The organism is Pseudochrobactrum asaccharolyticum, assembly GCF_003314995.1.
GTDB classification, from domain to species: domain Bacteria; phylum Pseudomonadota; class Alphaproteobacteria; order Rhizobiales; family Rhizobiaceae; genus Pseudochrobactrum; species Pseudochrobactrum asaccharolyticum.
Genome location: NZ_QNRH01000002.1, coordinates 634387 through 692057 on the forward strand (window position 1 = coordinate 634387; position 57671 = coordinate 692057).

Genomic DNA, 57671 nt, shown 5'->3' on the forward strand with positions numbered 1-57671 from the left:
CGCCGAGTGTCTGTAACAGGAATAATTCCTGCGCCAGATTGGAACCTGCATCCATCCTCAGCCGCATCGCAGAGGTTGCGCGGCTGTCCAAAATCACAAAATCAGCTTCGGTGCCCGCATCCAGCGTACCGATCCTGTCTGCCATCGACAGTGCCTGCGCATTTCCCAAAGTCATCATATAGAATGAACTGAGCGGATTGAGCCGCTGGCCGCGCAATTGCAGCACCTTATAGCCCTCATCCAATGTGCGCAGCATCGACCAGCTGGTGCCGCCGCCAATATCGGTAGCCACACCAATCCGTACACCGGCATCACGCAAACGGTCACGATCGAACAAACCACTGCCAAGAAACAAATTGGATGTCGGGCAGAACACCGCCACAGACTGGCTCTCTGCCAATGTTTTTATTTCCCGCTCTGACAAGTGAATGGAATGTCCGAGCAAGGTCTTGTCTCCGAGCAGACCATAATGTTCATAAATGCCGGTATAATCCGGCGCATCGGGATAGAGCGAACAGGTAAATTCAATCTCGGCATGGTTCTCAGACAAATGCGTCTGCACATAACATTCCGGATGTTCACGCACCAAAGCCTGCGCTGCCTCCAGCTGTGCCGGAGTTGAGGTAATCGCAAAACGCGGTGTGATCGCATAATCCAGACGCCCCTTGCCATGCCAGCGGGCAATCAGAGCTTTGCTGTCATCATAGCCGGATTGTGCCGTATCGCATAAAGCGGCAGGCGCATTGCGATCCATCATCACCTTACCGGCAATATTGCGCATATTAAGCCGCTCACTGGCACGGAAAAATGCATCCACACTTTGCGGATGCACAGAACCATAGGCCACAACAGTCGTGGTGCCGTGACGCAGTAATTCATCGATAAAGCGCTCGGCAATATGCTCGCCAAATTGCTCATCGGCATATTTCTGTTCTTCGATGAAAGTATAATCATTGAGCCAGTCCAGCAGTTCCGCCGCATAGGACGCAACCACCTGGCTTTGCGGAAAATGGATATGTGTATCAATGAATCCGGGCAAGATCAGATGCGGCCGGTGATCGGTCTCCGGTGCGTCCGGTGATTTCTGCGCCGCTACAGCAGCATAATCGCCGACAGCTTTAATTAACCCGTTTTCAACAAGCAGCGCACCATCTTCATGATAGATATAAGACGCCGTATCACTGATATCCTGCGGCTCACGAATAAAGCTAAGAACACGCCCGCGGATAAGACGCTGATTATGCTTTTGTGTCATATTCACAGACATGAAAATATCCTCACTGAAAAGCAGAAATAGTCAGTATTAGAGCACCGTGTGCCATGCGTGGCACACAAAGATCGCTCTAACACCTTGAAACTACAACATAGATTAGATCAGGGATTAGAAGCGGAAGCAGTCTCATACCAGCGCCGCAACAACAGACGCTCCTCCGCACTCATCCCTGTGAGATTGGCAGGCGGCATGGCATGGGAACGCGCTGCATGAAGATAGATTTCTTTGGCATGAGCGGCGATCGCAATATCACTGTCGAGAATGACGCCTTTAGGCGGCACTAAAATGCCCTCCCAAGACGGCTCCGCCGTATGGCACATGGAACAACGCCCCAAAACTGTATCGCGCACCGTCTCAAACTCCGATGTATTGATAAAGCTCTGCTGAATAGTTGATGCCTGCGCTTCCCCCGCATTGTCCAGCTGTTTCGGTTCGGTGGACAGCCACATAATCACGATAAACAGCAAAACCGTTGCCAGCCATGTCCAGGTCGGGCTGCCCTTGCGCGCATGGCGGGTATTGAACCAATGGCGGATTGTTACCCCCATCAAAAACACCAGCGACGCGATAATCCAGTTATATTTCGTGCCGAATGCCAGAGGATTATGGTTCGACAACATCAGGAAGATAACCGGCAGTGTCAGATAGTTATTATGGGTCGAGCGCTGCTTGGCGATCACGCCGTATTTGGGGTCAGGTGTGCGTCCCGCAATCAAATCCGCAACCACTTTTTTCTGGTTCGGGATGATAATCATAAACACATTCGCAGACATGATCGTCGCGGTGAAAGCGCCGAGATGCAGAAAAGCTGCACGTCCGGTAAACAGTTGCGTATAGCCCCATGCCATAAACACCAGCACGAAATAGAGAATGACCATCAGCTGTGTTGTGTTGCGCCCCAGCGGGGATTTGCACAACAGATCATAAATGACCCAGCCACCGGCAATGGAAGCCAGAGAAATGATGATCGCTGTAGTACGGGAGACATTCAGCACCTGCGGGTCAATCAGATAGAGATCTGCACCGCCGTAATAGACAATGGCCAGCAGCGCAAAGCCCGAAAGCCATGTGGCGTAGGATTCCCATTTGAACCAGATCAGGTCTTCCGGCATCCGGGACGGTGCCACCAGATATTTCTGAATATGATAGAAACCGCCGCCGTGAACCTGCCATTCCTCGCCATAGGCACCGGGCGGCAAATCAGGCGCTTTGCGTAAGCCCAGATCAAGAGCAATAAAATAGAAAGATGAGCCGATCCACGCAATTGCAGTGATAACGTGGAGCCAGCGGGCAGCAAAGCCAAGCCAGTCCCACGCGATTGCCAGTTCAAACATGCATTCCTCCCCGATATGCAGCAGACCGTCTGCCACTATAGGGGAAGAATCAAATAAAATACTAGCTCATCAGATGCGGCAGAATAGGCGCAGCTTAAAAACGCAGTGCAGCCACACGTTCCGGCAGCACCGTAATGGTTTCAGCATCCACATTGGCAAATGCAAAGCGCAGGAAGTCCTGCTGTCCTTCACCGAAATAAGCGCCGGGAATGGTGATAATTCCGCAGGTCTTTGCCAGTTTCTCTGATATTGCTGCAGATTCCACACCCTTAAACGGATGACGCACAAAGGCGAAATAGGCACCAACAGAAATGGCTTCCCAGCCTTCCATCTGCGCTATTGCACTGCGCAAAGCCTGCGCCCGAGATGCAATTTCACGGCGGTTTTCATTGCGCCATTCGGTCAGCGGTTCAATCGCCTGCGCAATTGCGGCCTGCGGCGGCAGCGGCGCACAAATCTGCAGATTGTCCATGATCTTGGCAATTTCTGAGATCACAGCTTCCGCCGCAATAATCGCACCAAGGCGATGCCCTGGAATACAGAAGGATTTGGAAAAGCTGTAAAGCTGGATCAGATAATCATGCCAGTCAGCCTCATCGAACAAATGATGCGGCACTGCATCGGCATCTTCGAGAAAGTCGCGATAAGTCTCATCGAGGATCAGCCATGTGCCATTGGCACGGCAAATCTCATAAATCTGTTTCAGGACATCTGCGGAATAGACCGCTCCGGTCGGATTATTCGGTGTTACCAGCGCCAGCACTTTAATGCCTGCATGCAGAACCTCTTTCAGTTCCTGCGGATCAGGCACAAAACCGTTCTGCGCACGGCATGGCATCAGCTCCAGTTTAATACCGAGCATTGCCAGCGAGGTTTCATGATTGAAATAGAGCGGATTGCTCAGCATCACCGTATCACCGGCACCGGCCAGCGCCATCACGGCTGCGATAAAAGCCTGATTGCAACCGGCGGTAATCTGCACCTGCGCTGCATCGAGTTTGGCTTTGTAAAGCTGGCTGACATGCGCGGCATAGGCTTCACGCAGCACCGGCAGACCTTCAATCGGTCCGTAATTCGCAAAAGCTTTAGAGGATGCCGCTTCGCCGGACAGCCGCAGCATTTCATCATGCGGCGGATAACCCGGCACAGCCTGAGACAAATCAATCAACGGTCCTAAAGCACCGTCATAGGCCTGCGCCCATGCTTTCACGGCCGGAATCGGCGGCAAAGATAAAGCAGATACAGCCGGATTAATCCGCGATGCGGCAACATCTTTCATAGTCTTCTCCCAGATATTATCTATCCGGCGGTCTCATCAGACTATGCGCCGGATTTTACTCCTCTGGTCGGGATACCACATAGTACGCACAAGCCAACATAAAAAGCGCAACGCCAAGGCCTAAATATAATCCGGGCTGCGCGCTCCAGAGGAAAATCGCATAACCGATCATCATACCGCCGCAGGCAAATTTCTTGGCGCGGCGCGGGATAGCCCCGCGGTCACGCCATTTAATCACCAGCGGGCCAAATTGCGGATGCGCCAGAATACGTTTTTCCAGCTTCGGCGATGAACGAGCAAAGAACCATGCCGCCAGAATGATGAAAATTGTTGTCGGCATGACCGGTAAAATTGCACCGATAATACCCAGGGCCAGCATCAAGAAACCAAGACATAGATAAAGAAACCGTTGCGGCCCTGACAAAACGACCGGCGTGTCACCTGTCACTGCTTCCTGCGCGTGATGCTGCATATCAGCCGGATTTGGTTCCGGCTTAATCTGAGTGTCGTCAGAGGAAGGAAGTGACATAAATATGATCCCATATAATCTGCTGTTCCGGCATCTATACGACAGTGCTTTTGTAAGTGATCTGTCCGTTTTCACCGGAAAATCATTCACAGCGATTCTGTTCTGAACAGAACTGTAGCCGTCAAAAACGCCTGTATCATGCTCTAAACTCAAAAGATGAGACAAGCAATCAGCTTTCAAAAACGTGATCAACGCCTCAAATCACAATTTCGCCACATTATTTACAACTTGGCAAAAGCATTTTTACACTTGCGATACAAACACAGATTGTACCTGCTTGTCATCAGAGTCAGTTTTGAATCTGAAAATCAACATAGAGAATTCTTGAATCCGGCTATGAATAGCAGCTGAATTTTGAATCTATAAAATTCAAAATGTATATTTCCCATCACTCAAAGACAAAAATAAATCAAATCAAGAATACTTCATAAATATATATTCAATATAACGAAATTTTACAGATTGTTAACCCAAAACTCACTCCCCAATATATTCCATTTATGACCATTTCAGCGCCACATTTACATTGCAGTTCAGCGCCTGAACTTCTGGTATTTCAGATTATTGATAACGACAGACCGGATAACTGGCTGCAATATTCTCTGCATTCCATATCTGCGCGCTGACACAACCGTCGCACCCGATATTTTGTACGATCCGTGTACAACCTCCGGCTGCCGACACCGGTACGACCCATGACAACGATCCGCTCCAAGCGCCTGCCTGCTCTCTTTGCTTTTTCTGCAGCAGTTTTCATGATTTCCGCTTTTGCTAGCACACACGCAGAAGCCGCCGCTGCGAATTGCGGGCGCGCCTCGTGGTATGCACTGACTTCTAAAACTGCCTCGGGTGAACGCATGAACCCTGCAGGTATGACCGCCGCTCATCGTACTCTGCCGCTCGGCAGCAAAGTACGCGTGACCAATCAGAACAACGGAAAATCACTCGTTGTGCGCATTAACGATCGTGGCCCGTTCATCAAAGGCCGTGTTCTCGACTTGTCGAAAGGTGCAGCGCAGAAACTGGGCTTTGTCGGCGCAGGTCACACCAAAGTTTGCTACAACAAGCTCTGAGAGCACGTGATTAGGGGTAAATTACCCCCTAACGCCCGTTAACCATTTCTTAATAAATGCGGGCGCGACACGTCCGGCACAATTGACTCTTACCCATTACCGATATTAACATTTCGTTAATAAATAGGTATGGCTGAGGCGTTGTGTATGTTCAGTTTTATAAATTTTAAAAATCTGACATTGTCAGCCGCAGGCCTGATGCTCGCATTTAGTGCAGCTGCACAAGCAACCGAGCTCAATGCGCCTTTCATGGCAACAGGTGGTCTGACATCGCAGCCGATCGGCCATTATGAATTCTGCAAGCGCATGCCGAATGAATGTAACCTGACCTCAAACCAGACCGCACCGATCAAACTCGATCAGGCAACATGGGCAAAAATCGTTCAGGTTAATATTGAAGTCAATGCCTTGATCCAGCCAATGACCGATATGGAAATCTACGGTGTTGAAGAATACTGGACCTATTCCACTACTGTTGGCGATTGTGAAGAATATGTGCTGCTCAAGCGCCGTGAACTGGCAGAAGCCGGTTTGCCGCTCAGCTCGTTGCTGATCACAGTTCTGCGTAAACCAGATGGCGAAGGTCATGCGGTTCTGACAGTGCGGACAGATCGCGGAGATTTCATTCTCGACAATCTGACCGATGCCGTGAAAAACTGGCAGGAAACCGATTACACCTATCTCAAGCGTCAGGCTGCTAACCATACCGGCCGCTGGGTTTCCATTGAAACACCAAGCAATCTGGTTGTCGGCGCGGTTAAATAAATCTATCAAACACTCAGCATTTCCGCTGACATACGATAAGAGACAGCCTCGGCAATATGCCGGCGCTCGACACTGGCAAACGCCTCCAGATCTGCCAATGTGCGCGCCACTTTCAGCACCCTGTGATAAGAACGGGCAGAAAGCCGCAATTTCTCACTCACATCATAGAGCAGCTTACGCCCGTCATTACTGACCGCTGCGATCTCCTCCAGAATATTGGGCGGACAGGCGGCATTGGTCATAATATGCGCCATACCTAATTGCTGATACCGCTCCTGCTGCCTTTGCCGCGCCTGTGCCACACGTTGCGCCACCGCAGCACTGCATTCCGCCTGTCCTGTTAAAATCAGATCAGAGGGCTTGAGAGCGGCCACATCTATCCGCAAATCAATACGATCCAGCAACGGCCCTGATACCCGTGCCTGATAATCACTGCGGCAACGCGGCCCCCTTGCACAGGTAAAGCCCGGCTCACCGGCCATTCCGCATTTGCACGGGTTCATCGCGGCCACCAGCTGAAACCGCGCCGGATAGCTGATGCGATGATTGGCACGGGCAATCATACATTCTCCAGTCTCCAAGGGCTGCCGCATAGAATCCAACACTTGCGGCGAAAACTCCGGCAATTCATCGAGAAACAGTACCCCGTGATGCGCCATTGAAATCTCACCGGGTCTGGCTTTATGACCACCGCCAACCATTGCCGCCATTGATGCTGAATGATGCGGATTGCGAAACGGCCGCCGGTCTGTGAGCCTGCCCCCTGATAGCGTGCCGGAAACGGAGGCAATCATTGAGACATCCAGCATCTCCCGCGGAGACAAGGGCGGCAATATTCCGGGCAGACGCTGCGCCAGCATCGACTTACCTGACCCCGGAGGGCCAACGAATAACAGATTATGATTACCCGCAGCAGCCACCTCCAGTGCGCGCTTGGCGGTTTCCTGCCCCTTCACATCCGCCAGATCAGGAAACGCCTCCAACCCTTCGGAAAAGCTTTTTATGGCCGGTTGCGGACAGGACAATACCTGAGTGCCACGAAAATGATTAGCCAATGCGATCAGACTGCGCGGATTGAGGATCGGCATATCCGCATCAGTCCATGCAGCCTCTGCCCCGCAGGCCTGCGGGCAGATCAATCCGAGATCATGCATATTGGCGGTAATCGCTGCGGGCAGCACACCGGCAACCGGCGCGATTGTGCCATCCAGCGCCAGCTCCCCCAGCACCACAAAGGATTGCAGACAATCTTCCGGCAAAGCGCCGACCGCCACCATCAGCCCCATGGCAATCGGCAGATCATAATGCGAACCTTCTTTGGGCAAATCTGCCGGTGCCAGATTGATGGTCACTTTCTTCACCGGCATTGACAGTCCGGAAGCATGAAGTGCCGCCTGCACACGCTCACGGCTCTCCGCCACTGCTTTATCCGGCAGGCCAACAATCGACATGCTCATTTTGCCCGGTGCCGCCATCACCTGCACATCAACAAGCTTGGCCTCAATGCCCTGAAAAGCAACTGTACTGACCCGTGCAATCATTTTATGCCCCCACCTGATACAGCATTCTAAGCAGGGGAAATGCACAACATCAACAAACAAAAACACCGGAAACGCAAATGAGTTTCCGGTATTTTATTAATTATATCAATTAGTTATAAAGATGAAATTTAAGCGCGCTTGGCCTCAACCACATCCCAGAACAATTGCGCAATATCTGCACCGCCGAAGCGCTTGATCTCGCGGATACCGGTTGGTGAAGTCACGTTAATCTCGGTCATGTAATCACCGATCACATCAATACCAACCAGAATAAAGCCGCGCTCTTTCAGCGATGGTCCGATGCGTGCGCAGATTTCTTTTTCACGTGCCGTCAGTTCAGTCGCTTCAGCACGGCCGCCGACATGCATGTTGGAACGGGCATCGCTTTCCGCAGGTACACGGTTGATGGCGCCGACCGGCTCACCGTCAATGAGGATAATACGCTTATCACCGGAGCGCACATCTTTCAGATAACGCTGGGCAATAAACGGCTCGCGATACATCTGCTCGAACATTTCCAGCAGCGATGTCAGGTTACGGTCATCCGAGGTTAGGTGGAAAACGCCTGCGCCGCCATTGCCGTAAAGCGGCTTGATGATGATATCACCAAATTCCCTGCGGAATTTCAGCACTTCCTGCAAGTCTTTGGTGATCAGTGTTTCCGGCATCAGATCCGGAAACTCTGTAACAAAGATTTTCTCAGGGCTGTTGCGCACCCATGCCGGATCGTTCACCACCAGTGTCTTCGGATGGATACGTTCCAGAAGATGCGTTGTGGTGATGTAATTCATGTCAAAAGGCGGATCCTGACGCAGCAGGATAACGTCCATTTCCGACAAATCCGTATGCACGGCTTCGCCGAGTGTAAAATGATCGCCTTCAATATCACGCACCTGCAACGGCTCCAGAGCCGCGCTGACCACACCGTCGCGCATCGACAGGCGATCCGGTGTATAATGATAAAGCTCATGGCCACGGTCGTGTGCCGCAAGGCACAAAGCAAAGCTGGTATCACCCGCGATACGAATGGAATTGATATGGTCCATCTGAACCGCAATTTTCAAAGCCATGATGTCCTCTGTCTTAAAAATAGATTTGCTATTTTATATCTTTAATAAAAAATACCGGCCAGTAAAGGCCGGTATCTATAATCTTAACTACATTAATGCGATCAAACCGCATTACCTTCAACAATTATAATCTCACCATCCGCAACTGTTTGGCGGATCGCCGCTGCTGCCTGATATTCCGGCGAATTATAACAATCCAGTGCATGCTGCACGCTCGGGAATTCAATGATGACGTTGCGCGCGCGGCCTTGTCCCTCTACCGCATGTGCCGTGCCGCCACGGGCAACAAAATTGGCTCCGAAGCGCTCAAATGCAGGCTTTGCAGTGCTGATATAGTCTTTATACCGCTCAGCATCACGCACATCCACGCGGGCAATCCAATAGGCTTTCGTCATCATTTCCTCCCATTCATGATTTTCACACAGCCGCAGTCATTTCTTCCAGAATGCTCTGCGCTGCCGCTTTACGATCTGCAGCCCCCACAATCGGGCGTGCCACAACCAGATAGCTCGAACCGGCGCGAAGTGCATCTGCCGGTGTCATGACACGTTTCTGGTCTCCGGCTTCACTGCCCGCAGGGCGGATACCCGGCGTTACAATCGCCATATCCGGCCCGACAATATTGCGGATCGCAGCGGATTCCGCAGCCGAAGCCACAATACCACCCATGCCCGCTTCACGTGCCTGCTGTGCACGGCGCAAGACCAGTTCTTCCGGCGACATAGTGTAACCGGCTTCCAGCATATCGGCCTGATCCATTGACGTCAGAACAGTCACACCAAGCAAGCAAAGGTCTGAGCCTTTGGCAGCTTCCACAGCGGCACGCATCGCTTTTGGGTAGGCATGCAGCGTCATCATGGTCACACCGCGCTTGGCGATATTTTCCACGCCCTTGGCGATTGTATTATCGATATCGAGCAGCTTCACATCGAGAAAGACTTTTTTGCCCATCGAGAGCAAGTGCGAGGCAAAATCCAGACCGCCACCCTTTGCTGTCTGCGAAAACACCAACTGGTAACCGATTTTATAGAACGAAACCGTATCGCCCAGTTCCTCAACGATCTTTTCCGCCGCAATTACATCCGGCACATCGAGACCAACAATCAACCGGTCGCGCACGTTGTTTACATCCATAATCTGTCTCCGCACATCATCTAATCTGAAATTGCGTCTCTCTTCGCACAACAAGCGCTGAGTGAAAAGGTCAGATCTTGCTGATCAGGCTGCGGCAAACACGGGCAAGGGTCTGGGCTGTGCGTTCATCGCGCAATGCACCATCCTCGTTAAAGGCCTGATGAGCATGAGCAACCGAACATTGTTCGGAAATAATCTGGGTATTGAGCATCATCATAACCGAGCGCAGATGATAAAGACCGCGCATGCCGCCAAAACCGCCAGGCGACGAGGAGCACAAAGCGACAGTCAGATGCGATGTCGGCTGAAACGGCTTGCCGCCATCTTCATGAATACGGCTGATCCAGTCCAGCGTGTTTTTCACCAACGGCGGGATCGAGGAATTATATTCCGGTGATGCAATCAACAGTCCCTGATGGGCGTTGAAAAGCCGTGCAAGCTTATAGGCATTTTCCGGAATACCTTCTTCCGCTTCCAGATCCTGATCCATGATCGGCAACGGATAATCTTTCAGTGAAATCTGCGTGACTTCAGCTCCTTGCCGCGTCAGTTCCTGCACAGCTGCTGCGGCGAGCTGACCGCTATAGGCATTTTTACGGTTTGATCCGGCAAAAACGAGAACTGAGGCCATGGTTTATCCTTTACAGTCAGCTATCACTTTCATCACTATTTAATGCCTTTCAAAAAAAAGCAACGCCGCATCAGATAAGTGATGCGGCGTTGCTACAAACAAAACAGGGAAGAAGAGGCCTCAGACCAGAATACGGCGATAAACCCAAAGCCGTGCAGGCGGCAGATTACGCAGAATAAAGTCGAAACCTTCCACGCTATAGGCGCCGCGCCCGACTGGCAGCGGTGAAACCGGCCCGTAGGAAATCTGCATCACCGGACGACCTGCAGGAATACGGGTCAGCAAATCTTCAAGAAATGCCAGACGCTTTTCCATCGGAAAATTGAGCAGCGGCACAGCTGAAACCACACTGTCAAACTGCTGGTCACGCTTATCAGCAAGAACTGTATCCAGATCAAACGCATCGCCGTGCAGAAAATTCACACCCGCATAGGTCTTGGTCAGATGCTGAATAAATGCCGCTGAATATTCAACCGAGAACAGGTTCTGCGGCTCGATTCCGCGCTCAAGGATAGCCTTGGTAATCACACCAGTGCCGGGCCCGAGCTCCAGAACCGGCAGACCGGATGCCGGATTAACAACACTGGCCATACGGCGTGCAGTGATACCGCTTGTCGGCAGAATGGCACCGACAGCCTTCGGCTTATCGATCCAGCCCTTGAAAAAGCGTATCTCTTCATCAAACTTCTGGACAAGTTTTTTCGGTATCAGGCCAGCCATCAATCACTCCCATATGTCGCCAGTGGATAAAGAATTGACGCGTTTCGCGGCGGAAGCAAGGCAAAAACAGAAAACTGCGATATTTTTCTGCTCCGGGATATAAAATTGTACGCATAAAAAAGGCGGTAACTGCATCTATCGCAGTTACCGCCTGTTATATTTTTGAACCTAAACAGGTTTAATCACGGATACCTTCAAAGAATTCTTTCATCCGTGAGAAAAAGCCGGTCGATTGCGGACTGTTCTCGGTTGATGAAATTTTCTCGAATTCCTCAAGCAATTCACGTTGACGCTTGGAGAGATTTTGCGGTGTTTCAATCGCGATCTGAATATAAAGGTCACCTGTCGCCTGCTGACGCAGAATTGGCATACCTTTGCCCTTGAGGCGGAACTGCTTGCCGTTCTGGGTGCCTTCCGGCACTTTCACACGGGTCTGCGTACCATCCAGTGTTGCCACTTCAAACTGACCGCCAAGCGCTGCCGTCGCCATGGAAATCGGAACCTTGCAATAAAGATCCGCCCCGTCACGCTGGAAAAACTCATGTGGCTTGATCGACAGGAAAATATAAAGATCACCGCTCGGACCGCCGCGCGTACCGGCTTCGCCTTCGCCTGTCAGGCGAATACGGGTGCCGTCTTCAATCCCTGCCGGAATATTGACCGAGAGATTGCGCTCCTGACTGATCCGTCCGGCACCGTCACATTTCGGGCACGGGTCTTTAATGGTCTGACCACGGCCGTTACAGGTGTGACAGGTGCGCTCCACCGAGAAGAAGCCCTGCGATACACGCACACGTCCGGCGCCACCGCATGTCGTACAGGTGACCGGCTGTGTGCCTTTCTTGGCACCGGTTCCGGTGCATTCCTCACAGGAGATCGAGCCCGGAACGCTGATCTGTGCCGTTTTACCGGCATAGGCTTCCTCGAGCGACACTTCCATATTGTAGCGCAGATCTGCGCCGCGCTCACGGCCATTGGTCCGACGGTTACGACCGCCGCCCATAACATCGCCGAAAATATCTTCGAAAATATCAGCAAAGCCACCGGCACCGAATCCGCCGCCGCCAAAACCACCGGCACCGCCGCCACCACCATTTTCAAAGGCGGCATGACCAAAACGGTCATAGGCTGCGCGTTTTTGCGGGTCTTTCAGCACATCATAGGCTTCACCCAGCTCAAGAAATTTAGCTTCTGCTTCCGCATCATTCGGATTGCGATCCGGATGATATTGCATTGCCAGTTTGCGATAAGCGGTCTTGATAACTTTATCATCCGCTGTTCTGACAACGCCGAGCGTTTCGTAATAATCCACTTTCATAAACCATGCGTCCCGATGGCTGTTGTCTGATGATGTCGCCCCGATCAGAACAATTTCAGACAGTCATTGAAGGTTGTCGCGGCCGGTATATTGCAGAAAACGACGATCATCGTCTTCCGGAAAACACTGATATGGCGCTGACTCTTTTTTCATAAGCTTGCCGTGCAAAACCAAAATGCTTTGCCGGAAATACCCGATACCCTGTCCGGTTTATGTGGTGACACTCTCTTGCAGTGTCCAGAGACAGGGCAGTCTAAGTTCTGCATTTTGCTGCGCACTCTTTCAGTGCCGCATTCAGCAAAACAGACAGAACTGAATGGACAAAAGCCCGGCACTAAGCCGGGCTTTGCCTTTCACCTGAAAATCAGGATTTCTTTTTGTCTTCGTCGATTTCTTCGAAATCGGCGTCAACAACATCGTCTTCTTCAGCACGGGCATCAGCAGCGCCTTCGCCGCCTTCTTCACCCTGAGCTGATTCATACATAGCCTGACCAAGCTTCATCGAAGCTTCAGCAAGGGTCTGTGTTTTCGCTTTGATGTCTTCCGCATCATCGCCTTCAACAGCAGTTTTCAGTGCAGCAAGTGCTGTTTCAATCGCAGCCTTGTCATCACCGGAAACTTTATCGCCGTAATCTTTCAGCGATTTTTCGGTCGAGTGGATCAGAGCTTCAGCCTGGTTCTTGGCTTCCACAGATTCACGACGTGCCTTATCGGCATCAGCGTTGGCTTCCGCATCTTTGATCATCTTCTCGATATCAGCATCGGACAGACCGCCGGATGCCTGAATACGGATCTGATGTTCTTTACCGGTGCCTTTATCTTTCGCGGTCACGTTCACGATACCGTTCGCGTCGATGTCAAAAGTCACTTCAATCTGCGGTACGCCGCGTGGTGCCGGCGGAATGCCAACCAGATCAAACTGGCCGAGCATCTTGTTATCGGCAGCCATTTCACGCTCGCCCTGCGAAACGCGGATCGTCACAGCCGACTGATTGTCCTCAGCGGTCGAGAAGGTCTGCGATTTCTTGGTCGGAATAGTTGTGTTGCGGTCGATCAGACGGGTGAATACACCACCGAGTGTTTCAATACCGAGCGACAGCGGAGTTACGTCGAGCAACAGAACGTCTTTAACGTCACCCTGCAGAACACCGGCCTGAATAGCAGCACCCATTGCAACCACTTCGTCAGGGTTTACGCCCTTATGTGGTTCCTTGCCGAAGAAAGCTTTAACAACTTCCTGAATTTTCGGCATACGGGTCATACCACCGACCAGCACAACTTCACTGATTTCACCGGCTTTGAGGCCAGCGTCGCGCAGTGCAGCTTTACATGGTTCAATGGTGCGCTGAACCAGATCATCCACCAGGCTTTCAAACTTCGCACGCGACAGTTTGATGGCAAGGTGCTTAGGACCGGTTGCATCAGCAGTGATGAACGGCAGGTTGATTTCGGTCTGCTGAGCGGAAGACAGTTCGATCTTTGCTTTTTCAGCAGCTTCCTTAAGGCGCTGCAGAGCGAGCTTGTCGTTCTTCAGATCAATGCCCTGCTCTTTTTTGAATTCTGCTGCCAGATATTCAACCAGACGCATGTCAAAGTCTTCACCGCCGAGGAAAGTATCACCATTGGTGGACTTAACTTCGAACACGCCGTCGCCGATTTCAAGGATGGATACGTCGAATGTACCACCACCAAGGTCGTAAACAGCAATGGTTTTGGCTTCGCTCTTATCGAGACCATAGGCCAGAGCCGCAGCGGTTGGTTCGTTGATGATACGCAGAACTTCCAGACCGGCAATTTTACCGGCATCTTTGGTTGCCTGACGCTGAGCATCGTTGAAGTAAGCAGGAACTGTAATAACAGCCTGTGTTACAGTTTCACCGAGGTAGCCTTCAGCGGTTTCCTTCATTTTCTGAAGGATCATCGCGGATACCTGCGAAGGGGAATATTTCTTGCCTTCGACTTCTACCCATGCGTCGCCATTATCGCCTTTAACGATTTTGTATGGAACGAGGTCTTTGTCCTTAGTTACCATCGGATCATCGAAACGACGGCCAACAAGGCGCTTAACAGCAAACAGTGTGCCTTCAGGGTTGGTTACAGCCTGACGTTTCGCAGGCTGACCAGCGAGACGTTCGTCACCATCCGTAAAAGCAATAATCGAAGGCGTTGTACGTGCACCTTCAGCATTCTCAATGACCTTCGCAGTCTTACCGTCCATGACGGCGACGCAGGAGTTGGTCGTTCCCAGATCGATACCAATTACTTTAGCCATATTCATTCTTCTCCATTCAGCGAACTGCCGGGACCTCTGCCGAGCATTCCATGTGGCAGCCCCTATCGGGTTTTTGACAAAACGAACCGGCTTTTAAACGCCTGATCGTCACGAGTCGAGGGGTATATAAGAAGGGGGGATTTTCACTGCAAGACACAACACAGCACTTGCGACAAAAATCCCGCTTTTTGATCACTTTTTCATGCTTTTTGACCGAATTTTGCGATTTTTTCAAAATCTAAAAAATTTATCACCAGCCCGCAGCACCTGCACATCCTCTTAAAAACGGTTTCCGCTTTTTGGGGATATGCTTTCGCTCACAGCTTTTCTGCTGCTGCGTAAATCTTGTCAATAACATGTTGGTTCGCTTTTGAGTTTTCAAGGCTGAACAGCATTTCTTCCTGCCCCCACACAAAGCGGACAAAGGCGTCGGCCTGCAAGCTATATTGGTTTGCATTGGCAAAAGTCCATTCCTGCGCGCAAGTATGGGAACGATCGTGCCACGTTACCCGTGCATGATCATATTTTCCGGCATTGAACGGCGTATGAACGGTGATCATGCCCTGATCACCATGGAAGATCATTTGCTGGCGTCCGGCCAGCTGCGTCGCCACATAGAAACTTAAATCGAAATCCGCAAAACGTGCCAGCACAGAAGCATAACGGTCTGTGCCAAAATCCGGATCACGCTCAATACGGGCAAAAACCTCCTGCGGCTCCTGCCCTGTGACCATCCGTGTTACCACCGTCGGATACACACCGATATCCGGCAAAGCACCGCCGCCCAAGGCAACCTGATTGCGCATATTGGCCGGATCATCATTAAAATATGTGAAGCAGCCCTGCACCATGCGTAAACGACCAATATGACCGGAAGTGATCAGCTCGCGCACCTTTGCCCATTGCGGATGATAATAGACCATAAAGGCTTCGGAGATCACCACCTGACAACGATCGCGTGCTTCGATCAGCCGGTCGATATCGTCGGCTTTCAGTGCAACAGGCTTTTCACACAGCACATGCTTACCGGCTTCTGCCGCTTTTAATGACCATTCAATATGCTGCGATGTCGGCAGGGGAATATAAACACCGTCGATCTGATCGCTCACCAGTAATTCCTCATAGGAACCGAAACTCAAAGGCGCATTAAAACGATCGGCAACAGCACGGGCGCGCGCTGCATCACGGCTGGCGATGCCCTGAATGACACCGGTTTCAGAGGCAGCAATAGCCGGAATGACCTGCGTGATACCAATATTGGCTGTCGATAAAATTCCCCAACGAAACATAGAGCACTCCTTGAAAATGAATTTTATACCGCCGCTTCCGGCCAGGGAACAACTGTCACTTCCGGCCAATTTTGCTGCGCCCGCAGGCTTTTCACATGATGTGTTTCACGGTTATCGGCCACCGTATTGGGTGTCATACGGAGAGAGAACATATCATCCAGACCGAAAGGGGCATAAAAACCCAGCCTGCCATCCGGCTCCAGCCTGATCCCCACAGCATGGGTTTTCGACGCAAAGCGTTCGATACTGTTTTTGCTTGATTGCAAAGGCGGACAAACCAAACCGAAATGCTTTTCATACCACAGATGCACCCGCGCCTGATTGCGGATTTCAACCGGCAAAGTGACACCGGAGAATATCTCTTCACCTGCTTTAATGATCCGGTCTTCTGCCTCGTAAGATATGTCGGATGCATCATAATAAAACAGATCCACATCCTTGATGCCATGAGTTTCCGGCCTGCCGGTCAGCACATTCCAGACCAGATTATACACGGCACCGGACACAATATACCAATCCGGTAAATTCAACCTCTGTGCACGGTTCAGCACATCTGTCAGAAGCGGGCTGCTACGGACAATATCCAGAAAAACGGCTTGCTGTTGCTCAGCAGGCAAGCCGGAATAACGCAGATGCGGCATGGGATTTCCGTCCGTTATAATTTGAAAAAATCAATAAAAGCACGAAGCGCCGGACGCATGTTACGCCGGTTCGGATAATAAATATACATGCCCGGAAATTGTTGTGCCCAGTCCGGCAGTACCTCTGTCAGCATACCTTTTTGCAGATAATCAGCCACAGATGGCTCCAGCAATGAGACAAGCCCTGCACCGTCCAGTGCGGCCTGTATCAGGAGATGATTATCATCCAGTATCAGCGGGCCATTGAGGGTAACATCCAGTCTATGCCCTTGTTTTTCAAACTCCCATTGGTGCAAACCACCCGAAGAATACCGCTTCAGGATACAACGATGCGCGATTAAATCCTGCGGATGCTGCGGTGTCCCATATTGTTCCAGATAGGCAGGGGAAGCGACAACCGGACAGCGCAAGGGACGCCCGAGCGGCACCGCAATCATATCTTTTGCGAGACTTTCTCCCAGACGGATACCGGCATCGAACCCAGCCGCGACAATATCCACAAACTGATCCTCAATGTGGATATCCAACACAATATCCGGATAGGCCTCCCCAAAGCTTTTGAATTTTGGCGCCAGAAAAATATGTGCAGCTGAACGTGGTGTACTGACTTTTACCGTGCCTGCAGGTGCGTCACGCATATCCTGCACAGTCTGCAATGCCGCATCAATATTACCCAATGCCGGTGCAAGTTCGGTAAGCAGTTTCTGCCCTGCTTCCGTCAGATGCACCGAGCGCGTGGTGCGTGACAGCAAGGTTATCCCCAGCGCTGTTTCAAGCTGTGCAACAGCCTGACTGACGGCGGAAGGAGCAATGGCCAGATCTTTTGCCGCTGCGCGAAAACTACCGTGATCGGCAACTGCAGCAAAAACCGCTAATTGAGAGAGCTGTGAGCGTTTCATTGATCTATTTTACAGAACAGCTTGTAAAAATAAAACCGGATTATCGAACAATACGAACAGGCATATGTTTTCACCACCGGATGAAATACAAAACGTATCATCGCTCTGCGGAAGGAAAAAATCATGAAAATGCGTAAACTCGGCACCGAACTCACAGTCTCCGCTCTCGGCCTTGGCTGCATGGGGATGAGCCATGCCTATGGCGGGCAGGATGAGTCGGAAGCGATCCGCACCCTGCACCATGCCGTTGATATTGGCGTAACCTTGTTTGACACCGCAGAAGTTTACGGGCCTTTTGAGAATGAAAAACTGCTCGGCAAAGCCCTTAAACCACACCGTGATAAAGTCACAATCGCCACGAAGTTCGGTTTTAAAATCGAAGATGGCAAATCAACCGGCGTGAACAGCCATCCCGACCATATCCGAAGAGTGGCTGAAGCCTCCCTGCAACGGCTCGGCATTGACGTGATTGACCTGTTCTACCAGCATCGTGTTGATCCGGCTGTGCCGATTGAAGATGTGATCGGTACGCTGAAAGATTTGATCAATGAGGGTAAAATCCGCACCATCGGCATGTCTGAGGCGGGACCTGAAACCCTACGTCGCGCTCATGCAGTTCATCCGATTGCGGCTCTGCAAAGCGAATATTCGCTCTGGGTGCGCGATCCGGAGGATAGTGTTTTACCGGTTTGCCGCGAACTTGGCATCGGCTTTGTGCCTTACAGCCCGCTAGGCCGCGGAATGCTTGCAGGCAGTGTCCGCACACAAGCCGATCTGGCAGATGATGATTTCCGCAAAGGGCTGCCACGCTTCCAGCCGGAAAATCTCGCAGCAAATAATGCCCAGATTGATTTGCTCGAGCAGATTGCTGCCGATAAGCAGATCACACCGGCACAGCTGGCACTGGCCTGGGTTCTTCATCAGGCAGATTTTATTGTGCCGATCCCCGGCACCCGTAAAATCAGCAGGCTTGATGAGAATATGAAGGCGCTGGATGTTGTGCTGAATGCGGAAGAACTTGCACATATCAGTGCAGCTATCACACCGGATCAGGTTGCAGGCAAACGCTATACCGATGCCTCACTGGCCATGACCTATCTGTAAAACGGGTCTTCAAACAAAAAAGGCGCTGTTTTACAGCGCCTTTTCTTTCACACATTACGCAGAGCGCGTGGCAAGATTGTCAGCAATCCGGCCAAAGCCATGCCAAAGCCGACAAACAGCGGCGCATTCAGCCCCAGACCCGATGAGATTGCCAGACCACCCGCCCACGGGCCGAAAGCCAGACCAATATTGATCACTGAGGCATGCATAGCATTGACCAATGCACCCGGATGCGCAATCCGCATGACACGGGCAACCAGAGCCGGATTAAGCGCGATACCGGTCAGACCAATCATTATGATTGCAGCCACGGCAGCAATTTTTGACTGCGGGAGACAGGCAAAAAGCAGCATTGCAAAGACCATCAGGCTGATACCGGTCGCCAGAGTTTTGAACGTATAGCGATCAGCAAAACGCCCTGCGATATAATTACCAAGAATATTTCCCGCACCATAGACCGCCAGCAGCACCGGCACTTGCGCAGACGTGAAGCCGGACAGCTCCGTCATGATCGGAGAGAAATAGCTATAGGCGGCGAAGGACGAACCAATCACAAGCGCGCTGGTTGTATAGGCAGCCCAGAGCTTCGGTCTTGCCATTTCTTTCAGTTCCGAGCGCAGATCGGCAGCCTTACCCTCGGGCGCAGTTTCAATTTTCAGTGCAATGACCAGCGCACAAAACAATACCAGCACCACAATCGCCCAGAAACTGGCGCGCCAGCCAAATGCATGATCAATCATTGTCGCAGCAGGCACACCAAAGACCGTACAAATCATCAGTCCGGCAAAAACCAGCGATGAGGCACGCCCGCGAATACTCGGATCAACCAATTGAGCGGTAATCGCCAGCATCAGGCCGAAACTGGTCGCCGCTGCCATGCCGGTAACAACACGCGCCACCATTAAAACTTCGAAATTGCTGGTCGATGCCGCCACACTTTGTGCCAGAGCATAAAAAATCAGCAGAAATAAAAGCCCGCGTTTATTCTCAATTTTCAGCGCCAGAAACAGGATCGTCACCAGCGGGCCACCGACAACCATGCCCATGGCATAGAGCGAAATCAGATTGCCGATATCGGCAATCGAGCGATCAAAAGCCAGCTGAAGTGACGGCAACATGCCGGAAATCATCAGTTCAGACGTGGTAAGAGCAAAAAAACCAAGTGATAAGCAATAAACAACCAGCGGAATTGCAGGTTTATCCGTTCCGGATTTTGTAATTGTGCTAACAGAAATATCAGGCGCTCGTTCTGCGGCTAACGCAGAATCGCAAACATCATTCATCGTGAATCTCATTATGTAGTGAAGATTACATAATTCATAGCAACTTGAATGCTGCGGTCAAGTGAATTATATAAGACATACTAAAGAAAGGTATGAGATGGCTTTACGCGGCAGACCCCGCAGTTTCGACAGGGAAGTTGCGCTGAACAGTGTGATGAAGGTTTTCTGGGAAAAAGGCTATGAATGCGCCCAGATTAACGACTTTACTGCGGCCATCGGTATTACACCGCCCAGCTTTTATGCGGCTTTCGGCTCCAAGGAGCAGGCCTTCCGTGAGGCGGTCGATCATTATACCGCAACAATCGGCGGTGCGCCGCTTGTTGCGCTGGATCAGGCTTCCACCATTCAGCAGGGCATTCGCGCGATGCTCGAAACCCATGCAGATAAGGTCTATGCCTGCCCTGCAGGCGGCTGCATGGTCAGCGTCAGCAGCATCCAGTGCAAGCCGGAGAACACACAGGTCAAAGAGTTTCTCAAAGCTATTCGCCAGACTTCATTTGAGCGGATTTTTGCCCGCTGTGAACGCGCGATGCAAGACGGTGATCTGCCGAAAGGCACCGATCTGACCCAGATGGCGGAATTCTATCATGCTATGTTGCAGAGCCTGTCCTATGAAGCCCGTGACGGCGACAGCAGGGAAGCAATCCAAAGCATTATTGAAATGGCTATGCGTGCCATGCCTGAGCGTGTAACAGTGCCGGCCTGACAAACGGGACATCAAAACAATGATGAAAACCTATCGCGGCGGCTGTCTGTGCGGCTCTATCCGCTTTGAGGCTACAGGCGATCCTCTGAAGCTTAAACCACATAGCTGCTGCTGTAAGAACTGTCAGCAACATACCGGCGCACTCACAGCTGTCTGGGTGGAATTTGCAGCACAAGCCGTGCACTGGACAGGTGAAGGCGGGGAACCGGCTACCTATCGTTCTTCCCATTATTCCCAGCGCGCTTTCTGCTCGGCCTGCGGCAGCTCTATCGGGGCAATTGATGATGAGCCGGTGATTGCCCTGCTGCTTGGCTGTTTTGACGACAATAATCAGCCGGAATTTGCACCGGAATATACGTCTTTCGAAGACATGAAGCCCGACTGGTGGCATCCTGATCGCCGGTAACGTACAGCTCGCTGTGCGTGAATTTTTCTCTTTTCAGTCTATAGCACGTTAGAAAAAGAAAACCGGATATGCTGGATTTTGCTCATATTGCAAGGACACTGGATACCATCCGCTCGCACAAAGATGGTCATCTGCGCTCAATAAAGACAATTGAACGATTACCAACACCTGATGAAAACAGTTGGAGTCTTGAAGAAATCACGCAATTGAATTTGAGTGAGCTTCCGGTTTTTAAACACGTCAATTCACTTTATATTTGTGACTGCCGCAAATTGACGAGCCTATCCATCATTGCCGAAAAATTTCCGCAACTGCATAATCTTTTGATTTACTCTTCTGATCGTCTAACCAGTTTAGATGGCTTACAGTCTCTTCAAGAGCTTCAGACATTAACAATCTGGCCTTCATTCTCCGGTTCTATTTCACTTGAGTCATTCAAGCCGCTTACCGACATAACGACCCTGCGAAGTTTAGTCTTTTCTGGTAAATGCATAGACGGCTCATTAGCTCCACTTTATGGGCTAAAGCATCTCCAACATATGTTTTTATCCAATAACTTTAATTGGGAAGAGTTTGCCAACTTCGAACGGCACCAACCACATGTAAATTTTTGTTGGAAAGGCGGGGTGGTATATGATGCCAACCCAGCGATCTTACAATGTAAAAAATGTAACAAGGCACAAGCTATGTTAACAGGTCGAGGAAAAAAACTTTGCTGCCCGGACTGCGATGCTAAGCGGCTCGAAAAACATTTACGCGACTATTCCTCTTTGTCATCAGCGCACTAACGATACTTGTAAAATAAATAGACCAGATCGACAAACATGACCATTCAGACAATCGCCTCTGTCCTCATCCATGTCAGTGATGTTGCTGCAGCCTTGCAATGGTATCAGCGCGCTTTTCCGCAGGCTGTGGCACAGCGGCTGGAGGAATTTGATTTTGACTATCTTAAAATCGGTTCCGTTGATCTGGAGATTGTGCCTGCCGATGAGAAAGTAGCCTCAGGTGCTGCCGGTTCTGTTGTCTATTGGCAGGTCGAAGATTTTGATCAGGCTATCGCGCATTTAGTTTCAATTGGCGGCACTCTCTATAGGGGGCCTTTAAATATTCAGGACGGATTACGCATGTGCCAGATCCGCGATCCGTGGGGCAATTGCATAGGCCTGCGCGGCTAAATACAGAGTTATAAAAAACCCGCCGGAATGGCGGGTTTTTTTTGTTTTCTAATTGACTTAATCAGTCTCGTTTAACCGCGCAATGTACCGCCGGTCTGCTTAGCTACAGCTTCGACGATACGCTTGGCTGTTGCTTCCAGATCTTCTTCAGTCAGAGTGCGGTCAAGCGGCTGCAAGACAACTTCCACGGCAACAGACTTCTTGCCTTCACCGAGCGATGCGCCGGTGAAAATATCAAACACCTGCGCACCGGCAATCAGCTTCTTCTCAGCAGAGTTTACCGCACGGACAATCGCTGCTGCTTCAACTGTGCTGTCCACGACAAAAGCAAAGTCACGCTTCACGCTCTGGAACTGAGACAATGTCAGTGCAGGTTTAGTCGCACCGGACTTCTGCTTAGGCTCAGGGATCGCATCAATATACACTTCAAAGCCGCATAGAGCGCCGGACACATCCAGCAGTTCCAGTGCATCCGGATGGAACTCACCGAAGTAACCCAGCACCACTTTAGGGCCGAGTTTCAGCGTGCCGGAACGGCCCGGATGATACCATGACGGACCACCGGCTTCGACCTGAATACGGTCAACCGGTGCACCACAGGCTTCAAGAACAGCCAGCGCATCAGCTTTGGCATCAAACACACCAACATTCTGCGCATTGCCCGACCAGAAGCGGCCTGCACCTTCAACACCGGCTGTACCACGACGGATACCGCCAGCCACACGGCGCTGGTCTTCCGGCTTATCGCCTTCATAGGTGCCCGACACTTCAAACAGTGCCAGATCCGCAAAACCACGGTCAGCATTACGCTGCGCTGCCGAGAGCAGACCCGGCAACAGGCTCGGACGCATATCCGACATATCCGCAGCAATCGGGTTTGCCAGTTTCAGCTCCGGTTTACCGCCGCCGAAAGCTTTTGCCTGTTCTTCCGAAATGAAGGAATAAGTCACAGCTTCCATCATGCCGCGTGTCGCCAGAATGCGTTTGGCAAGACGGGTACGGATTTGCAGCGTGGTCAGGATTTTGGTGTTTACGCTGCCCATGTTCGGCAGCGGCTGTGGTTCAATCTGATTGATGCCGTGAATACGCATCACTTCTTCAACCAGATCGGCCTTGCCTTCCACGTCACCGCGCCATGACGGCACCTTGACCTGCAGAACAGCTTTGCCATCGCCTTCAACTGCGAAGCCGAGACGTGTCAGAATATCAGCAGCATCCTGATAGGCAACTTCAAGACCTGTCAGGCGCTTGACTTCCGATACCGGAAACGCAATGGCGCGCGGGCTATATGGTGTATAGCCAACAGTTTCTGTTTCAGTTGGTTCACCGCCGCAGAAATCCAGCACCAGTTTTGTTGCCAGTTCCACACCGGATTCCATCATTTCCGGATCAACGCCGCGTTCAAAACGATAGCGTGCATCGGTGATGATGCCCAGCTCACGGCCGGTACGTGCAATCATACGAGCATCCCAGAGCGCAGATTCAATCAGCACATCTGTGGTGTTTTCATCGCAACCGGAATGTTCACCGCCCATAATACCGGCGATGGATTCCACGCCTTTTTCATCAGCAATCACATAATGATTATCTGAGAGCTTATATTCGCGCTGATCCAGTGCCAGCACGGTTTCGCCTTCTTTAGCGGCGCGAACAGTCAGATTGCCCTGCACTTTAGCGGCATCAAACACATGCAACGGACGGCCATAATCGAAGGTCACGTAGTTGGTAATATCTACGAGCGCATTGATCGGGCGCAGGCCAATTGCTGTGAGGCGCTGCTGCAGCCATTTCGGGCTCGGGCCGTTTTTAACACCTTTCACCAGACGCAGCGAGAAACCGTTACAGAACGGCTTGTCATCATCCTGATCGAGAATAACTTTAACCGGTGTAGCGCCTGCACCTTTGACCGGCGCAATCACATCACCTTTCAGCTTGCCAAGACCGGCAGCTGCCAGATCACGGGCAATACCATGCACACCAGTGCAATCCGCGCGATTTGGTGTGAGACCGACTTCAATAATCGGATCGTCGATACCCATATAGGTCGCAAAGCTCATGCCTACCGGCGCATCTTCCGGCAGATCGATAATGCCGTTATGTTCGTCCGACAGTTCCAGCTCACGCTCGGAGCACATCATGCCGAAGCTTTCAACGCCACGGATTTTGCCGACAGACAGCGTAACATCGAGACCCGGCACATAATCGCCGGGCTTACCGAGCACGCCCACCAGGCCCGCACGGGCATTCGGTGCACCGCACACAACCTGTACCGGCTGGCCTTCACCGGTATCCACGGTGAGAACGCGCAGCTTATCCGCATCCGGATGCTGAACAGCGGTCAGCACTTTGGCGATTTTAAAAGTTTTGAAGGCCGCACGGTCATCAACCCCGTCCACTTCCAGACCGATATCTGTCAGCTTTTCAAGGATTTCTTCCAACGTGGCTTCGGTTTCAAGGTGATCCTTGAGCCAGGAAAGCGTGAATTTCATGATTGAGTTCTTTCCTAAATTTCAGCGTTTAAGCACTTCGACCAAACGAAAGCGCTCGCAAAGCAATTCCATATCCGGCGAGAAGCCGCCGTTCCGGCGAAAATAGGCCTCATGCCCTTTTCGCCACTCATCCAGCGGGCCTTCGCCCTCTTCTTCCGCAAAAGCGGCGTCAACCTCATCAAAGCGACACACCATCACAGCTTTGGTTTCAAGCACGGCTGCAGGGCGCCCCTGACCATCCAGAACAACGTCACGACGTCCGACCACCGGCAAAGGCTCACCTTCATCGCTGAAAGAGGTCAATGCTGCACAGGTCGCTGTTTTGTGACCTTCCAGCACCAATGCCAGCAGCTGATCAGCCAGCTCCGGCGTATCGCCGAAAGCAAACTTAACTGCATCACGATATTGTTCCGGCAATTCGGTCATGCGCTCAGGCCACCAAACAATGTCGGCAGATCCAATGGGCGGAAACCGTAATGGTTGAGCCAGCGCACATCCGCATCAAAGAAAGCGCGCAGATCAGGCATGCCATATTTCAGCATTGCGATACGGTCGATCCCCATGCCCCAGGCAAAGCCCTGATAGACATCCGGATCAAAGCCTGCATTACGCAGCACATTAGGATGCACCATGCCGCAGCCGAGAATTTCCAGCCAGTCATTGCCTTCGCCGAACTTCACATTGCCACCGGAACGGTCACACTGGATATCCACTTCCATCGACGGCTCAGTGAAAGGGAAGAAGCTCGGGCGCAGACGCATTTTGACCGAAGGCACTTCAAAGAACGCCTTACAGAATTCTTCCAGAACCCATTTGATATTGGCAACATTCGACGATTTATCGACAACCAGACCTTCAACCTGATGGAACATTGCCGAATGGGTGGCATCGGAATCCATACGATAGGTCTTGCCCGGAATGACGATACGGATCGGCTCATCGCGGCCTTCTTTGTCACGCAGAGCCGCAAACTTCTCCATCGTATGCACCTGAACAGGCGATGTATGGGTGCGCAGCAACTTGCGCTCGCCATTTTCATCCGGCTTGAAGAAGAATGTATCGTGCATTTCACGCGCCGGATGACCTTCAGGGAAGTTCAGCGCTGTAAAGTTGTAATAATCGGTTTCGATGTCCGAGCCTTCCGCAATCGAGAAGCCCATATCGGCAAAAATTGCCGTAATCTCATCAATCACCTGAGAAATCGGGTGAATACGGCCGCGCGATGCAGCGGAAGGGCGCACCGGCAAGGTCACATCAACCTTTTCGCGCTCCAGCTTCTCAGCAATCGCGATTTTACGCAGGTCGGTTTTACGGGTTGCCAGCGCTTCAGTGACGCGGTTTTTCAGACCATTAATGGCCGGTCCCTGCGTCTGACGCTCTTCAGGAGACATAGCGCCCAAGGATTTCAGTTTCTCAGAAACCGATCCTTTTTTACCGAGAACGGCAACACGCACGGCCTCAATCGCCTGTTCATCACCGGCAGCGGCAATCTCTGCCATAATGCCCTGTTCGAGTAGTGAGAGATCGCTCATTATTCAGATCCTTGATAATTGTGCCGTGCAACAACATCTGATGTTTTTCTCTAGAGCGTGTTGAGTTTAATCATACCCACTGCGCTCGCTCCAGATTCTATTCATTGTCGCATGTTCGCGGTAACTCAAATGAATACATTTAACAGCGACATGCTTTAGCATACAGCAACAGGAAAACCGGTTTCCAGATTTCGCGATATGCTTTGATATTTCAAACGAAAAACCCGCGCCAGTACCACCAGCGCGGGTTCTCCAAATACAATTTCAAAAGCTTTGGAAGAGCGGCTGGCTTAGTTGACAGCGGACTCAAAAGCGTTTGGAGTTGTGTCTTTCAGATATTCAAGCGCTTTCTTTGCGGATGCAACGAGCGCGCCGAATGCTGCTGGCTCATGAATAGCCAGATCCGACAGAACCTTACGGTCTACTTCGATGTTCGCTTTAGCAAGACCATCGATGAAACGGCCATAGGTCAGGCCATGCATGCGAACAGCAGCATTGATACGCTGAATCCACAGAGCGCGGAAAGTGCGCTTGCGATTCTTGCGATCGCGGTATGCATACTGTTTCGAACGATCGACAGCAGCTTTAGCTGTGCGGATCGTATTTTTACGACGACCGCGGAAACCTTCAGCCTGCTTCAGGACTTTTTTGTGCTTTGCGTGAGCTGTCACGCCGCGTTTAACACGTGCCATGGTATGATATCCTTAAACTAATGCTTACAGGCCGTTCGGCAGGTAATTCTTGACAACAACTTTGGCATCGGCCTCGGAGAGAACCATGGTGCCGCGTGCATCGCGAAGGAACTTGTTTGAACGTTTGATCATACCGTGACGCTTGCCAGCTGCAGCAGCCATCACTTTACCAGTACCGGTGATTTTGAACCGTTTCTTGGCAGCAGATTTGGTCTTCATCTTGGGCATTTTGCTACTCCTTAATTTTAGTCCCTGTCATATCTGCGATACTCCACGCCTCTTGTTTAAATCCCCCTCGTGCGTTGCACCCCGGGGCTTATTTTCAAGACGTTTTGTCTGCATAAGACAAAGACTCGATTGTACTTTCAGGCCGACCAAAGCCCGAAAAGCATACAAAACCGCCACGGCATGCCCTGCCGGTCGGTTTGAACAGCGTCTCAATACGCATAAATACAGTAAAAAGCAACTCTAAAGAGTCTAAATAAAAAGCCGCCCGTAGGCGGCTATTTCATTTTACAAAACAGAAACTGTTATTGCTTATCCGCGTGGTGCGAGAACCATCATCATCTGACGGCCTTCAAGCTTTGGCTCTGCTTCAACCTTAGCGATTTCAGCAGTATCTTCCTTCACACGCTGCAACAGCTGCATACCAAGTTCCTGATGCGCCATTTCACGGCCGCGGAAGCGCAAAGTAACTTTAACCTTATCGCCATCCTCAAAGAAACGACCTGCGGCCTTCAACTTCACTTCATAATCGTGATCGTCGATATTAGGACGCATTTTGAGTTCTTTGATCTCAACCGTCTTTTGCTTCTTGCGTGCTTCGGCAGCTTTTTTCTGGTTCTGATATTTCAGCTTACCAAGATCAACGATCTTACAAACCGGCGGCTCCGCATTAGGAACAATCTCAACAAGATCCAGACCCGCTTCTTCAGCGAGTGCAATGGCTTCCTGAATCGTCACGGTGCCATGGTTCTGGCCTTCGGCGTCAATAAGCTGAACCCGGGGTACCCGGATATCTCGGTTGGAGCGCGGTCCGTCTTTCTGGACCGGCGTCGCTCTGAACGGTCGGCGAATGGTCGTATTCTCCTCGAATTATTAAACATATGCGGTGAATTTGCGCTCTGGTACGAGCTGCAAATAACGCAGCTGCACCTGCAACCAACCCGTGGCCTTAGTGCAGCGCGCAAGTCAATAGCATCTTTTGAAATGCAAATCACCCCCCTCGGGGCAATATCAATGCAGTAAAATGCCCTTAAAACCGGCTAAAAAACCGCTTTCGATCACGGTTTTATGAATGTTGAGGCAAATCTGCCCGAACAGTCATGTTTTTAAAATGAGCATTGCCTCGCAAGATTTCAAGTTTATAGCTTGTTACAGCAATGTTTCATCACAGTGCATCTAATGAAATCACAGAGTCAGGAGTATCCGATGACAGATCAGGCAGCCAATTTTCTTGATGTAAACGGCACCGCGATTGCCGCACGCACCAGAAAAGGTGACAAAGCTCCGGGTCTTGTCTGGCTTGGCGGTTATTGCTCCGACATGCTCGGCGGCAAAGCCCAGCATCTCGATCAATGGGCTGAGAAAAACAACCACGCCATGCTGCGTTTTGATTATTCCGGCCACGGCGAATCCGGCGGCGAATTCAAAGACGGCACGATCTCACTCTGGCTGGAACAAAGTTTGGCGGCTTACCGCGCTTTTACAAACGGCCCGCAAATCCTGATCGGCTCCTCTATGGGCGGCTGGATTGTGCTGCGCATGGCACAGGAACTCATCAAAGCCGGTGAAAAGCCTGCCGGTCTGGTTCTGCTGGCTCCGGCACCGGATTTTACACAAGTTTTGGTGGAACCGGCGCTGACGGAAGATCAGAAAAACCAGCTCGCAATAAAAGGTTATTTTGAAGAACCGTCCGAATATTCACCACAGCCTTATATTTACACCCGAAACCTGATCGAAGACGGGCGCAACAATCAGGTTCTTACCGGCATTATCGAGACCGGCTGTCCTGTGCATATTCTGCAAGGTATGCAGGACCCTGATGTGCCCTATGCCCATGCCCTGCGCCTTGTCGAACATCTGCCGGTTGATAATGTGACACTGACACTGATCCGCGACGGCGATCACCGTCTCTCCCGGCCACAAGATCTTGATTTGCTGACGCGCTCCGTTGAAGCGATGATCGCGCAAATCTAACAACAATAATAATCTGAAAGATTGAAGCGGGGGGATCATGCGCGTTTCAGTGATAGCATCGGCTGCGGTTGCAGCTTTTGTCGGCTTTGGCGGCACTTTGGCACTGATTATTGCGGCAGCCACGGCGCTTGGTGCAACACAGGCTGAGACAGCCAGTTGGGTCACAGCCATATCACTGGCGCTTGCAGTCTCGTCCGGTTATCTCAGCTGGCGCTACCGCATTCCGATTATCACTGCATGGTCAACACCGGGGCTGGCGCTGATCGGCGCCAGCATCGGCTTCACGATGCAGGAGGCTGTCGGTGCCTTCATCGTCACGGCTGTCGCGATCATCATCACCGGCCTGATCAAGCCGGTGGCGCAATTTGTCGAGCGTATTCCCGCATCCATCGCCTCCGGCATGCTCGCCGGTGTTTTATCAAGCTTTGTCATTAATGCTGCAAAAACACTGTCGCTCGACCCGTTGCTGGTTTTGCCGCTGATTGCGCTGTTTTTGATTATCCGCCTGTTTAATCCGGCAATGGCAGTCATAAGCGTGCTGATCGGCGGCGTTATTTTCGCCTTGCTGCTTGGCCGTGCGGATAATCTGCCTGCACCGGAGCTCTCCACTTTAACGATGATCATACCGGAGTTTTCATTATCCGCCATGATCGGGCTGGCATTGCCGCTTTATCTGGTAACGATGGCCTCCCAGAACCTGCCCGGTTTTGCTGTTTTACGCGCTGCCGGATATGAACCGCCAACAGCGGCCTGTCTGCAAGTGACCGGTCTTGTCTCGCTGATTTCGGCACCTTTTGGCGCTCATACCAGCAATATGGCGGCAATTTCAGCCGCAATTTGCACCGGCCATGATGCCCATCCTGATCCGAAACAGCGCTGGCTGACCGGCCCGTTCTATGCGCTGTGCTATCTGGTCTTTGCTATTTTCGGCGCATCTCTGGTCGCCATTTTTGCCGTATTGCCACCGGCACTGATTATGCTGATTGCGGGACTGGGATTGATCGGCCCCTTTATCAATGCGCTGGCTCTTGCCCTGAACAAGCAAGATGAGCGATTTGCCGCTATCATCACATTTGCCGTCACTGCCTCCGGCATTACTATTCTGGGTATCGGCTCTGCTTTCTGGGCGCTGATCGCCGGTCTGATCGTCGCCGGAATGGATCATTTATCAAAAAATCGCTGAAAATTTAAATCTTTGAAAAAGTTTAAAAATCAGCTTTGAATTATCGCAAAACGATACTCTGAAACCTCGCGAAAACACCGATTTTGCGGGGTTTTTCTTGAATTTCCCTCCGGCTCACACCACGTATTTTAGCAATTGATGATCACTTCTGATCGTCAAGCCGATTTACGGAGCCGTCTCATGAACAAAACCGCATTGATCCGCCCAGCCTGGACGCCGGCAACAATTGCTTTGATGGTCTTGGGCTTTGTCTTTTTCTGGCCGCTTGGCCTTGCCATGCTGGCTTATATCATCTGGGGCGACCGTTTGCCCGGTGTGAAACGCGATATCAATCAGACAACTGATGATTTTGTCGGGAAATGCCGCCGCAAAGGTCAGGAATTTTCCCGCTTCACCGGCGGTATGAATTCGACCGGCAACAGCGCTTTTGACGACTGGCGTGATAAAGAATTGAAGCGCCTTGATGAAGAACGCCGCAAGCTTGATGAAGCCCGCTCTGAATTTGAAGCACATATTCGTGAACTGCGCCGCGCTCGCGACCGTGAAGAATTCGAACGCTTCATGGCTGAACGCCGCAAAAACACATCGCAAGACGATGTGATTGCGCTGTAAGCTGCATATCCAGAAACAACCATTCTCAAAGGCGCATCAGCAGATGCGCCTTTCTTATAGTTCTAAGAGCGAATCACTTATAGTCTCTGCATGATCCTGTCTTTATTCCGCAAACCTCCGCTAAAAAAAGCAGCGAAAAAACAGCCTGCGCCGAAAGCACTGCGTGCCGAGCGAACCTATCCTGTTGCGGGTCGTACACTGCCGCTGAATATCTGGGAAAATCCGCGCGCCAAAAGACTGACTCTGCGTATTGAAACCGGCGGCAAGGCAATCCGCGTAACCGTTCCGCCACGTCTGCCGGAGCGTGAACTTGATCTGTTTATTGCCCGCCATCACGGCTGGATTGAAGCTCAGATTTCCAAAGTGCCGGTCACGGTGCCTTTCATGGATGGCAGCACTATTCATATCCGTGGCATTGCGCACCGCATCGTGCATGAACCGCTCAAGCGCGGTACCACACGGCAGGATCACGATGAAAATGGTCAGGCCATACTGATTGTGCATGGCGACGCCCATCATATGGGGAGACGCATTGCCGATTATCTCAAAAAACTGGCTAAAACCGATATTAACGGGCTGGTGCTGGTACACACGGGTCGTATCGGCAAACCGGCAACTTCTGTGCGCTTTAAAGATACAACCAGTCGCTGGGGCTCCTGCACATCGAAAGGTGATCTGGCATTCTCGTGGCGTATCATGATGGCACCGGCAGAGGTGATCAATTATCTGGTCGCTCATGAAGTAGCCCATCTGTGTGAGATGAATCACGGGCCGGATTTCTGGGCGCTTTGCACCAGACTGTGTCCTGATACACCAACATCACGGGCATGGCTCAAACGGCATGGCAGTGCGCTTCATGCGGTTTCCTTTACCTCAGTGACGGATTAAGCTGTCCCTCCGGGTTTTTACGCGCTAAACTACATACCTACTCAATAAACAGTCTGAAATTAAGCAAATGTCCTCCTCCGCTATCGAAGTTAAAATCTGCGGCCTGAAAACGCCGGAAGCCGTGGAAACCGTGCTGAAAAACGGCGCCAGCCATATCGGCTTTATCTTTTTTCCGAAAAGCCCGCGTCATGTTGAGCCTGCACAGGCAGCAAAGCTCGCAACAGCCGCCCGTGGCAAAGCCAAAATTGTTGCCGTTACTGTAAATGCCGATGATGCGCAGCTTGATGACATTGTCGCTGTGTTGCAGCCTGACATTTTACAATTGCACGGCAATGAAACACCGGAACGCGTGAGCCAAGTTAAACAGCGCTATGGCCTGCCGGTGATGAAAGCCTTTTCCATCCGCGAAAACAGTGATTTTGACGTAGTCGCGCCCTATCAGGGCATTGCAGACCGTTTTCTGTTTGACGCCAAAGCGCCAAAGGGCTCAGAGCTGCCGGGCGGCAATGGTGTCTCTTTTGACTGGAACCTCCTGAATGCACGGCAGGATCTGGGCAATTACATGCTTTCAGGCGGTCTGAACGCAGAAAATATTAATGTGGCTCTTGCCAAAACAGGCAGCTTTGCTATCGACATTTCATCAGGTGTTGAAAGCGAACCGGGCAAAAAAGACATCAAACTGATTGATGCGTTTTTTGTAGCCGTGCGTGAAGCAAGCAATACGAAATAAGACTGCCTCATCAGGCATTCATTTGAATCAAAGATCGGAAGCATATCTCATGTCGAGCGAGCTCAATTCTTTCAAAACCGGGCCGAATGAAGACGGCATGTTTGGTATTTACGGCGGGCGTTTCGTTGCTGAAACCCTGATGCCGCTGATCCTCGATCTGCAGGCAGCCTATGATGCGGCCAAGGAAGACCCTGAATTTAAAGCCGAGTTGCAGGCGCTCTCCACCCATTATGCCGGTCGTCCTTCCAAGCTGTATTATGCTGAAGGCCTGACCCGCTATGTGCGTGAACAGGCTGAAGCCAAAGGCGGTAATGCCAATGGCAAAAAAGGCGCGAAGATTTATTTCAAACGCGAAGACCTGAACCATACCGGCAGTCACAAGATCAATAACTGCCTTGGCCAGATTCTGCTTGCCAAGCGTATGGGCAAAACCCGCATCATAGCGGAAACCGGTGCCGGTCAGCACGGCGTGGCATCGGCCACTGTTGCTGCCCGCTTCGGTCTGCCATGCGTGGTCTATATGGGCGCAACGGACGTTGAACGCCAGAAGCCGAATGTGTTCCGCATGAAACTGCTCGGTGCCAAGGTCAATGCTGTGACCGCAGGTAACGGTACGCTGAAAGATGCAATGAATGAAGCCCTGCGTGACTGGGTCACCAATGTGGAAGACACCTATTACCTGATCGGCACAGCGGCCGGCCCGCATCCTTATCCCGAAATGGTTCGTGATTTTCAGTCAGCAATCGGCACTGAAGCCCGCGAACAGATGCTGGAGCGTGAAGGTCGCCTGCCGGATGCGATTATTGCGGCTGTCGGCGGCGGCTCCAATGCCATCGGCCTGTTCCATCCGTTCCTCGATGATACAACGGTAAAAATCTACGGTGTTGAAGCCGGTGGCCTCGGACTGGATGGTGACAAACATTGCGCCTCCATGACCGCAGGCAATCCGGGCGTGTTGCATGGCAACCGCACATATCTGTTGCAGAATGAAGACGGCCAGATTCTTGAAGGCCATTCGGTTTCCGCCGGTCTCGATTATCCGGGTGTCGGCCCTGAACATTCATGGCTAAAAGATACCGGCCGCGTGACTTATGTGCCGATTTTGGACGATGAAGCACTGGAAGCCTTCCAGATCACCACCCGCACAGAAGGTATTATTCCGGCACTGGAATCCTCCCATGCGATTGCACAGGCTCTGAAACTGGCACCGGAAATGGATCAGGATCAGATCATGATCGTCAATCTCTCCGGTCGCGGTGATAAAGACGTGCACACTGTCGGCGAAATTCTCGGAATGGAAATGTAATTCATGGCCGCTTTATCGCGACAGGGCAGTGATCTATACAGCCCCCGTTCCGCATGGTTCGGGCAGGTGATCACTTGCGGCTCTGCACAGATCAAGCTTAACCTTATCAGTGCGCAGTCTGACAGTCTTACCGCCGATAAAATTACAGCAGCGGCACAGCAGATCTCTGCTGCTGCCGGTGATTTCAGCGCATATGCGTTGCATGATGCAGGCTTTGCCATACTCCATGAGGGCGAAGAGGCTTTGTGGCTACTACTCCATCAATGGATTGATGGCGGTATTTGCACTCAGCATCTTTGGCGCTCGGATCTCACGGGTGCGGTCAGTTTCAGACCTGCGCCCGCGCATTTGATGGCCTGTGTCTGGGAACTCGCTATTATTGATTTTGAACGCAGGGCATGGATAGAGACGGTCATGGCAGGCTTGCCGCACACCGCTTATTTGTCACGCACGCTGCCACGAGGAAAATTATGACAAGACGTATGGATGAGAAATTTGCAGCCCTGCGTGCTGAAGGCCGCCCTGCTTTGGTCACTTACTTTATGGGTGGTGATCCGGATTACGCAACATCGGTTGAAATCATGAAAGCCCTGCCAAAGGCCGGTGCTGATGTGATTGAAATCGGCATGGCCTTCTCCGATCCGATGGCTGATGGTCCGGCCATTCAGGCAGCAGCCCTGCGCGCGCTGCATGCAGGCCAGACTTTGCCGAAAGCGCTGCAGATGGTGCGTGATTTCCGCGTGAGCGATGACACAACTCCGATCGTGCTGATGGGCTATTACAACCCGATCTATATTTACGGTGTTGAGCATTTCATCAAGGATGCACTGGAAGCCGGTATTGATGGTCTGATCGTTGTTGATCTGCCGCCGGAAATGGATAATGAGCTGTGCATTCCAGCGATTAAAGCCGGCATCAACTTCATTCGTCTGGCCACGCCGACCACAGATGCAAAGCGCCTGCCGAAAGTGCTCGAAAACACCTCCGGCTTTGTTTATTACGTTTCGATGAACGGCATTACCGGTTCAGCTTTGGCTGATACAACACAGGTCAGTGAAGCGGTTGCCCGTATCAAGAGCCACACAGACCTGCCGGTTTGTGTGGGCTTTGGTGTCCGCACTGCAGAACAGGCACAGGCTATCGGTGCTTCAGCTGACGGTGTGGTTGTCGGCTCCGCGATTGTGGCAGCGATTGCCGGTACACTGGATGCCAATGACAAGGTTCAGGGTGATCCTGTTGCCGCTGCATCGGCTGTTGTCAGTGAACTTGCATCAGGTGTTCGCAAGGCCCGCCTTGCTCCTGCCCAATAAGCAGCGTAAAATAAACAATTAACAGAGTGCCGCAAATTTGCGGCTTTCTTTGTGTTTTATGCATTTTATGTTTAAAGACACAAAAGTTTCAAGTTTTGAGAACAACGGAAAGCCCATATGAACTGGATTACGAATTATGTCCGCCCGAAGCTCAACTCCATGCTGGGGCGTCGGGAAATGCCGGAGAATCTCTGGATCAAGGACCCGTCAACCGGTGAGATGGTGTTTCATAAAGATCTGGAAAGCAATCAGTGGGTAATCCCTGCTTCCGGTCATCATATGCGTATTCCGGCCAAAGACCGTCTGCGTTTCTTCTTTGATGAAGGCAAATATGAGACTCTGGAAAGCCCGAAAGTTGCGACCGATCCGCTGAAATTCCGCGACGAAAAGAAATATATTGATCGTCTGAAAGACTATCGCAGCCGCACACAGCAGGATGATTGCATCATCAATGCGACCGGTACGATTGAAGGTCTGCCGATTGTTGCAACCGTGCAGGACTTCGCTTTCATGGGTGGCTCGCTCGGTATGGCTGCCGGTGAGGCAATCATTAAAGCAGCTGAAACTGCCCTTGCAAAGAAACGCCCTCTGGTTCTGTTTTCCGCTTCCGGCGGTGCCCGTATGCAGGAAGGTATTCTGTCGCTGATGCAGATGCCACGCACCACTGTTGCCGTGGAAATGCTGAAAGAAGCTGGCCTGCCTTATATCGTGGTGCTGACTAACCCGACCTTTGGTGGTGTAACCGCTTCTTATGCGATGCTCGGCGATATCCAAATTGCAGAACCAGGCACAATGATCGGTTTTGCCGGTGCGCGCGTGATTGAACAGACGATCCGTGAAAAGCTGCCGGAAGGTTTCCAGAGCGCGGAATACCTGCTGGATCACGGTATGATTGATATGGTGGTTTCCCGTCTGGAGATGAAAGAAACCGTTGCCCGTATCCTGAAAATCATGATGAAGCAGCCTGCGAGTGAAGCGAAAGCTGAGCTTGCTGAAACAGCAGCCCGCGCCGCTTCTGTCTGATAAGATTTTATTCTGAGCGGCAGAGTTTTTTGCCGCCAAGACAACTTTTCGCGCCGCTCAACCAGCGGCGCGTTTTCTTTTCTAAGTACCTGTTGCAAAACAGACTGCAAACTGGTCAGTTCATCTGCGATTATCAGGGCGTACGCGTAAAAGTGTGAAGCGCCTTCGCGGGGAAATCAGTCCACCGGACTGATTTCTAATCCCGCTTCGATCAGATAAGATACGCGTAAAAGCAAATAGATAGAGCATTTTCGGATCTGCCATGACACAAAATCTCACCGCCGCACATCGTATTGAACGCCTTTTGGAAAAACACCCGAAGGGTTTTGATCTGTCGCTTGAACGCATCAGCCGTCTGCTGGAAGCGCTGGGCAATCCGCAGGACAAGCTGCCGCCGATTATCCATATTGCCGGAACCAACGGCAAAGGCTCGGCCACCGCTTTCGCCCGCGCATTGCTGGAGGCGGAAGGGCTGGCCGTGCATGTGCACACCTCACCGCATCTGGTGAACTGGCATGAACGCTATCGTCTCGGACGTAAAGGTGAAACTGGTCAGCTGGTGGATGATGCAACGCTCTCGGATGCCGTTGCACGGGTAACGGAAGCGAATGGTGAACATATGATCACCGTTTTCGAAATTCTGACTGCCGTGACCTTTGTTCTCTTTGCCGAGCATCCGGCGGATGCGGTTATTCTGGAAGTTGGTCTTGGCGGGCGTTTTGATGCAACCAATGTCATCACCAAACCTGCTGTCTCACTGATCATGCCGGTTTCGCTCGATCATCAGTCCTATCTCGGTGATAAAGTAGAGATCATTGCGGCTGAAAAAGCCGGTATTATCAAACGCGGCTGTCCGGTGGTGATTGGTTATCAGAGTAGCGATGATGCCCGTCAGGTGATGATTGATATTGCAGACCGGCTGCGCTGCGCTGTCAGCGTCTTCGGGCAGGATTTTCTTGCCTATCAGGAACATGGCCGTATGGTCTATCAGGATGAGAGCGGCTTGATTGATCTGCCGCTGCCGCGCCTGCCGGGTCGTCACCAGATTGCCAATGCCGCTGCCGCCATCAAAGCCGTGCGCGAAGCCGGTTTTGCGTTAAGCGATCAGGCTGTTGAGAAAGCCATGACATCTGTGACTTGGCCTGCCCGTATGCAGCGCCTGACACAGGGCGATCTGATCCGTTTTGCCCCTGAAAAGGCAGAAATCTGGCTCGACGGCGGGCATAATCCGGGTGCTGGCGTGGTCATTGCCGAAGCTCTGGCTGAACTTGAAGAACGCGATCCGCGTCCGCTCTATCTGATTACCGGTATGATCAACACCAAAGATCCGGTTGGTTATTTTGAAGCTTTCACCGGCATGGCCAGACAGGTCTATACGGTAGCAATCAGCTCAAGCGATTCCGGTATTGATCATGAAACGCTTGCCGATGCAGCGCGCAGAGCCGGTTTGGAAGCTCTGCCGGTCGCCAGTGTGGCTGACGGGCTGAAAGCCATCAAAGAACAGGTCAAAGATGAGGTGATTGCCCCGCGCATTCTGATCGGCGGCTCGCTTTATCTGGCAGGTGATGTGCTGGCAGCGAACAACACGCCACCGCAATAAGCGATGATCTGTACAAACAAAAAGCCCCGCATAACTGCTTATGCGGGGCTTTTTTATAGTTTTCATCTGATTAAGCCGAAGCTTTGATCCAGTCAGCCAGACGGCTCTTTGGTGCTGCACCAACCATATTGGCAGCGATTTCACCATTTTTGAACATCAGCAATGTCGGGATGGAACGTACGCCATATTGCGCTGCCAGTTCCGGATTTTCATCGATATTCACTTTGGCGATCTTTACCTGACCGGCCATTTCCGATGAAATTTCTTCCAGAGCCGGTGCAATCATTTTGCAAGGTCCGCACCATTCGGCCCAGAAATCCACCACAACCGGTTCAGAAGCTTTCAGCACATCGGATTCGAAATTGCTATTGTCAATTTTAACGGTCGCCATTGGCTTTCCTCTTTCACTGATACAGGACATATCCTGAGTTCAAATTCATTATTAGCTGATATGTGGTGTCATTGTGATGAAAGGTCAATAATAAAGCAGTTTCCATGTCAATACAGGAGCCGGTTTGTTACCGGAAGCTAGTAACTACAGTTCATGCCTCCCATCCCGTCATACAGCTTTACCCAGCGCAATCAGTGCCTGTTCTATCACATCCTCATCCAGCACAATCAGATGCGGCCCCTCGGTAAACAGCAACGCAGCCTCAACACGTTTATGCGGATAAAGCGGCTCAACCAGCGCGCGATACAATGCAAGCTGAGTGATATAGGCCTGCGGCACTTCCTGTTGTGTGCGTGCAGGCGGGCGATTGCTCTTATAATCCACAATCAGCACACGGTCGTCTTCAATACAAATCCGGTCAATCTGGCCGGAAACAACCTGTTCCTTGCCGCGCAGTTGCAGTTTACCCATCAGCGAGATTTCTGCTTTGGAGGCCGGTGAAAATACCGCAGCGAATTGCGAATCCTCCAGAATAGTGCTGACCGCTGCCAGTACTTTTTCACGTTGTGATTCGTGCCAATCACCGGCAGCAATATTCAGATAACGCCGTGCCGCCTGTTCGCGTTGTTCAGCAGGCAAATCCGGCAAACGTTGCAGCAATGTGTGAATTACCGTTCCGCGCTGCAAGCCGAAGCTGCGGCCACTGCCCTCACTTTGTGCGCCCTGCTCCAGAACCGGCGATCCGCTGCGCACAACCTGCTCCGCATCGGCCTCAATCAAAGCGGAGGCGCCGGATGGTGTCAGCGGGCGTGGCAGCCCCTGCTCCGGCTCCAACGGCCTGCGATAATGCTCAGGCAATGGCGGATAGGCGGTCTCAGTCGCATCCGCTTTGTCCTGTATCTCCAGTTCCGCCAGTTCTGTCTTGCGATAGCGGCGTGCGCTCACACCCTCAACCGGATGATCATAGGCTACAGCCTCATCACCCAGCCCGTCAGAGGCCAGTTTCAACCATGTATTTTCGCTCTCGCGCTCGCCGCGATAGCCGCACAGGATCAGCCGGTCTTCGGCGCGGGTCATGCCGACATAAAGCAGACGGCGATATTCTTCCTCAGAGCGGGTTTTGAGCTCTTCCAGCAGCTCCGCAGTAAAACCGGTGCCGTAATCGCTCTTCGGCAGCCAGAGAAAGCCCTTGCCCTCATAACCGTCCGGCTCTGCCATATCAAAACTCAGGAGCTTTGGCGCACGTCCTGCTGACCATGCGGCATTGCCGGGATCAACCATAAAGACCACAGCCGCTTCCAGCCCCTTGGAGGCATGAACCGTCATGATACGCACTTCATCGCGGTTCTGATCCAGCTCGCGCTTGATCTCCGGTGAGGCTGCTTCCAGCGTTTCCAAAAAGGCCTGTAGCCCGGGAAGACCGCTGCGCTCGGTTGCCAATGCGTAGTTCTGAAACTCGTCGATCACGTCACCGGCTTCCGGCCCGAGCCGCGCCAGCAATTTACGCCGTCCGCCATCCTGTCCGAGAATACGGGCATAGAACTCAAAGACCGGCATTGTATCGGCCATATTGCGCCAGCGACGCATTTTTGTGTGCAGCACCTGCCATGCGCCCGCATCCGGCGCATCGCTTTCACTCAGCTTCTCCATCGCTGTATAAAGTGTCTGCTTGGTGCCGCGCGGCTGCGCAAGACGATAAAGCTGCTCCTCAGTCAAACCAAAGAGCGGGCTTTTCAGCACGCTTGCCAGTGACAGATCATCCGCCGGTTGCAGTACAAAGCGCCCGACAGCCATCAGGTCTTTAATCCCGATATGGCTGGTGAGGCGCAGACGATCAGCACCGGCCACCGGCACACCACGATTTTTCAAGGCACGAGACAGCGCAGGCATAAAGAGATCACGCTTGCGTACCAGCACCATAATATCGCGTGGCTCCATGCGCCGCCCTTTGCCATGGATCGGTTCGCCTGTGTCCAGCCAATGGCGAATGGTGGTGGCAATCTGCTCAGCCAGCTTGACGGCCGGTGCAGGTAGCTGGTCAATCGGCGTGCGCCAGTCCTCAACCTCTTCAACCTTTTCCGGCGTCAGAATATCCCAGACCTCAACCTCACCGGCATCATTGGAACGGATCGCCGCATGGACGGTCGGCTGTCGCTCAATACCAAGTCCGCGAAAAGCCTCTTCGCGCGAAAACACCGTATCCACCGCCGACAACACATCCGGTGTGGAGCGGAACGAGAAATTGAGGCTGACTTTTTCAAAGCTCAATTCCGCACGGGCTGCCATGCGTGAAACCGCTTTGCCGGTCGCAGCAAAATCCTCAGGACGTGCGCCCTGAAAGGAATAGATCGACTGTTTCTCATCACCCACAGCGAAAAGGGTACGACGCACGTCACGCTGCCCCGAGCCGGAGAAGAACTCGGCGGAGAGCATATTAATCACCTGCCACTGTTCAGGGCTGGTATCCTGCGCCTCATCGACCAGAATATGGTCGATACCGCGATCAAGCTTATACTGCACCCACATGCCCGCGCCGTTGCGCGACAAAAGCGAGACGGTGCGGTTGATCAGATCATCAAAGTCCAGCAAGCCGCGATTGCGCTTCATCTTCTCATAACGCGACAGCAGATCATCAATCAGTGTGAAAGCCGCAAGATTGAGCCGGATCAGCTTCAGCAGTTTAAGCCGGTCGAGCCCCTCATGAATATCGGCAGCAACGCGGTTAAAGTCGTCTTCGAAATCCGGCAGTTCCGCTTTAACTGCTGCGGTCGCCACCCATGAGCCGTTTTTCGGCTCGCCTGTGGATTTGAGAAATGCCTTGCGCAGAATATCCTGCATTTGTGCCGGTGTGGTCTGCGGTTTGATCATCCGTAATTGCAGCACCACATCCTGCGCACGGGCAGCAGGTTTGCGCAGGTTCATCACCGCATCCAGCACATCTTCTGAAAATTCAGCCACCGGCCAGAGATCGGAGAGAATATCAGCTTCAGTGTCTTGCCGTTCGAAGCCGAAATGATGGTAGAAAACATCCTGACGGGTTTCGGCAACGCCGGTCTGCCGGATAAATCCATGCAAGGCATGGCGCTTGGACACCGCTTCATCCAGCAGGTTTTCCAGCCCCATTTCACCGGCGGTTTCCAGCACCGTGGCAAAAGCTTCAGCCAGACCCGCATGGGCAGAGGTGGAGGCCACTTCCAGCAATTGCCGCCGTGCTTCCCCTACCAGCGCCGTCTGCATCATATCGTCGAGCATTTCAAAATGACCGGCAATATTCGCTTCGAGCGGAAACTGGTGCAGAATGGATTCACAAAAAGCATGAATGGTCTGGATTTTCAAACCACCCGGCGTTTCCAAAGCGCGGGCAAACAAACGTCGTGCAATTTCAAGACGGATTGCATCGGGCTCACGCTTTTCCAGATCTTTGAGCTTTTGGCTCAAGCCTTCATCATCCAGCACTGCCCACTCCGACAAGCGCTGAAAGACACGGTTCTGCATCACTGCCGCTGCAGCTTTAGTATAGGTCAGACAAAGTATTTTAGACGGGTCTGTGCCCTCCAGCAGCAGCCGGATCACCCGTTCTGTCAGCACATGAGTTTTACCGGAACCGGCATTGGCCGATACCCAGACAGAATCATAAGGGTTTGCAGCCTTAGCCTGTGCATCAATGGTTTCCTGCGGAATGATTTTAAGTTTCATTATGCATCTCCGCCTTCGTCTGCTCCGCCCGCTGACCACTCCAGAACTCGCGCCAGATGATCATAATCACCCGTCAGATCACTTTCGCGGAACGGTAAAGCACGGGAACGATATCCCTGCTCCTCGCGATTATATTCCGTGAGCAATTCTCCGAGGCGCGTCCACGATTCCTCACCCAGTTCCACAGCCGTCTTCACGCTGGCACCACGATCCGTACTGAGAATGGATTCCGGCTTAAGCCTTCCGCCCCCCTGCAAACGCACATAGAGCAAGTCCTGCGCATCGCTCTGGCCGATCTCTTTAAAGGCACCACGGCGCAACAGAGCTGCCTCCAACGCCAGTTGCGGCGACAAAAGCACATGAGCCTGGCGCACCGATGGTGTGGAACCGGTCTTATAGTCGATCACTACCGTCGTGCCGTCGCGCATCACATCAATACGGTCAGCACGACCGGACAGTGTCACAGCCAGCGGCTCGACAACCGCTTTTGCCGATGAAATCTCCGCATGACGTTCATGCACATAAGGCGCACGCTCACGCTCCCAATGCAAAAATTCCGGTATCAACGCGGTGAAGCGCGGCCACCACACGGCTTCAATCTCCGGCGGCAGATCGGCATCGGTAAAAGCACCGCGCCCGATTTCCAGTAATTCTTCTTCTGCCTGCGATGACAGAGGATCAATATCGCGGCGGGTAAATTCGCCGAGAATATCATGAAACAGCGTTCCGCGTTCAGCTGCAGCAGGATCGCGGATCAGTGGTTCCAATGCACGCAGACGCAGGATTTTTTTGGCATAGATCGCGTAAGGATCGCGGCGCAGTGTTTCAATTTCCGTGACCGAGAAATGTTTCGGCCGTGCATCAACCGGCGGTTTCGGTTCCGGACGCGAGACAAACGGTACATCGGGGCTGACATCGAGCAGACGCGCCCAGTACAGATATTTCCCGCCGCGCTCACGCATGGCGTCCGTTACCGCTTTACCCGTCACTGTTTCCAGTCGCAGCAACCAGCGTGATGGCACAGTCGGTGCATTTTCAGAGCGCTGTGAGCGGGAGAAAATCACCTGCTCCATACCCGTTGCCATGGCAAAATCATGGGCAGCCAAGCCGGTTCGCACTTCCGGCGGATCAAGTGCGATCATGCCCTTCATCGGACGTGACATAAACGGATCATTGCGGGTTTTCGCCGGCCAAATCCCCTCATTCAACCCGCCGACAATCACTGTATCAACCGTCTGAAGACGCGCTTCCAGTGCACCCCAGATAAACACACGCGGATGACCACCCGGATGCGGCTTGACCGTTTCATTGGCCAGCAGCGCTTCAAACATATCCGGCCATTCTTCGGCCAAAAAATCCAGCCCTGTATCGGCAGCAATCAGCTGGCGCAGAAACGCACTGAATTGCTCGCCCTGCTGCCCCTGATAGAGCAGATGCACCGTATCATCGATATCCCGCGCCAGATTTTCCAGTGCCTCGACACTCGCCCGCATGATCTGCGGAACTTCAATCCGCGCTTGAATGCGGATGAGATCGGTCAGCGGTGCCACAGCAGCCGTCATTGCCGCACAGAAAGTCTGCAACTGGATAAGCTCTGCCGCCGCAATATTATCCTGCCACGCCGGTTCATAAGGCTTGGCAGAGGCTTCCATCATTTTCTGTTCAAGGAAGCCCGGCAGATCAGCAATATCCGCCCTTCCCGTACCACCACGCAGGGCAACCAGTTCCAGCATTTCCGCAGCACGACGCAGATCACCGCGCTTTTGCCCCAGCCGCACCAGCGGATGCTTGGCCAGTGACAGCAGTGCCACCGGATCACCCGGTTCAAACACACACGTAATCAACAGGCGCAGCAGAATAACCGCTTCCGTATCGCGCAGGAGTTTACCGCCGGAATCATCCGCATCAATACCGAAACGGGTGAGTTCCAGCACCACACGCCGCGCCAAATTACGGTCAACCGTCACCAGCGCTGCGGTTTTATCCGGTTCTTCAATCGCATCACGTAACGCCAGTGCGACTGCCAGTGCTTCTTCACGCTCATTGGATGTTTCGATCAGCGCCACATTCTGCATCGCATCGCGCACCGCTTCGCGCTCGAGCTGCAAATGCCCCCATAGGTCTGTGGTTTCTGCCGGACGCAGCGCCTCACTGACAATGTGCTCGCGCATACGCTTGGCCGGATTTTCAATATCCAGATGCTGCACATCCTCACGACGGCATTGCATCTGATCCAGAAGCTTGCGCAGCCCATATTGCGGATGGCCATAGGTGGACGGATTATTCAGCCCGTCGGCAAGCAAGGTCCATGCCTTCTCGTCCAGATCACGATCCAGCCCCGGAAATACCACAGCGCCCTTTGGCAAACGGGCAATCGTTGCTACCAGTTTTGCTGTTGCCGGAATAGAACCGGTGGAACCGGCCACAATCACAGGGCCTTGCGGCGGATTTTTCTGCATCCGCTGCGTTTCAAATTCAATCAACCAGTTGCGGTGCTGCGATGCATTGGAACGGTTACGCTCGGCCAGCACATCCGGCCAGATTTTGGTGACGATTTCCAGAAATTGCAGTGTCACCCGCCACCAATCGGCAAGCTCTTCCGGTGCAATCAGACCAAGCTCGCTCCAGCTTGCGCCTTCTGTCTCCACCTGATCCATCAGCCGCACCAGATCACGCGCCAGCCAAATGGCATCAGCAGTGGTTGCCGGAATGGCAATATCCTCTGCACCGAACATGGCACGGATATGCGACGGCAGGCTTTCGCGCCACGGGCGGATCAACTGTGCGAGTAACAGCAGACGCTCCGGCTCGCTCATAGGCGGCGCAAGCTGGAGAAATTCTTCTGCGGCACTGTCAAACAGCGCGGCACTTTCCTCCACATCACCCAGCGGGCGGATAGATGGCAACAGAGCCGCATTAGCCGGGTTGCGGTCAACCAGCAAGGCACGCAGCGCACGCGCCGCACGACGCGTCGGCACATAGATCACCGCGCCAGCCAGCGCCAGCGGATTGCCTGCATCAGCGCCAAAGCCTTCGATCAGCTCACCATTCAACAAAGCATCGGCAAAACGCGGCAGAAATGGTGTTCCCGATGCAATCGAATAAAGACGCGGACGCCGCTCGCTCATAGACCCGTCTCCCAGATATCAAAGCGTATCCCGAAAAGTGTGAAGCGGTTTTCGGATAAGATACGCGTAAAAAATAAATAATAGAGCATTTTCTATAGGTTACAGCAAACCGGAAATGCTCTGATTACTTCGCTTTATGCGAGTGTCAAAAGGGCAGCTTCTGCCTCGCCGATCGCTTCCGGCGTACCGACCGTCAGCCAATGCCCCTGCATAACCATACCGTAAAGCCGGTTTGCGGCAATGGCTGCGTTAAAATAGCTGTTGAGAGAAGAAACGCTGATTTCTTTACCGGCAAAGAGCTGCGGATTAACCAGCGCCGCACCGGCATAAATATAATCGGAACGCTCATCCGCCGCTACACGGCGCAGTGTGCCGTCTTGATTGAGATGAAAATCTCCGCGCCCCTCATGACCGGTGGAATGGTGCCGGTCTGCCAGCATAAGCAGAATATCCATCCGGTTCTCATCCCAGTTCTGCGCCAGCTTTTTAAGGTTAGAGCTTTGATCATCCACCCAAAATGTATCGGCATTGAGGATGTAAAAAGTCTTGTTTCCGAGTTCCGGCAAGGCTTTGACAATACCGCCTGCGGAATCGAGCAGTAACTCACGTTCGTCGGAAATGGTGATCGCAATGTCATTACGGGTTTTCAGATGCTCTTCCATCTGATCGGCCAGATAATGCACATTAACCACGGCCTTTTTAACACCGGCCTCAACCAGCGCATCCAGCCCGCGATCAATCAATGTGCGACCTGCAACTTCGATCAGCGGCTTTGGTGTGGTCAGGGTCAGCGGACGCATCCGTGTGCCCAAACCGCCTGCCAATACCATGGCTGTATCAGGGGCGAATGCTTCTGAATTTTTCTTATCCGGCATGGGGTTTAATCCTGCAAAAGACCGTTTTTCTGATACCAGTCTTTGACCGGTGCGAGTGCCGGATGCTGCAAGGCACGGGCTGCATAGGCCTGAATGCGCGGCAGATGCTGCAAATAAGCAGGCTTACCATCGCGCTTGAACAGGCGCACAAAAATACCGAGAATTTTGGTGTTACGCTGTGCAGCCATAATCGCATAGGCCGAGCGGAAGGCTTCTTCGTCAAAATTTTTGGTCAGTTTGCGGCGCTCATCGCAATAGGCTGCTACAATCTGATCCTGCAACTCATCGGCAATTGTCACACGCGCATCCATTGCCAGTGACGCCAGATCATAGGCCGACGGGCCGATCATCGCATCCTGAAAATCAATGATGCCAAGGCGGTCAATGCCTTCGGCCTTTTCCTGCCAGAGAATATTCGGTGAATGATAATCGCGCATCAGCAAATTATATTCTGCATTCTCAAGGCTTTTGAACACGCTGTCCCATGCCTGTTCAAAGCTTTGTGTCTGGTCTGCACTGGCAGGCTCGCCCTGCACATAAGGCAGATACCAGACCGGCAGCAATTCTGCTTCGATCAGCATCGCATCACGATCAAACATATGCAGATGATGGGTGCGGTCTTCACTGATCGTAATATCCTGCGGCCAGTCATGCTGATGCAAATGCGCCAGCATTCGTGCTGCCGCTACATAGCGTTCTGCCAATGGCTTACCTTCGCTATCCAGCACACCTTCCGTGCCGAGATGTTCCATCAGCAAAAAGCCGCGATCGAGATTGATTGCGCGCATTTCCGGAACGCGAAAACCCTTTTCAGACAGCAACCGGTTCATCGCAACGAAAGCATCCATATTCTCCGCCAGATGGGCAATCTGGCGATAGGGACGTCCGTCTTTAACCGGCGGATCATAAGGCATAGCCGGTGCATTCATCAGGATTTCAGTGCCGCTGTCGCTGGTGATCAATTCATAGCCGCGCGGGGATGCATCCCCCAGCAGATAGCGGCGGGAGACATTATGGCGACCTGATTTTCCGAGAAAACTACGAATACCGAGCGAGCGGGAAATACGGCGTGCCGCTTTGGCTGTTACTTCCATCATCAGGCGACGACCATCACCTTCATGATCAATCGTGATCGCAATCGTTGGCGCAGGCAAAACGCCCTCACCCTGCTGCGGCCACTCGACCAGAACAGCACCGCTTTCCAGCGCCTCATCAAGCCCCAGCTCATCGAGTTCTTCCGGTGAGGACAGACGATAGAGATCAGTGTGGACTACAGGCAGCCGTAATTCAGGATAGGATTGCACCAGTGTAAAAGTCGGGCTTGGCACTTCATAGAAATCATCATTGGCAATTGTGCGAATAATTGCCCGCGCTAAAGTGGACTTGCCTGCGCCCAGATCACCTTTTAGAGTGACGAGATCGCCTTTAGCGAGTGCCAGTGCGATGTCTTCCGCAAAACGGATCATCGCGGCTTCATTTTCCAGCACCAGCTCTACCGTATAGAGAGTACTGCTATCCTGTTCATCAGCCATGCCAGCTTCCGTTATTATATGCCCTGCCCGTCATCTGCGGACATGATGAGAATAATGATATTCAGAGGAAAAAACAGCCTGATCCGGTTATTCCGCTGCCGTGCGATAAATACGGGCATCCAGCGGGAAACGCACAAGCACAGTTGTACCTGAGGACGGTGCCGTGCGGATATCAACCGTGCCGCCATGCAGTTCCACAAAGCTTTTCACCAGTGACAAACCAAGCCCTGCCCCACGTCGACGACCGCCATTGCTATGCGACTGGAAGCGTTTGAAGACTGTATCCAGCACTTCCTTGGGCATACCCGGACCATTATCATGGACGCTGAATACGATATGCTCATCACGGCGACGGATATCAAGCGAAACCTCTGAACCTTCCGGCGCATAATTGGCTGCATTGCTCAGTAGATTAAACAATACCTGATGCACACGATTGGCATCGCCGCGGAAACTGGTGACCGCATCTTCAATCCGGACTTTCAGCGCAATGTCATGTTCACGCAGGCGATCCGCCACGCGCTCACTGGCAGCAGTGACGGCATCACGCACGGATACATCGCTGACATCCAGCTCCATAATACCGGCATCAACGGTCGCCAGATCCAGAATATCATTCACAATCGTCAGCAGGGTCAGCGAGGACGTGCTGATATGTTCAACATATTCGCGCTGACGGTTATTCAGCTCACCGAAGCCCGGTGTCTGCAACAATTCCGTAAAGCCGATAATGTTGGTGAGCGGCGAGCGCAGCTCGTATGATACGTGCTGCACGAAATCATTCTTGATCTGATCAGCCAGTTCCAGCGCTTCATTCTTGTCTTTCAGCGCACGTTCCACATGCACCGTATCCGACACATCAACAAAGGTCAGCATCATCTGCCCCTTTGGCAGCGGTACAACGGCATAGGAAAGGATTGTGCCGGTGGACAGTTCCGCCTGCCCCTGCGTGCCTTCACGCTTGTCAGCAATACCGGTCACAGCCGAGACAAATTCGTCCCAATAACGGTCATCGGCCAGTTCTTTGCACTGCTTGCGAATGACCGAAATATGCGTGCCTTCAACGGCAATGGTCGGCGGGATTGACCACAATTCGGCAAAGGCCGGATTGGACAGGCGAATGCGACCATCGGCGCCGAACACGGCCACGCCTTCAGCCAGATGATCCAGCGTTTCGCCCTGCACTTTCATCAAAGTATTATAACGGCTTTCGAGATCGAATTTCTCGGTCATATTCTCGAAGAACCATGTCACCCCGCCCTGCGGATGCGGATTGGCAACCACACGCAAGGTGCGGCTGTCGGGCAGATGCCACCAATGTTCCTGCGGATCAACGGCACGATAAGCCGACAGCATGGATTCTTTCCAGCGGCGCCATTCCGGCTGTTCCGGTAATTTACCGTCACTGCGCAAACCGTCAAACAACATGGCATTGCTCGGATGGCTTTCCAGATAGGCAATATCCAGCGACCACAATTTGGCAAAAGCCTGATTGAAGAATTGCAGCTTCATTTCCGGATCAAAAATCGCCACAGCGGTTGAGAGTTGGTCGAGCGTTTCCGCATGGCTGCGAAGCGTGCGCTGCAATTCAGCCCGCACCTGCTCCAGATCACTCATATTGGCTGCAAAACCGGCAGAACCCGCAGAGCAAGCAACTTCTGCAACATCCAGCATATGGCGGTCGCCATCAATAACTGTCGCCAGACGATCGCGGAAAGTCGCAATGGATGCGCTCTGCGATCCTGTTAACGGCACAGCAGGTTGCTGGTTTTGGGAGGTTCCGTCAGCAGACAAGACGCGCTCGCGCTCAATCTTCTGGCGTGCCTGCTCGCCGAGCAATTCACGGCCTTCCTGCAGAACCTGATCAAGATCCGTTGCGCCAACAGCCTGCACATAGGCGTTATTTGCCCAGTTCAACCGTCCGTCGGTGCCGCGTGTCCATACAGTCTGGTCAAGGCGGTTTAACAAGGCATAGAGCATGGTCAAAGTGTCAAACAGCTCATTATTCTGCATCTGCAATTGTGCAGCTCTGGCCTGAACACCATCCACATTAATAAAGCGGGTAATCGCATAGGCGCCGGTCGTTTGCCCCTGCACTTCCAGCATTGTGCCATTATTGGTTTCAACCAGAAAATCAAATGAGCGACCATGTTCACGCAGCGATAAAGTCGCGCGTTCAAGTGCAACAACGGAATCGGTGCGAAGCCAGCGCCCGAAACTTAAAAATGCTGCAGTATCCTGAGGTGCACCGCTGGCAACCGGTAATTGTCCAAGGACTTCTGTCTGTTTATTTTGCTGTGCTGTACCACGTTTTGCAGGCTCAGCGCCTGCCCAGACGACAATACGCTGATCTTTCAGATTAAGCAGGGTTTCGCTGCGCGTCACCATGTGGCTAAGATCCGCAACACGTGCACGCAAAGCCGTATTTTCTCTGTTCACACGATTGCGGCTGCGGATAATCCAGCTGACGGATAACAGAGCTGCACCTGTCACCCCTACAACAATGGCAAATTGCACAACCTCATTCGGGCCGACGGTGCTGCCGCCTGGCAAGGGAATGCGTCCGATATCATAGTTTTGTGCCAGTGCATGGCCGGAGAATAAAACGGAAGAGAATGAGGCTGCTGCGGCCAAAGCTTTACGAAAATGACGGCTGATAAAAGAGCCTTTATTTCCTGATGCGCTGACACCTGACATGCCTTAAAATTCTCCGTCACAGTATTCACTGCTTCATATCTGTTTAAAAATCAGCGGCAGTAATTTCTGCCATTATCTTCGAATCATACCACAATACAGGCACGGGAATTCAGATTGAAGCGCTGCGTGGGCAAAAATAAAAACCGGAAGAATGTCAATTCTTCCGGTCTCAATATCTAGTATGCTGATCAATATATGGTTAATATCTGTAGTGATCAGACTTAAATGGCCCCTGCGGTGTTACACCGATATATGCAGCCTGTTCCTCAGAAAGCACAGTCAGTTTCACGCCAAGCTTGGTAAGATGCAGACGGGCAACCTTTTCATCAAGGTGTTTCGGCAGCACATAAACTTCATTTTTATAATGCTCGCCACGGGTAAACAGCTCGATCTGACCCAATACCTGATTGGTGAAAGAGGCCGACATTACAAAGCTCGGATGACCGGTCGCGTTGCCGAGATTGAGCAAGCGCCCTTCGGATAACAGGATCAGACGTTTATCATCCGGGAAGGTGATCATATCCACCTGCGGCTTGATATTTGTCCATTTCAGATTACGCAGCGCACCAACCTGAATTTCATTATCAAAGTGACCGATATTGCCGACAATCACCATGTCTTTCATCTTGCGCATGTGTTCGATGGTGATGACATCTTTATTGCCGGTTGTGGTAATCACGATATCCGCATCAGGGGCAGCATCATCCAGTGTCACCACTTCAAAACCATCCATGGCAGCCTGCAGAGCGCAGATCGGATCAACCTCTGTGACTTTAACACGGGCACCGGCACCAAGCAGCGATTGCGCCGAGCCTTTACCCACATCGCCATAACCGCAGACAACAGCCACTTTACCGGCCATCATCACGTCAGTTCCGCGGCGGATACCATCGACCAACGACTCTTTACAGCCGTATTTATTGTCGAATTTCGACTTGGTCACACTGTCATTGACGTTAATCGCAGGGAAAGGCAGCTGACCGGCACGCTGCAACTGGTAAAGACGGTTCACACCGGTGGTGGTTTCTTCCGTCACACCTTTTAGTGCCGCACGCTGGCGGGTGAAAAAGCCGGGCGTTTCGGTCATACGCTTTTTGATTTGAGCGAAAAGAATTTCCTCTTCTTCACTACCCGGATTGGACAGGACATCTTCACCGGCCTCGGCGCGTGCACCGATCAGAATATACATGGTGGCATCGCCGCCATCATCGAGGATCAGATTAGAAGGCTCACCATCCGGCCATTGGAAGATTTTGTCGGTATAGGTCCAGTATTCTTCCAGCGTTTCCCCTTTAATGGCGAAAACCGGTGTACCTTGTGCAGCGATTGCCGCTGCCGCATGATCCTGTGTCGAGAAAATATTGCAGGATGCCCAACGCACTTCCGCACCCAAAGCCTGCAATGTTTCAATCAGCACTGCTGTCTGAATTGTCATATGCAGGGAACCGGAAATACGCGCGCCTTTGAGTGTCTGCTGCGGGCCGAATTCCTCACGTGATGCCATCAGACCCGGCATTTCTGTTTCCGCAATGACAATCTCTTTGCGTCCCCAGTCCGCCAGACCGATATCCTTGATGATATATTCTCCCGATACAGACATCTGCACTCCGCCTTCAGTTGTTACAACATGGATAGGCAATTTGTATCAGATCAGATCAGAGGGCTCAAATAAAATATAAGGCAATCTTTATATCTTTATGTAACAGAAATCCGGCATAAAAAAAGCACCGGAAAACCGGTGCTCTTATAAATTAAAAGGCTGAGATCAGCATTCTTCGCCGAATTTATCACCAACGAGCTTCTCGAGGGCATCCAGTACAGCGACGGCCTCAACGCCGCAGGCGCTGACTTCAATGCAGCACCCCGGAGAGGCTGCGAGCATCATCAAGCCCATAATGGATGTACCGCCAACGCTCATGCCGTCTTTTTCAACACGGACATGGGCATTAAAACTATCCACCAGCTGCACGAATTTTGCTGAAGCCCGCGCATGCAAACCACGCTTATTTACAATCGTAAATGAGCGGCTTTCCGCTTTATCTGCCTCATAACAGCCGCTGACAGCAACTTGCGCCATATTTTACTTTCCCGTCAAAAATGACGCCTGAATGGTCATCAGAACCCAAGAGTCTTTAGACCCGCAGTACCTGACTTTGTTATTTGCCAGTCAGGTACTGACTTAGTTACTTACTAGTCAGTACCTGACTGGCAACATTAATATATTTACGGCCGGCATCCTGCGCCTCACGCAAAGATGCTTCCATATCACCGGACTGGCGCACACTGGTCAGCTTGATCAGCATCGGCAGATTAACCCCTGCGATCACCTCAACCCTGCCCGCATCCAGCACTGAAATTGCCAGATTGGATGGCGTTCCGCCAAACATATCCGTCAGGATAATGACACCCTGCCCGAGATCAGCTTTTTCAACCGCCGCGACAATATCTTCACGGCGTTTTTCCATATCATCATCGGCACCGATACAAACGGTTTCGAAATGTTCCTGAGGGCCGACAACATGCTCAACAGCATGGTGAAACTCTTCGGCCAGCCTTCCGTGCGTAACAAGCACGAGTCCGATCATTATGTAACTGCTCCTGCCGGTCGCTTTTCCATTGCTGCACTCAAACTAGCGTCGAACCCACAATATAAAAGCCTGTAAGCTATATCTTAGCCCGAACCACCGGTTCAGACATTTATTCATAAAACTTAAGCTCTCCGGCCAACAGAACCTGACTGTGCAATCAGGTTTTCAACATTGGCCAGACCGTCTATGTTGGCACCGAGAATAATGAGTGCAAGCAAAAAATAAAGCCCCCCATGATTTTCGTCGGTTATGCCGCACTAAACCATATTGATATCTATCAATCAGCCGTTAAAAAAACATTGTATATCAGCATGTCCTACGCTCGACCGGATGCTGTGACCATTTAAAAAGTAGCGGGATCATCCGAATATCGGATATTTTACGGCCTGATGCTTTAGGCAGTCTTACTGCCATCCCAGCGTTTCATAAATAAAGTAGCTTCAATCGCTCTGGCACATTGCAGCGAATCACAACCGCCGGTCAGTTCGGGCAGTGTCAGAACCGGCAGCATAAATCCTGCCAGATCGCGTTGTTCATCTCTTGGGTAGCGTGGCGCTTTATCGGCACAAACCAGTTCTACCAGCAGATTGACCTCTGCCTGCGGTTGATATGGCACCTCAAACAGACCTGCACCGCGAATTTCAATTGCACCGGCAATAACCGAAGGTGTCGATGCGATCAGCTTTTTATTGGTAATGTTGAGAATGGTCTGATCATCAGAAATCAGCGTACCGACACGCCCTGCCTGTTGCGCCCGCTCAATGAGTGTCAAAGCCAGCGATGATTTACCGGAACCAGAACTGCCGCACAGTAAAACACCGAAAGAACCGAGAACCAATGATGTGGCGTGAAACACAAACCCTTCAGATTTAGCCATGTGTTTCTCCGCTTTTCATCAATTATCTGTATTTTGTGCGACCTGTGTGCGCTGACGCTTGGTATTTTCCGGTAATTCTGCAGGTAAATCAATCAGGAACCGCGCACCCAGCCAATGTTCCGGATTTTCCGGATCAAGAATATTCGACGCTGTCAGCGTGCCTCCATGCGCTTCAATAATCTGCCGGCTGATCGACAATCCCAGACCGGAATTCTGACCAAATGCCTCTGATGACGGGCGATCCGTATAAAAACGCTCAAAAATACGCTCAATATTTTCAGCACCAATCCCCGGGCCATTATCCTCAACGGTTACCTGAATTTTAGAGCCTTTATGCGCCAGATAAACACGGATTTCACCATTATCTTCCGGCACAAAGGTACGGGCATTTTCAATCAGATTTGACACGACCTGACCAAGACGCAGATCATGCCCCGGCAGATAGAAACCTTTTGCCCCTGCCGGTAATTTACCGATATCGAGCAGAATTTTAGTACCAATTTTATTGCGTCGTACTTCCCGCGCTGCTGCCACGATATTATTGAGCAGTGCCTGCATATCCACACGGTCAGTATGTTCACGGGCAAGTTCGGCATCGAGACGTGACGCATCCGAAATATCAGTAATCAGACGATCAAGACGGCGCACATCATGCTGGATTACATCCAGAAGACGGGTTTTCGCACTATCAGTTTTTGCCAGCGGCAGCGTTTCAACCGCACTGCGCAGCGATGTCAGAGGATTTTTCAGCTCGTGGCTGACATCCGCTGCAAAGCTTTCAATAGCCTCAATACGCGCATAAAGCGCATCGGTCATATCGCGGATCGATGTCGAGAGATGCCCGACCTCATCCTGACGATCAGAAAAATCCGGAATTTCCACACGGCCTTTAATACCATTACGCACACGATCAGCAGCTTCTGACAATTTGCGCAGCGGATTAGCAATGGTAGACGCCAAAAACAGCGACAGGATCACCATAACCAGCGATACAACCACAAAGACGCGCAGGATCGCATTGCGCTCACCGCGCACGATTTTGTCGATATCGCCGCCCTCGGTCGACATCAGCAATACACCAAGTACCGCACGATAGCGCTGGATCGGCACAGCGACCGACACAACCAGTTCGCCTTTTTCATTGCGGCGTTGTGCTTTGCCCGAAGAACCGGTCAGCGCTGTAATCACTTCCGGATAAACAGAGCCATTACCGCCCGGCTGCTCCTGATAAAGCGGCAGGCTGTTGCGGTTAATCAGATTATTGAACCAGATGCTGATACGGTCGCCAAAACTACGATCTTCTTCATCCAGCTCCGGCAAATCATAGCTCAGCACCTGGCCGCGTGAATAGAGATGACGGGAATCCAGCAGAATATTGGCATTATTATCGTAAATACGCGCACGGGTACTGGTCGGCGAAATCAACGTTCGCAACAATGGTGCGACTTTTTCCGGATTGATCGGAAATTCCCAGTTATCCGGAGAATCCGGCGAGGGCGTGATACTCTGTCCGGCTTGCAGTTCCAGCAATTTATCCGGATCGATCATAATCGAATTGGTATCGACACTTGCCGAAGAGGCAATCGAGGCTGCGATAATCTTACCTTGTGTCAAAAGGCTTTCAATCTTCGCATCCACCAGCCCGTCGCGGAACTGGTTGAGATACATAATCCCCGAAACCAGCACCGCCAATGCTGCGAGATTGAGAAACAGAATACGTTTGGTCAGGCTGGAAAACACATAATTGCCCAGCAAGCGGCGCAGCGGTGAAAACAGTCGTCGCCAGACAAGCGACCGCTGTCTTCGTGCAACACGTTCCTTGCGTCGCTCTATGTTTCTGTTTTCCGTTTCAGCGACCATTGAAAACGATCAGTTCCTTTAGCTGAAACACAGGACATCATGTGCTTGATAAGCGCATGATGTCCTGTGCTTTAAATATCTACGGGGCTTATACACCTCGTAGTTTTATTTTAGCGAGGCTTTTTACACCTCGTATTCCTTAATTTTACGAGGCTTACGCCTCATGCTTCTTAGTTTTGCGAGGCTTACGCCTCGCGGAAGCGATAGCCAACACCGTAAAGCGTCTCAATCATTTCAAAATCATCATCAACAACTTTGAACTTTTTACGCAGACGTTTGATATGGCTGTCGATCGTGCGGTCATCAACATAGACCTGCTCGTCATACGCCGCATCCATCAGCGCATCACGGCTTTTCACAACGCCCGGACGCTGTGCCAGCGAATGCAGAATAAGGAATTCTGTCACAGTGAGGGTGACCGGTTCGCCTTTCCATGTGCAGGTATGGCGTTCCTGATCCATTTCCAGCTGGCCGCGCTGTAATGATTTAGTCGGCTGACCCGGATTTTTAACCGCACCTTCACGAGCGGCCACACGACGCAGAACCGCTTTCACGCGTTCTACCAGCAGGCGCTGTGAGAATGGTTTGGTGATAAAATCATCCGCACCCATTTTCAGGCCAAATAATTCATCGATCTCATCATCTTTCGAAGTCAGGAAGATCACTGGAAGATCAGACTTCTGACGCAGACGACGCAGCAGTTCCATGCCGTCCATACGTGGCATTTTAATATCAAAAATCGCGAGGTTCGGCGGACGCGCAGTCAAACCATCCAGTGCGGACGCACCATCTGTATAGGTCTCAACCCGATAGCCTTCCGACTCCAAAGCAATGGAAACAGAAGTCAGGATATTACGGTCATCATCTACGAGCGCAATGGTCTGTGTTACCGGAACTTCCTTCATCAGGTCGTTTCTCCTCAATCAAATTCAACTATTCAATATATAGCACGTCTTTTAAGCAGCACAAATTAAGTACAAAGTAAGGCAACAGCACTTTCTCATTTAATTTACTGGTCATTTTTGTCGCGTTTTTTGTCTCACGCTATGTGGATAGCCAGAAAATAAATCATATAAAAACGATTTAAAAAAAATTTAAAAAATTTTAAACGATTAAAGATTTGAAATTGTCTCGCTAATCTGGTTGTGACTTTGCCTTAGCGCGGAGAGAAAATGCGCTGTTGACCAACCACTAAAACTGCGAGTGAAAATTATGATCGAGACTGGCAATCGCAACCCAGCTGCTTCCATTGCAACGACGGGGCTAAAAGACCTCGCCGCGGTCTATTATAATTTTGGGCCCGCCCAGCTTTATGAAGAGTCAATCCGCCGCAATGAATCGACCGTAACTGCTCAGGGCGCGTTGATGGCCGTTACCGGTCAGCACACAGGCCGCAGCCCTAAAGACAAATTCGTTGTGCGCGATGCAACCACCGAAAATCAGATCTGGTGGGATAACAACAAGCCGATGAGCCCGGAAAACTTTGCCAAGCTGCATGCCGATTTCATCGAGCACGCCAAAGGCAAAGAACTGTTCGTTCAGGACCTGATCGGCGGTGCAGACGCTGAGCACAATATCAAAGTTCGCGTTGTTACCGAATTTGCCTGGCACTCGCTGTTCATCCGCAACCTGCTGATCCGTCCTGAAATTGCTGCCCTGCAGAGCTTCATGCCGGAAATGACCATTATTGATCTGCCGTCTTTCCGTGCAGATCCTGAAAAATACGGCTGCCGCACAGAAACCGTGATCGCCTGTGATCTGGTCAACAAAATTGTACTGATCGGCGGTACTTCCTATGCCGGTGAAATGAAGAAATCGGTCTTTACCGCTCTGAACTACATTCTGCCTGCAAAAGGCATTATGCCGATGCATTGCTCGGCCAATGAAGCACCAAACGGTGACACCGCGATTTTCTTCGGTCTGTCCGGCACCGGTAAAACCACCCTCTCCGCTGATCCGACCCGTACGCTGATCGGTGATGATGAGCACGGCTGGAGCGAAAACGGTATCTTTAACTT

General features: G+C 51.8%; 52 protein-coding genes (2 of these 52 only partly in view). 18 read left to right on the plus strand and 34 right to left on the minus strand.

What is annotated here, in order from left to right; genetic code table 11:
* The 4 genes from guaD to DFR47_RS07410 all read right to left on the minus strand — a co-directional run.
* On the minus strand, window positions 1-1267 hold the 5' portion of the coding sequence (guaD, locus tag DFR47_RS07395) for a guanine deaminase (RefSeq protein ID WP_245416478.1). It extends 59 nt beyond the left edge of the window; 1267 of the gene's 1326 nt are visible here — the first part of the coding sequence; it begins with the start codon at window positions 1265-1267; its stop codon lies off the left edge, out of view.
* A 107-nt stretch (window positions 1268-1374) separates the two neighbouring features.
* Window positions 1375-2607 carry a urate hydroxylase PuuD gene (locus DFR47_RS07400; protein WP_113943719.1) on the minus strand — a complete coding sequence of 411 codons (1233 nt, stop codon included), beginning with the start codon at window positions 2605-2607 and terminating at the stop codon, window positions 1375-1377.
* A 94-nt stretch (window positions 2608-2701) separates the two neighbouring features.
* Window positions 2702-3886, minus strand: coding sequence for an aminotransferase (locus tag DFR47_RS07405; protein ID WP_113943720.1), 1185 nt, complete (start codon window positions 3884-3886; stop codon window positions 2702-2704).
* Between the two features lie 55 nt (window positions 3887-3941).
* Window positions 3942-4358 carry a YbaN family protein gene (locus tag DFR47_RS07410; protein WP_113943988.1) on the minus strand — a complete coding sequence of 139 codons (417 nt, stop codon included), beginning with the start codon at window positions 4356-4358 and terminating at the stop codon, window positions 3942-3944.
* A gap of 812 nt (window positions 4359-5170) precedes the next feature.
* Between DFR47_RS07410 and DFR47_RS07415 the strand changes: the two genes are divergently transcribed.
* Both DFR47_RS07415 and DFR47_RS07420 read left to right on the plus strand, forming a co-directional pair.
* Entirely contained in the window at window positions 5171-5488 is a 318-nt protein-coding gene (locus DFR47_RS07415; protein ID WP_113943989.1) for a septal ring lytic transglycosylase RlpA family protein, read from the plus strand.
* A 147-nt stretch (window positions 5489-5635) separates the two neighbouring features.
* Window positions 5636-6253, plus strand: a complete 618-nt coding sequence (locus DFR47_RS07420) for a transglutaminase-like cysteine peptidase (RefSeq protein WP_374788338.1) — start codon at window positions 5636-5638, stop codon at window positions 6251-6253.
* Window positions 6254-6258: 5 nt separating this feature from the next.
* Here the strand turns inward: DFR47_RS07420 and DFR47_RS07425 are convergent, their stop codons facing one another.
* From DFR47_RS07425 to DFR47_RS07475, 11 genes are all read right to left on the minus strand, one after another.
* Window positions 6259-7794 carry a YifB family Mg chelatase-like AAA ATPase gene (locus DFR47_RS07425; RefSeq protein WP_113943721.1) on the minus strand — a complete coding sequence of 512 codons (1536 nt, stop codon included), beginning with the start codon at window positions 7792-7794 and terminating at the stop codon, window positions 6259-6261.
* 128 nt (window positions 7795-7922) lie between these two features.
* Window positions 7923-8864, minus strand: a complete 942-nt coding sequence (gene gshB, locus DFR47_RS07430; protein WP_113943722.1) for a glutathione synthase — start codon at window positions 8862-8864, stop codon at window positions 7923-7925.
* Window positions 8865-8965: 101 nt separating this feature from the next.
* Complete coding sequence (locus DFR47_RS07435; protein ID WP_113943991.1) at window positions 8966-9259, minus strand: DUF1330 domain-containing protein; 294 nt, start codon at window positions 9257-9259, stop codon at window positions 8966-8968.
* Window positions 9260-9281: 22 nt separating this feature from the next.
* Complete coding sequence (pyrF, locus tag DFR47_RS07440; protein ID WP_113943723.1) at window positions 9282-9998, minus strand: orotidine-5'-phosphate decarboxylase; 717 nt, start codon at window positions 9996-9998, stop codon at window positions 9282-9284.
* Between the two features lie 70 nt (window positions 9999-10068).
* On the minus strand, window positions 10069-10629 hold the full coding sequence (locus DFR47_RS07445; protein ID WP_113943724.1) for an NADPH-dependent FMN reductase: 561 nt from the start codon (window positions 10627-10629) through the stop codon (window positions 10069-10071).
* A gap of 120 nt (window positions 10630-10749) precedes the next feature.
* The gene (gene pmtA, locus DFR47_RS07450; protein WP_113943725.1) at window positions 10750-11349 is read right to left on the minus strand and encodes a phospholipid N-methyltransferase PmtA; all 600 of its coding nucleotides are present in this window, start codon (window positions 11347-11349) and stop codon (window positions 10750-10752) included.
* A gap of 178 nt (window positions 11350-11527) precedes the next feature.
* Entirely contained in the window at window positions 11528-12667 is a 1140-nt protein-coding gene (gene dnaJ, locus DFR47_RS07455; protein ID WP_113943726.1) for a molecular chaperone DnaJ, read from the minus strand.
* 364 nt (window positions 12668-13031) lie between these two features.
* On the minus strand, window positions 13032-14939 hold the full coding sequence (gene dnaK / locus DFR47_RS07460; protein ID WP_113943992.1) for a molecular chaperone DnaK: 1908 nt from the start codon (window positions 14937-14939) through the stop codon (window positions 13032-13034).
* 317 nt (window positions 14940-15256) lie between these two features.
* Window positions 15257-16228 (minus strand): Gfo/Idh/MocA family protein, encoded by a 972-nt coding sequence (locus tag DFR47_RS07465; protein ID WP_113943727.1) that lies wholly within the window; start codon window positions 16226-16228, stop codon window positions 15257-15259.
* Window positions 16229-16251: 23 nt separating this feature from the next.
* Window positions 16252-16869: a nucleotidyltransferase family protein gene (locus tag DFR47_RS07470; RefSeq protein ID WP_113943728.1), complete on the minus strand. Its 618-nt coding sequence runs from the start codon at window positions 16867-16869 to the stop codon at window positions 16252-16254.
* A 14-nt stretch (window positions 16870-16883) separates the two neighbouring features.
* Complete coding sequence (locus tag DFR47_RS07475) at window positions 16884-17768, minus strand: LysR family transcriptional regulator (protein ID WP_113943729.1); 885 nt, start codon at window positions 17766-17768, stop codon at window positions 16884-16886.
* 123 nt (window positions 17769-17891) lie between these two features.
* Here DFR47_RS07475 and DFR47_RS07480 point away from each other — a divergent pair, with 123 nt between their 5' ends.
* Entirely contained in the window at window positions 17892-18872 is a 981-nt protein-coding gene (locus tag DFR47_RS07480; RefSeq protein ID WP_113943730.1) for an aldo/keto reductase, read from the plus strand.
* 47 nt (window positions 18873-18919) lie between these two features.
* On the opposite strand, the gene DFR47_RS07485 is transcribed toward DFR47_RS07480, so the two are convergent.
* Entirely contained in the window at window positions 18920-20155 is a 1236-nt protein-coding gene (locus tag DFR47_RS07485; protein ID WP_113943731.1) for an MFS transporter, read from the minus strand.
* Between the two features lie 97 nt (window positions 20156-20252).
* Between DFR47_RS07485 and DFR47_RS07490 the strand changes: the two genes are divergently transcribed.
* The 4 genes from DFR47_RS07490 to DFR47_RS07500 all read left to right on the plus strand — a co-directional run bounded on the left by DFR47_RS07490 (window position 20253) and on the right by DFR47_RS07500 (window position 22445).
* Complete coding sequence (locus DFR47_RS07490; protein WP_113943732.1) at window positions 20253-20861, plus strand: TetR/AcrR family transcriptional regulator; 609 nt, start codon at window positions 20253-20255, stop codon at window positions 20859-20861.
* Window positions 20862-20880: 19 nt separating this feature from the next.
* Window positions 20881-21267, plus strand: a complete 387-nt coding sequence (locus DFR47_RS07495; protein WP_113943733.1) for a GFA family protein — start codon at window positions 20881-20883, stop codon at window positions 21265-21267.
* 68 nt (window positions 21268-21335) lie between these two features.
* Window positions 21336-22055, plus strand: a complete 720-nt coding sequence (locus tag DFR47_RS21550; RefSeq protein WP_147245516.1) for a hypothetical protein — start codon at window positions 21336-21338, stop codon at window positions 22053-22055.
* A 36-nt stretch (window positions 22056-22091) separates the two neighbouring features.
* The gene (locus DFR47_RS07500) at window positions 22092-22445 is read left to right on the plus strand and encodes a VOC family protein (protein WP_113943734.1); all 354 of its coding nucleotides are present in this window, start codon (window positions 22092-22094) and stop codon (window positions 22443-22445) included.
* A gap of 71 nt (window positions 22446-22516) precedes the next feature.
* On the opposite strand, the gene pheT is transcribed toward DFR47_RS07500, so the two are convergent.
* The 6 genes from pheT to infC form a co-directional block, all read right to left on the minus strand.
* Window positions 22517-24934 (minus strand): phenylalanine--tRNA ligase subunit beta, encoded by a 2418-nt coding sequence (gene pheT, locus DFR47_RS07505; RefSeq protein ID WP_113943735.1) that lies wholly within the window; start codon window positions 24932-24934, stop codon window positions 22517-22519.
* A 21-nt stretch (window positions 24935-24955) separates the two neighbouring features.
* Window positions 24956-25360, minus strand: a complete 405-nt coding sequence (locus DFR47_RS07510) for an ASCH domain-containing protein (protein ID WP_113943736.1) — start codon at window positions 25358-25360, stop codon at window positions 24956-24958.
* Window positions 25357-26466: a phenylalanine--tRNA ligase subunit alpha gene (gene pheS / locus DFR47_RS07515; RefSeq protein WP_113943737.1), complete on the minus strand. Its 1110-nt coding sequence runs from the start codon at window positions 26464-26466 to the stop codon at window positions 25357-25359. Before pheS ends, DFR47_RS07510 begins: the two co-directional genes overlap by 4 nt.
* A 290-nt stretch (window positions 26467-26756) precedes the next feature.
* Window positions 26757-27158 (minus strand): 50S ribosomal protein L20, encoded by a 402-nt coding sequence (rplT, locus tag DFR47_RS07520; protein ID WP_022709387.1) that lies wholly within the window; start codon window positions 27156-27158, stop codon window positions 26757-26759.
* A 24-nt stretch (window positions 27159-27182) separates the two neighbouring features.
* The gene (gene rpmI / locus DFR47_RS07525; RefSeq protein WP_113943738.1) at window positions 27183-27386 is read right to left on the minus strand and encodes a 50S ribosomal protein L35; all 204 of its coding nucleotides are present in this window, start codon (window positions 27384-27386) and stop codon (window positions 27183-27185) included.
* 309 nt (window positions 27387-27695) lie between these two features.
* Window positions 27696-28235 (minus strand): translation initiation factor IF-3, encoded by a 540-nt coding sequence (gene infC, locus DFR47_RS07530; RefSeq protein ID WP_113943739.1) that lies wholly within the window; start codon window positions 28233-28235, stop codon window positions 27696-27698.
* A gap of 354 nt (window positions 28236-28589) precedes the next feature.
* On the opposite strand from infC, the gene DFR47_RS07540 reads away from it, so the two are divergent.
* The 10 genes from DFR47_RS07540 (at window position 28590) to DFR47_RS07585 (ending at window position 38009) form a co-directional block, all read left to right on the plus strand.
* Complete coding sequence (locus DFR47_RS07540; protein WP_113943741.1) at window positions 28590-29357, plus strand: alpha/beta hydrolase; 768 nt, start codon at window positions 28590-28592, stop codon at window positions 29355-29357.
* A gap of 37 nt (window positions 29358-29394) precedes the next feature.
* Window positions 29395-30540, plus strand: coding sequence for a benzoate/H(+) symporter BenE family transporter (locus DFR47_RS07545; protein WP_113943742.1), 1146 nt, complete (start codon window positions 29395-29397; stop codon window positions 30538-30540).
* Between the two features lie 180 nt (window positions 30541-30720).
* Complete coding sequence (locus DFR47_RS07550; RefSeq protein WP_113943993.1) at window positions 30721-31152, plus strand: DUF2852 domain-containing protein; 432 nt, start codon at window positions 30721-30723, stop codon at window positions 31150-31152.
* A gap of 90 nt (window positions 31153-31242) precedes the next feature.
* Window positions 31243-32040 (plus strand): M48 family metallopeptidase, encoded by a 798-nt coding sequence (locus DFR47_RS07555; protein ID WP_113943743.1) that lies wholly within the window; start codon window positions 31243-31245, stop codon window positions 32038-32040.
* 67 nt (window positions 32041-32107) lie between these two features.
* A complete protein-coding gene (locus tag DFR47_RS07560; RefSeq protein ID WP_113943744.1) occupies window positions 32108-32770 on the plus strand; it encodes a phosphoribosylanthranilate isomerase in 663 nt (220 codons plus the stop codon).
* A 49-nt stretch (window positions 32771-32819) separates the two neighbouring features.
* The gene (gene trpB / locus DFR47_RS07565; protein ID WP_113943745.1) at window positions 32820-34076 is read left to right on the plus strand and encodes a tryptophan synthase subunit beta; all 1257 of its coding nucleotides are present in this window, start codon (window positions 32820-32822) and stop codon (window positions 34074-34076) included.
* Window positions 34077-34079: 3 nt separating this feature from the next.
* The gene (locus tag DFR47_RS07570; RefSeq protein ID WP_113943746.1) at window positions 34080-34550 is read left to right on the plus strand and encodes a hypothetical protein; all 471 of its coding nucleotides are present in this window, start codon (window positions 34080-34082) and stop codon (window positions 34548-34550) included.
* Entirely contained in the window at window positions 34547-35386 is an 840-nt protein-coding gene (gene trpA / locus DFR47_RS07575; RefSeq protein WP_113943747.1) for a tryptophan synthase subunit alpha, read from the plus strand. The genes DFR47_RS07570 and trpA overlap by 4 nt, the downstream gene beginning before the upstream one ends.
* 117 nt (window positions 35387-35503) lie before the next feature.
* Complete coding sequence (gene accD, locus DFR47_RS07580; protein WP_113943748.1) at window positions 35504-36409, plus strand: acetyl-CoA carboxylase, carboxyltransferase subunit beta; 906 nt, start codon at window positions 35504-35506, stop codon at window positions 36407-36409.
* 262 nt (window positions 36410-36671) lie between these two features.
* The gene (locus tag DFR47_RS07585) at window positions 36672-38009 is read left to right on the plus strand and encodes a bifunctional folylpolyglutamate synthase/dihydrofolate synthase (protein WP_113943749.1); all 1338 of its coding nucleotides are present in this window, start codon (window positions 36672-36674) and stop codon (window positions 38007-38009) included.
* 70 nt (window positions 38010-38079) lie between these two features.
* Here DFR47_RS07585 and trxA read toward each other — a convergent pair whose 3' ends face one another.
* The 12 genes from trxA to DFR47_RS07645 all read right to left on the minus strand — a co-directional run bounded on the left by trxA (window position 38080) and on the right by DFR47_RS07645 (window position 56558).
* Window positions 38080-38400: a thioredoxin gene (gene trxA, locus DFR47_RS07590; RefSeq protein WP_113943750.1), complete on the minus strand. Its 321-nt coding sequence runs from the start codon at window positions 38398-38400 to the stop codon at window positions 38080-38082.
* 168 nt (window positions 38401-38568) lie between these two features.
* A complete protein-coding gene (addA, locus tag DFR47_RS07595) occupies window positions 38569-42099 on the minus strand; it encodes a double-strand break repair helicase AddA (protein WP_374788351.1) in 3531 nt (1176 codons plus the stop codon).
* The gene (gene addB, locus DFR47_RS07600; RefSeq protein ID WP_113943752.1) at window positions 42096-45224 is read right to left on the minus strand and encodes a double-strand break repair protein AddB; all 3129 of its coding nucleotides are present in this window, start codon (window positions 45222-45224) and stop codon (window positions 42096-42098) included. The genes addA and addB overlap by 4 nt, the downstream gene beginning before the upstream one ends.
* A 134-nt stretch (window positions 45225-45358) precedes the next feature.
* A complete protein-coding gene (locus DFR47_RS07605) occupies window positions 45359-46099 on the minus strand; it encodes a nucleotidyltransferase family protein (RefSeq protein ID WP_113943753.1) in 741 nt (246 codons plus the stop codon).
* 5 nt (window positions 46100-46104) lie between these two features.
* Window positions 46105-47631: a tRNA (adenosine(37)-N6)-threonylcarbamoyltransferase complex ATPase subunit type 1 TsaE gene (gene tsaE / locus DFR47_RS07610; protein ID WP_113943754.1), complete on the minus strand. Its 1527-nt coding sequence runs from the start codon at window positions 47629-47631 to the stop codon at window positions 46105-46107.
* Window positions 47632-47718: 87 nt separating this feature from the next.
* The gene (locus tag DFR47_RS07615; RefSeq protein WP_113943755.1) at window positions 47719-50328 is read right to left on the minus strand and encodes a sensor histidine kinase; all 2610 of its coding nucleotides are present in this window, start codon (window positions 50326-50328) and stop codon (window positions 47719-47721) included.
* A 199-nt stretch (window positions 50329-50527) separates the two neighbouring features.
* Complete coding sequence (gene ahcY / locus DFR47_RS07620) at window positions 50528-51928, minus strand: adenosylhomocysteinase (protein ID WP_113943756.1); 1401 nt, start codon at window positions 51926-51928, stop codon at window positions 50528-50530.
* A gap of 165 nt (window positions 51929-52093) precedes the next feature.
* Complete coding sequence (locus DFR47_RS07625; RefSeq protein WP_113943757.1) at window positions 52094-52405, minus strand: HPr family phosphocarrier protein; 312 nt, start codon at window positions 52403-52405, stop codon at window positions 52094-52096.
* A gap of 106 nt (window positions 52406-52511) precedes the next feature.
* Window positions 52512-52913 carry a PTS sugar transporter subunit IIA gene (locus DFR47_RS07630; protein WP_113943758.1) on the minus strand — a complete coding sequence of 134 codons (402 nt, stop codon included), beginning with the start codon at window positions 52911-52913 and terminating at the stop codon, window positions 52512-52514.
* Window positions 52914-53310: 397 nt separating this feature from the next.
* A complete protein-coding gene (locus DFR47_RS07635; protein WP_113943759.1) occupies window positions 53311-53793 on the minus strand; it encodes an HPr kinase/phosphorylase in 483 nt (160 codons plus the stop codon).
* Between the two features lie 18 nt (window positions 53794-53811).
* Window positions 53812-55653 carry a sensor histidine kinase gene (locus tag DFR47_RS07640; RefSeq protein ID WP_113943760.1) on the minus strand — a complete coding sequence of 614 codons (1842 nt, stop codon included), beginning with the start codon at window positions 55651-55653 and terminating at the stop codon, window positions 53812-53814.
* 185 nt (window positions 55654-55838) lie between these two features.
* Window positions 55839-56558: a response regulator transcription factor gene (locus tag DFR47_RS07645; RefSeq protein WP_113943761.1), complete on the minus strand. Its 720-nt coding sequence runs from the start codon at window positions 56556-56558 to the stop codon at window positions 55839-55841.
* A gap of 307 nt (window positions 56559-56865) precedes the next feature.
* Between DFR47_RS07645 and DFR47_RS07650 the strand changes: the two genes are divergently transcribed.
* A protein-coding gene (locus DFR47_RS07650; protein ID WP_113943762.1) for a phosphoenolpyruvate carboxykinase crosses the window boundary here: on the plus strand, window positions 56866-57671 show its 5' portion. Its footprint extends 805 nt past the window's final position; only the first 806 of its 1611 coding nucleotides appear in the window; its start codon is at window positions 56866-56868; the stop codon falls past the right edge of the window.

Bases quoted from the DNA above. Each gene is read 5' to 3' on its own strand.
- DFR47_RS07400 (WP_113943719.1), bottom strand. From the start codon at position 2,607: ATGTTTGAACTGGCAATCGCGTGGGACTGGCTTGGCTTTGCTGCCCGC.
- DFR47_RS07405 (WP_113943720.1), bottom strand. From the start codon at position 3,886: ATGAAAGATGTTGCCGCATCGCGGATTAATCCGGCTGTATCTGCTTTA.
- DFR47_RS07410 (WP_113943988.1), bottom strand. From the start codon at position 4,358: ATGCAGCATCACGCGCAGGAAGCAGTGACAGGTGACACGCCGGTCGTT.
- DFR47_RS07415 (WP_113943989.1), top strand. From the start codon at position 5,171: ATGATTTCCGCTTTTGCTAGCACACACGCAGAAGCCGCCGCTGCGAAT.
- DFR47_RS07420 (WP_374788338.1), top strand. From the start codon at position 5,636: ATGTTCAGTTTTATAAATTTTAAAAATCTGACATTGTCAGCCGCAGGC.
- DFR47_RS07425 (WP_113943721.1), bottom strand. From the start codon at position 7,794: ATGATTGCACGGGTCAGTACAGTTGCTTTTCAGGGCATTGAGGCCAAG.
- gshB (WP_113943722.1), bottom strand. From the start codon at position 8,864: ATGGCTTTGAAAATTGCGGTTCAGATGGACCATATCAATTCCATTCGT.
- DFR47_RS07435 (WP_113943991.1), bottom strand. From the start codon at position 9,259: ATGACGAAAGCCTATTGGATTGCCCGCGTGGATGTGCGTGATGCTGAG.
- pyrF (WP_113943723.1), bottom strand. From the start codon at position 9,998: ATGGATGTAAACAACGTGCGCGACCGGTTGATTGTTGGTCTCGATGTG.
- DFR47_RS07445 (WP_113943724.1), bottom strand. From the start codon at position 10,629: ATGGCCTCAGTTCTCGTTTTTGCCGGATCAAACCGTAAAAATGCCTAT.
- pmtA (WP_113943725.1), bottom strand. From the start codon at position 11,349: ATGGCTGGCCTGATACCGAAAAAACTTGTCCAGAAGTTTGATGAAGAG.
- dnaJ (WP_113943726.1), bottom strand. From the start codon at position 12,667: ATGAAAGTGGATTATTACGAAACGCTCGGCGTTGTCAGAACAGCGGAT.
- dnaK (WP_113943992.1), bottom strand. From the start codon at position 14,939: ATGGCTAAAGTAATTGGTATCGATCTGGGAACGACCAACTCCTGCGTC.
- DFR47_RS07465 (WP_113943727.1), bottom strand. From the start codon at position 16,228: ATGTTTCGTTGGGGAATTTTATCGACAGCCAATATTGGTATCACGCAG.
- DFR47_RS07470 (WP_113943728.1), bottom strand. From the start codon at position 16,869: ATGCCGCATCTGCGTTATTCCGGCTTGCCTGCTGAGCAACAGCAAGCC.
- DFR47_RS07475 (WP_113943729.1), bottom strand. From the start codon at position 17,768: ATGAAACGCTCACAGCTCTCTCAATTAGCGGTTTTTGCTGCAGTTGCC.
- DFR47_RS07480 (WP_113943730.1), top strand. From the start codon at position 17,892: ATGAAAATGCGTAAACTCGGCACCGAACTCACAGTCTCCGCTCTCGGC.
- DFR47_RS07485 (WP_113943731.1), bottom strand. From the start codon at position 20,155: ATGAATGATGTTTGCGATTCTGCGTTAGCCGCAGAACGAGCGCCTGAT.
- DFR47_RS07490 (WP_113943732.1), top strand. From the start codon at position 20,253: ATGGCTTTACGCGGCAGACCCCGCAGTTTCGACAGGGAAGTTGCGCTG.
- DFR47_RS07495 (WP_113943733.1), top strand. From the start codon at position 20,881: ATGATGAAAACCTATCGCGGCGGCTGTCTGTGCGGCTCTATCCGCTTT.
- DFR47_RS21550 (WP_147245516.1), top strand. From the start codon at position 21,336: ATGCTGGATTTTGCTCATATTGCAAGGACACTGGATACCATCCGCTCG.
- DFR47_RS07500 (WP_113943734.1), top strand. From the start codon at position 22,092: ATGACCATTCAGACAATCGCCTCTGTCCTCATCCATGTCAGTGATGTT.
- pheT (WP_113943735.1), bottom strand. From the start codon at position 24,934: ATGAAATTCACGCTTTCCTGGCTCAAGGATCACCTTGAAACCGAAGCC.
- DFR47_RS07510 (WP_113943736.1), bottom strand. From the start codon at position 25,360: ATGACCGAATTGCCGGAACAATATCGTGATGCAGTTAAGTTTGCTTTC.
- pheS (WP_113943737.1), bottom strand. From the start codon at position 26,466: ATGAGCGATCTCTCACTACTCGAACAGGGCATTATGGCAGAGATTGCC.
- rplT (WP_022709387.1), bottom strand. From the start codon at position 27,158: ATGGCACGTGTTAAACGCGGCGTGACAGCTCACGCAAAGCACAAAAAA.
- rpmI (WP_113943738.1), bottom strand. From the start codon at position 27,386: ATGCCCAAGATGAAGACCAAATCTGCTGCCAAGAAACGGTTCAAAATC.
- DFR47_RS07540 (WP_113943741.1), top strand. From the start codon at position 28,590: ATGACAGATCAGGCAGCCAATTTTCTTGATGTAAACGGCACCGCGATT.
- DFR47_RS07545 (WP_113943742.1), top strand. From the start codon at position 29,395: ATGCGCGTTTCAGTGATAGCATCGGCTGCGGTTGCAGCTTTTGTCGGC.
- DFR47_RS07550 (WP_113943993.1), top strand. From the start codon at position 30,721: ATGAACAAAACCGCATTGATCCGCCCAGCCTGGACGCCGGCAACAATT.
- DFR47_RS07555 (WP_113943743.1), top strand. From the start codon at position 31,243: ATGATCCTGTCTTTATTCCGCAAACCTCCGCTAAAAAAAGCAGCGAAA.
- DFR47_RS07560 (WP_113943744.1), top strand. From the start codon at position 32,108: ATGTCCTCCTCCGCTATCGAAGTTAAAATCTGCGGCCTGAAAACGCCG.
- trpB (WP_113943745.1), top strand. From the start codon at position 32,820: ATGTCGAGCGAGCTCAATTCTTTCAAAACCGGGCCGAATGAAGACGGC.
- DFR47_RS07570 (WP_113943746.1), top strand. From the start codon at position 34,080: ATGGCCGCTTTATCGCGACAGGGCAGTGATCTATACAGCCCCCGTTCC.
- trpA (WP_113943747.1), top strand. From the start codon at position 34,547: ATGACAAGACGTATGGATGAGAAATTTGCAGCCCTGCGTGCTGAAGGC.
- accD (WP_113943748.1), top strand. From the start codon at position 35,504: ATGAACTGGATTACGAATTATGTCCGCCCGAAGCTCAACTCCATGCTG.
- DFR47_RS07585 (WP_113943749.1), top strand. From the start codon at position 36,672: ATGACACAAAATCTCACCGCCGCACATCGTATTGAACGCCTTTTGGAA.
- trxA (WP_113943750.1), bottom strand. From the start codon at position 38,400: ATGGCGACCGTTAAAATTGACAATAGCAATTTCGAATCCGATGTGCTG.
- addB (WP_113943752.1), bottom strand. From the start codon at position 45,224: ATGAGCGAGCGGCGTCCGCGTCTTTATTCGATTGCATCGGGAACACCA.
- DFR47_RS07605 (WP_113943753.1), bottom strand. From the start codon at position 46,099: ATGCCGGATAAGAAAAATTCAGAAGCATTCGCCCCTGATACAGCCATG.
- tsaE (WP_113943754.1), bottom strand. From the start codon at position 47,631: ATGGCTGATGAACAGGATAGCAGTACTCTCTATACGGTAGAGCTGGTG.
- DFR47_RS07615 (WP_113943755.1), bottom strand. From the start codon at position 50,328: ATGTCAGGTGTCAGCGCATCAGGAAATAAAGGCTCTTTTATCAGCCGT.
- ahcY (WP_113943756.1), bottom strand. From the start codon at position 51,928: ATGTCTGTATCGGGAGAATATATCATCAAGGATATCGGTCTGGCGGAC.
- DFR47_RS07625 (WP_113943757.1), bottom strand. From the start codon at position 52,405: ATGGCGCAAGTTGCTGTCAGCGGCTGTTATGAGGCAGATAAAGCGGAA.
- DFR47_RS07630 (WP_113943758.1), bottom strand. From the start codon at position 52,913: ATGATCGGACTCGTGCTTGTTACGCACGGAAGGCTGGCCGAAGAGTTT.
- DFR47_RS07635 (WP_113943759.1), bottom strand. From the start codon at position 53,793: ATGGCTAAATCTGAAGGGTTTGTGTTTCACGCCACATCATTGGTTCTC.
- DFR47_RS07640 (WP_113943760.1), bottom strand. From the start codon at position 55,653: ATGGTCGCTGAAACGGAAAACAGAAACATAGAGCGACGCAAGGAACGT.
- DFR47_RS07645 (WP_113943761.1), bottom strand. From the start codon at position 56,558: ATGAAGGAAGTTCCGGTAACACAGACCATTGCGCTCGTAGATGATGAC.